Origin of the sequence: Streptomyces sp. 8N616, from assembly GCF_052246385.1 — a bacterium.
Taxonomy (GTDB): Bacteria; Actinomycetota; Actinomycetes; order Streptomycetales; family Streptomycetaceae; genus Streptomyces.
On record NZ_JBQQBY010000010.1, the window covers coordinates 115,343 to 172,630 of the forward strand.

General features: G+C 71.1%; 51 protein-coding genes and 1 pseudogene (2 of these 52 only partly in view). 28 read left to right on the top strand and 24 right to left on the bottom strand.

Translation table 11 applies throughout. The features are described 5' to 3' along the window. Together ACTWQC_RS11600 and nrdR are read right to left on the bottom strand one after the other, a co-directional pair. Positions 1–822 carry the 5' portion of a vitamin B12-dependent ribonucleotide reductase gene (locus ACTWQC_RS11600; RefSeq protein WP_443315534.1) on the bottom strand. Its footprint begins 2,061 nt before the window's first position, so the window shows 822 of its 2,883 coding nt (coding positions 1–822); the start codon lies at positions 820–822; the stop codon falls past the left edge of the window. A 114-nt stretch (positions 823–936) separates the two neighbouring features. Then, positions 937–1,449: a transcriptional regulator NrdR gene (gene nrdR / locus ACTWQC_RS11605; RefSeq protein ID WP_443315535.1), complete on the bottom strand. Its 513-nt coding sequence runs from the start codon at positions 1,447–1,449 to the stop codon at positions 937–939. Between the two features lie 499 nt (positions 1,450–1,948). Here nrdR and lexA point away from each other — a divergent pair, with 499 nt between their 5' ends. Then, positions 1,949–2,734, top strand: coding sequence for a transcriptional repressor LexA (gene lexA / locus ACTWQC_RS11610; protein WP_443315536.1), 786 nt, complete (start codon positions 1,949–1,951; stop codon positions 2,732–2,734). A gap of 152 nt (positions 2,735–2,886) precedes the next feature. Here lexA and ACTWQC_RS11615 read toward each other — a convergent pair whose 3' ends face one another. The 5 genes from ACTWQC_RS11615 to ACTWQC_RS11635 all read right to left on the bottom strand — a co-directional run bounded on the left by ACTWQC_RS11615 (position 2,887) and on the right by ACTWQC_RS11635 (position 11,209). Continuing rightward, a complete protein-coding gene (locus ACTWQC_RS11615; RefSeq protein WP_443315537.1) occupies positions 2,887–4,971 on the bottom strand; it encodes an ATP-dependent DNA helicase in 2,085 nt (694 codons plus the stop codon). A gap of 41 nt (positions 4,972–5,012) precedes the next feature. After that, positions 5,013–6,773, bottom strand: a complete 1,761-nt coding sequence (locus ACTWQC_RS11620) for an IucA/IucC family protein (protein ID WP_443315538.1) — start codon at positions 6,771–6,773, stop codon at positions 5,013–5,015. 86 nt (positions 6,774–6,859) lie between these two features. Beyond that, on the bottom strand, positions 6,860–7,606 hold the full coding sequence (locus ACTWQC_RS11625) for a GNAT family N-acetyltransferase (protein ID WP_443315539.1): 747 nt from the start codon (positions 7,604–7,606) through the stop codon (positions 6,860–6,862). Between the two features lie 84 nt (positions 7,607–7,690). Continuing rightward, the gene (locus ACTWQC_RS11630) at positions 7,691–9,589 is read right to left on the bottom strand and encodes an IucA/IucC family protein (RefSeq protein WP_443315540.1); all 1,899 of its coding nucleotides are present in this window, start codon (positions 9,587–9,589) and stop codon (positions 7,691–7,693) included. Positions 9,590–9,766: 177 nt separating this feature from the next. Then, complete coding sequence (locus ACTWQC_RS11635; RefSeq protein WP_443315541.1) at positions 9,767–11,209, bottom strand: diaminobutyrate--2-oxoglutarate transaminase family protein; 1,443 nt, start codon at positions 11,207–11,209, stop codon at positions 9,767–9,769. Positions 11,210–11,455: 246 nt separating this feature from the next. On the opposite strand from ACTWQC_RS11635, the gene ACTWQC_RS11640 reads away from it, so the two are divergent. Beyond that, positions 11,456–12,679, top strand: coding sequence for a trypsin-like serine peptidase (locus tag ACTWQC_RS11640; RefSeq protein ID WP_443315542.1), 1,224 nt, complete (start codon positions 11,456–11,458; stop codon positions 12,677–12,679). Positions 12,680–12,847: 168 nt separating this feature from the next. On the opposite strand, the gene hflX is transcribed toward ACTWQC_RS11640, so the two are convergent. The 6 genes from hflX to miaA form a co-directional block, all read right to left on the bottom strand. After that, positions 12,848–14,344 (bottom strand): GTPase HflX, encoded by a 1,497-nt coding sequence (hflX, locus tag ACTWQC_RS11645; protein WP_443315543.1) that lies wholly within the window; start codon positions 14,342–14,344, stop codon positions 12,848–12,850. A gap of 303 nt (positions 14,345–14,647) precedes the next feature. Then, positions 14,648–16,165 carry a M1 family metallopeptidase gene (locus ACTWQC_RS11650; RefSeq protein WP_443315544.1) on the bottom strand — a complete coding sequence of 506 codons (1,518 nt, stop codon included), beginning with the start codon at positions 16,163–16,165 and terminating at the stop codon, positions 14,648–14,650. 99 nt (positions 16,166–16,264) lie between these two features. Further along, positions 16,265–18,583 (bottom strand): RelA/SpoT family protein, encoded by a 2,319-nt coding sequence (locus ACTWQC_RS11655; protein ID WP_443315545.1) that lies wholly within the window; start codon positions 18,581–18,583, stop codon positions 16,265–16,267. A gap of 147 nt (positions 18,584–18,730) precedes the next feature. After that, the gene (gene dapF / locus ACTWQC_RS11660; RefSeq protein ID WP_443315546.1) at positions 18,731–19,612 is read right to left on the bottom strand and encodes a diaminopimelate epimerase; all 882 of its coding nucleotides are present in this window, start codon (positions 19,610–19,612) and stop codon (positions 18,731–18,733) included. A 687-nt stretch (positions 19,613–20,299) separates the two neighbouring features. Then, on the bottom strand, positions 20,300–20,728 hold the full coding sequence (locus ACTWQC_RS11665) for a hypothetical protein (protein WP_443315601.1): 429 nt from the start codon (positions 20,726–20,728) through the stop codon (positions 20,300–20,302). Between the two features lie 107 nt (positions 20,729–20,835). Then, a complete protein-coding gene (gene miaA / locus ACTWQC_RS11670; RefSeq protein ID WP_443315547.1) occupies positions 20,836–21,774 on the bottom strand; it encodes a tRNA (adenosine(37)-N6)-dimethylallyltransferase MiaA in 939 nt (312 codons plus the stop codon). A 425-nt stretch (positions 21,775–22,199) separates the two neighbouring features. Between miaA and ACTWQC_RS11675 the strand changes: the two genes are divergently transcribed. Further along, positions 22,200–22,421, top strand: a complete 222-nt coding sequence (locus ACTWQC_RS11675) for an antitoxin (protein ID WP_443315548.1) — start codon at positions 22,200–22,202, stop codon at positions 22,419–22,421. Positions 22,422–22,560: 139 nt separating this feature from the next. On the opposite strand, the gene ACTWQC_RS11680 is transcribed toward ACTWQC_RS11675, so the two are convergent. Further along, entirely contained in the window at positions 22,561–23,298 is a 738-nt protein-coding gene (locus ACTWQC_RS11680; RefSeq protein ID WP_443315549.1) for a class III extradiol dioxygenase subunit B-like domain-containing protein, read from the bottom strand. Positions 23,299–23,527: 229 nt separating this feature from the next. Next, positions 23,528–25,030, bottom strand: a complete 1,503-nt coding sequence (miaB, locus tag ACTWQC_RS11685; RefSeq protein ID WP_443315550.1) for a tRNA (N6-isopentenyl adenosine(37)-C2)-methylthiotransferase MiaB — start codon at positions 25,028–25,030, stop codon at positions 23,528–23,530. 401 nt (positions 25,031–25,431) lie between these two features. On the opposite strand from miaB, the gene ACTWQC_RS11690 reads away from it, so the two are divergent. From ACTWQC_RS11690 to ACTWQC_RS11700, 3 genes are all read left to right on the top strand, one after another. Further along, positions 25,432–25,947, top strand: coding sequence for a DUF485 domain-containing protein (locus ACTWQC_RS11690; RefSeq protein ID WP_443315551.1), 516 nt, complete (start codon positions 25,432–25,434; stop codon positions 25,945–25,947). Further along, positions 25,944–27,557: a sodium/solute symporter gene (locus ACTWQC_RS11695; protein WP_443315552.1), complete on the top strand. Its 1,614-nt coding sequence runs from the start codon at positions 25,944–25,946 to the stop codon at positions 27,555–27,557. Before ACTWQC_RS11690 ends, ACTWQC_RS11695 begins: the two co-directional genes overlap by 4 nt. Before the next feature lie 432 nt (positions 27,558–27,989). After that, positions 27,990–28,646: a GNAT family N-acetyltransferase gene (locus ACTWQC_RS11700; RefSeq protein ID WP_443315553.1), complete on the top strand. Its 657-nt coding sequence runs from the start codon at positions 27,990–27,992 to the stop codon at positions 28,644–28,646. A 69-nt stretch (positions 28,647–28,715) separates the two neighbouring features. Here ACTWQC_RS11700 and ACTWQC_RS11705 read toward each other — a convergent pair whose 3' ends face one another. Beyond that, positions 28,716–29,342 carry a TetR/AcrR family transcriptional regulator gene (locus ACTWQC_RS11705; protein WP_443315554.1) on the bottom strand — a complete coding sequence of 209 codons (627 nt, stop codon included), beginning with the start codon at positions 29,340–29,342 and terminating at the stop codon, positions 28,716–28,718. After that, complete coding sequence (locus tag ACTWQC_RS11710; protein ID WP_443315555.1) at positions 29,339–30,622, bottom strand: PucR family transcriptional regulator; 1,284 nt, start codon at positions 30,620–30,622, stop codon at positions 29,339–29,341. The genes ACTWQC_RS11705 and ACTWQC_RS11710 overlap by 4 nt, the downstream gene beginning before the upstream one ends. A 194-nt stretch (positions 30,623–30,816) precedes the next feature. On the opposite strand from ACTWQC_RS11710, the gene ACTWQC_RS11715 reads away from it, so the two are divergent. From ACTWQC_RS11715 to ACTWQC_RS11755, 9 genes and pseudogenes are all read left to right on the top strand, one after another. Continuing rightward, positions 30,817–31,575, top strand: coding sequence for an ABC transporter ATP-binding protein (locus ACTWQC_RS11715; protein WP_443315556.1), 759 nt, complete (start codon positions 30,817–30,819; stop codon positions 31,573–31,575). Beyond that, positions 31,572–32,408 carry an ABC transporter ATP-binding protein gene (locus tag ACTWQC_RS11720; protein ID WP_443315557.1) on the top strand — a complete coding sequence of 279 codons (837 nt, stop codon included), beginning with the start codon at positions 31,572–31,574 and terminating at the stop codon, positions 32,406–32,408. The genes ACTWQC_RS11715 and ACTWQC_RS11720 overlap by 4 nt, the downstream gene beginning before the upstream one ends. Before the next feature lie 5 nt (positions 32,409–32,413). Then, positions 32,414–33,295: a branched-chain amino acid ABC transporter permease gene (locus tag ACTWQC_RS11725; protein ID WP_443315558.1), complete on the top strand. Its 882-nt coding sequence runs from the start codon at positions 32,414–32,416 to the stop codon at positions 33,293–33,295. Continuing rightward, positions 33,292–34,395, top strand: a complete 1,104-nt coding sequence (locus ACTWQC_RS11730) for a branched-chain amino acid ABC transporter permease (protein WP_443315559.1) — start codon at positions 33,292–33,294, stop codon at positions 34,393–34,395. The genes ACTWQC_RS11725 and ACTWQC_RS11730 overlap by 4 nt, the downstream gene beginning before the upstream one ends. Positions 34,396–34,401: 6 nt before the next feature. Further along, positions 34,402–35,682 (top strand): ABC transporter substrate-binding protein, encoded by a 1,281-nt coding sequence (locus tag ACTWQC_RS11735; RefSeq protein WP_443315560.1) that lies wholly within the window; start codon positions 34,402–34,404, stop codon positions 35,680–35,682. Between the two features lie 111 nt (positions 35,683–35,793). Beyond that, positions 35,794–36,207, top strand: coding sequence for a VOC family protein (locus ACTWQC_RS11740; RefSeq protein ID WP_443315561.1), 414 nt, complete (start codon positions 35,794–35,796; stop codon positions 36,205–36,207). A 92-nt stretch (positions 36,208–36,299) separates the two neighbouring features. Further along, positions 36,300–36,595, top strand: a pseudogene (locus ACTWQC_RS11745) (DUF1905 domain-containing protein). After that, a complete protein-coding gene (locus ACTWQC_RS11750; protein ID WP_443315562.1) occupies positions 36,588–36,986 on the top strand; it encodes a YybH family protein in 399 nt (132 codons plus the stop codon). Before ACTWQC_RS11745 ends, ACTWQC_RS11750 begins: the two are co-directional and overlap by 8 nt. Before the next feature lie 142 nt (positions 36,987–37,128). Continuing rightward, on the top strand, positions 37,129–38,127 hold the full coding sequence (locus ACTWQC_RS11755) for a TAXI family TRAP transporter solute-binding subunit (RefSeq protein ID WP_443315563.1): 999 nt from the start codon (positions 37,129–37,131) through the stop codon (positions 38,125–38,127). Positions 38,128–38,291: 164 nt separating this feature from the next. Here the strand turns inward: ACTWQC_RS11755 and ACTWQC_RS11760 are convergent, their stop codons facing one another. Further along, a complete protein-coding gene (locus tag ACTWQC_RS11760) occupies positions 38,292–41,342 on the bottom strand; it encodes an alpha-mannosidase (protein WP_443315564.1) in 3,051 nt (1,016 codons plus the stop codon). A gap of 242 nt (positions 41,343–41,584) precedes the next feature. On the opposite strand from ACTWQC_RS11760, the gene ACTWQC_RS11765 reads away from it, so the two are divergent. The 4 genes from ACTWQC_RS11765 (at position 41,585) to ACTWQC_RS11780 (ending at position 43,952) form a co-directional block, all read left to right on the top strand. After that, the gene (locus tag ACTWQC_RS11765) at positions 41,585–41,908 is read left to right on the top strand and encodes a hypothetical protein (protein WP_443315604.1); all 324 of its coding nucleotides are present in this window, start codon (positions 41,585–41,587) and stop codon (positions 41,906–41,908) included. A 13-nt stretch (positions 41,909–41,921) separates the two neighbouring features. Further along, a complete protein-coding gene (locus ACTWQC_RS11770; protein WP_443315602.1) occupies positions 41,922–42,146 on the top strand; it encodes a GH85 family endohexosaminidase C-terminal domain-containing protein in 225 nt (74 codons plus the stop codon). A 146-nt stretch (positions 42,147–42,292) separates the two neighbouring features. Beyond that, positions 42,293–43,087, top strand: a complete 795-nt coding sequence (locus ACTWQC_RS11775) for a neutral zinc metallopeptidase (protein WP_443315565.1) — start codon at positions 42,293–42,295, stop codon at positions 43,085–43,087. A gap of 193 nt (positions 43,088–43,280) precedes the next feature. Beyond that, positions 43,281–43,952 carry a hypothetical protein gene (locus ACTWQC_RS11780; protein WP_443315566.1) on the top strand — a complete coding sequence of 224 codons (672 nt, stop codon included), beginning with the start codon at positions 43,281–43,283 and terminating at the stop codon, positions 43,950–43,952. Here ACTWQC_RS11780 and ACTWQC_RS11785 read toward each other — a convergent pair. Then, a complete protein-coding gene (locus ACTWQC_RS11785) occupies positions 43,921–45,330 on the bottom strand; it encodes an ATP-binding protein (RefSeq protein ID WP_443315567.1) in 1,410 nt (469 codons plus the stop codon). The two genes, ACTWQC_RS11780 and ACTWQC_RS11785, sit on opposite strands and share 32 nt — an antisense overlap. Before the next feature lie 15 nt (positions 45,331–45,345). Next, positions 45,346–46,062, bottom strand: a complete 717-nt coding sequence (locus ACTWQC_RS11790) for a response regulator transcription factor (protein ID WP_443315568.1) — start codon at positions 46,060–46,062, stop codon at positions 45,346–45,348. Between the two features lie 313 nt (positions 46,063–46,375). On the opposite strand from ACTWQC_RS11790, the gene ACTWQC_RS11795 reads away from it, so the two are divergent. The 8 genes from ACTWQC_RS11795 (at position 46,376) to ACTWQC_RS11830 (ending at position 53,340) form a co-directional block, all read left to right on the top strand. After that, positions 46,376–47,152, top strand: a complete 777-nt coding sequence (locus ACTWQC_RS11795; protein WP_443315569.1) for an amino acid ABC transporter ATP-binding protein — start codon at positions 46,376–46,378, stop codon at positions 47,150–47,152. A gap of 47 nt (positions 47,153–47,199) precedes the next feature. Then, complete coding sequence (locus tag ACTWQC_RS11800; RefSeq protein ID WP_443315570.1) at positions 47,200–48,117, top strand: glutamate ABC transporter substrate-binding protein; 918 nt, start codon at positions 47,200–47,202, stop codon at positions 48,115–48,117. A gap of 120 nt (positions 48,118–48,237) precedes the next feature. Next, the gene (locus ACTWQC_RS11805; RefSeq protein WP_443315571.1) at positions 48,238–48,885 is read left to right on the top strand and encodes an amino acid ABC transporter permease; all 648 of its coding nucleotides are present in this window, start codon (positions 48,238–48,240) and stop codon (positions 48,883–48,885) included. Then, on the top strand, positions 48,882–49,871 hold the full coding sequence (locus tag ACTWQC_RS11810) for an amino acid ABC transporter permease (protein ID WP_443315572.1): 990 nt from the start codon (positions 48,882–48,884) through the stop codon (positions 49,869–49,871). The genes ACTWQC_RS11805 and ACTWQC_RS11810 overlap by 4 nt, the downstream gene beginning before the upstream one ends. A gap of 253 nt (positions 49,872–50,124) precedes the next feature. Then, the gene (locus ACTWQC_RS11815; RefSeq protein ID WP_443315573.1) at positions 50,125–51,981 is read left to right on the top strand and encodes an FAD-dependent monooxygenase; all 1,857 of its coding nucleotides are present in this window, start codon (positions 50,125–50,127) and stop codon (positions 51,979–51,981) included. A gap of 143 nt (positions 51,982–52,124) precedes the next feature. Then, complete coding sequence (locus ACTWQC_RS11820) at positions 52,125–52,211, top strand: putative leader peptide (RefSeq protein WP_443315603.1); 87 nt, start codon at positions 52,125–52,127, stop codon at positions 52,209–52,211. Between the two features lie 62 nt (positions 52,212–52,273). Next, positions 52,274–52,888, top strand: coding sequence for a cysteine dioxygenase (locus ACTWQC_RS11825; protein ID WP_443315574.1), 615 nt, complete (start codon positions 52,274–52,276; stop codon positions 52,886–52,888). Next, positions 52,885–53,340 carry a rhodanese-like domain-containing protein gene (locus ACTWQC_RS11830; RefSeq protein ID WP_443315575.1) on the top strand — a complete coding sequence of 152 codons (456 nt, stop codon included), beginning with the start codon at positions 52,885–52,887 and terminating at the stop codon, positions 53,338–53,340. Before ACTWQC_RS11825 ends, ACTWQC_RS11830 begins: the two co-directional genes overlap by 4 nt. Positions 53,341–53,518: 178 nt before the next feature. Here the strand turns inward: ACTWQC_RS11830 and recX are convergent, their stop codons facing one another. The 4 genes from recX to ACTWQC_RS11850 all read right to left on the bottom strand — a co-directional run bounded on the left by recX (position 53,519) and on the right by ACTWQC_RS11850 (position 56,880). After that, positions 53,519–54,184 carry a recombination regulator RecX gene (gene recX / locus ACTWQC_RS11835; RefSeq protein ID WP_443315576.1) on the bottom strand — a complete coding sequence of 222 codons (666 nt, stop codon included), beginning with the start codon at positions 54,182–54,184 and terminating at the stop codon, positions 53,519–53,521. A 3-nt stretch (positions 54,185–54,187) separates the two neighbouring features. After that, positions 54,188–55,315, bottom strand: a complete 1,128-nt coding sequence (recA, locus tag ACTWQC_RS11840; protein ID WP_443315577.1) for a recombinase RecA — start codon at positions 55,313–55,315, stop codon at positions 54,188–54,190. Positions 55,316–55,453: 138 nt separating this feature from the next. Continuing rightward, on the bottom strand, positions 55,454–56,662 hold the full coding sequence (locus tag ACTWQC_RS11845) for an AI-2E family transporter (RefSeq protein WP_443315578.1): 1,209 nt from the start codon (positions 56,660–56,662) through the stop codon (positions 55,454–55,456). Positions 56,663–56,685: 23 nt separating this feature from the next. Then, a complete protein-coding gene (locus tag ACTWQC_RS11850; RefSeq protein WP_443315579.1) occupies positions 56,686–56,880 on the bottom strand; it encodes a DUF3046 domain-containing protein in 195 nt (64 codons plus the stop codon). Positions 56,881–56,958: 78 nt separating this feature from the next. Here ACTWQC_RS11850 and ACTWQC_RS11855 point away from each other — a divergent pair, with 78 nt between their 5' ends. Continuing rightward, positions 56,959–57,288 carry the 5' portion of a hypothetical protein gene (locus tag ACTWQC_RS11855; protein ID WP_443315580.1) on the top strand. It continues 618 nt past the right edge of the window, so only the first 330 of its 948 coding nucleotides appear in the window; its start codon is at positions 56,959–56,961; its stop codon lies beyond the right edge, outside the window.

Here is a 57,288-nt window from a genome sequence, read left to right on the forward strand (position 1 = left end):
CAGGTCCATGTCGAAGCCCGCGTCGCGCAGGGCGCGGATCTTCTCCTCCTCCTTCACCTTGGTGTCGATGAAGGCCTCGACGTCCGGGTGGTCCACGTCCAGGACGACCATCTTGGCCGCGCGGCGGGTGGCACCACCTGACTTGATCGTTCCTGCGGAGGCGTCGGCACCGCGCATGAAGGAGACCGGCCCGGAGGCGTTGCCACCGGAGGAGAGCAGCTCCTTGGAGGACCGGATGCGGGAGAGGTTCAGGCCGGCACCGGAGCCGCCTTTGAAGATCATCCCCTCTTCCTTGTACCAGTCGAGGATCGACTCCATGGAGTCGTCGACGGAGAGGATGAAGCAGGCGGACACCTGCTGCGGCTGCTTGGTGCCGACGTTGAACCAGACCGGGGAGTTGAAGCTGAACACCTGGTGCAGCAGGGCGTAGGTGAGCTCGTGGTCGAAGATCTCGGCGTCGGCCGGGGAGGCGAAGTACCCGTGGTCCTCGCCAGCCTTGCGGTAGGTCCTGACCACGCGGTCGATGAGCTGCTTCAGGCTGGACTCGCGGACGGGCGAACCGACGGCGCCGCGGAAGTACTTGCTCGTGACGATGTTCACGGCGTTCACCGACCAGAAGTCGGGGAACTCGACGCCGCGCTGCTCGAAGTTGACCGATCCGTCACGCCAGTTGGTCATGACGACGTCACGGCGCTCCCAGACCACCTCGTCGTACGGGTGCATGCCGGGGGTGGTGTGGATGCGCTCGATACGCAGCCCCTTGCTCGCCTTGCTGCCTTTGGCACGGGAGCTTCGTGCCGGGCCGCTCGTCGTCTCTGTCATGCCGCCTCCCTAAAAGGGCATAACGCCCTGATGTGCCTTTTTCTTCCCCTAGGCACGGTGTCTGTCTGATGCCCCGGCGCTCCAGCGCGCCCCGGGCAGGTCTGGTGTCCGCCGCTAGTCGGCGGCGCCGGCCGGCGCGGGGACATCGGCGTCCTCCGCGGGCCCACCGGTGTCGGCCGTCCTCCGCTGCTCGCGCAGCTCCGCGACCGCGGCCTCGAAGTCCTCGAGCGAGTCGAACGCCCGGTACACGGACGCGAACCGCAGGTAGGCGACGAGGTCGAGCTCCTGGAGCGGGCCGAGTATCGCGAGCCCTACGTCATGGGTGGACAGCTCGGCGCTGCCGGTGGCGCGCACCGCCTCCTCGACCCGCTGGCCGAGTTTGGCGAGGGCGTCCTCCGTGACGGGCCGCCCCTGACATGCCTTGCGCACGCCGGCGATGACCTTGTCACGGCTGAAAGGTTCGGTGACTCCGCTGCGCTTGATCACCATGAGTGACGCCGTCTCCACGGTCGTGAAGCGGCGGGAGCAGTCAGGGCACTGGCGACGCCTGCGGATCGATGTCCCGTCGTCGGTGGTCCGGCTGTCCACGACGCGACTGTCCGGGTGCCTGCAGAAGGGGCAGTGCATGAGATCCCCACCCTCCCCTCGAACCCTCTGAACGTCGTACGACACAGCACAGCTGCACGGCTCCGCAGGGCCCCGGAAGGCCCTTGGGAACAGCCTCAAGCATAGGCGATATCCGCGGCCATGGAGGCCTCGGGACCACAACTTGTAGGTGGCTGCCGCCAATCAAACCACTAGATCTGGTGGTCGTCCGTCAAGCGCACACCCCGCGCGTGTCGCGTCGCCACGGCGCCCATGAGACTACGGGAGGGAGCCCGGCTACCCACACCCGGGGCGGGGTGCCACACTGGGTGACAACCCGGCAACAGTGCATGGCCGTGCCCCATGGACCCGATCCGGACGAAGGGCGCACTCCGCAAGGAATCGGCTTTCCGCCTATACACCTGAACGCTTGATCACGTCAGCCGATCTGCGAAATTTCACTCGAACGTGTGTTTGGCGCAACCTTTCGAAACCAACTACCGTTGTGCCACTAGGGAGAACCATTTCGAGAGGGGCCGACGTGACCACCACCGCAGACAGCGCCACCATCACCGCCCAGGACCGCTCCCAGCACCGATTCGAGCAGAGCCACCCGATGAATGACGCGACCACGAATCCCGAGGGGCAGAAGCCCGTGCGCTCGCTCCCCGGCCGACCTCCAGGAATCCGCGCCGACAGCTCAGGCCTCACGGACCGCCAGCGCCGGGTCATCGAGGTCATCCGGGACTCGGTGCAGCGGCGCGGTTACCCTCCGTCCATGCGCGAGATCGGCCAGGCGGTGGGCCTCTCGAGCACCTCGTCCGTCGCCCACCAGCTCATGGCCCTGGAGCGCAAGGGCTTCCTGCGCCGCGACCCGCACCGGCCGCGGGCGTACGAGGTCCGGGGGTCGGACGGCCCGGCGAGCCAGCCGACGGACACGACCGGCAAGCCCGCCGCGTCCTACGTCCCGCTGGTGGGCCGGATCGCGGCCGGCGGTCCGATCCTCGCCGAGGAGTCGGTCGAGGATGTGTTCCCCCTCCCCCGCCAACTGGTCGGTGACGGCGAACTGTTCGTGCTGAAGGTGGTCGGCGACTCGATGGTCGAAGCGGCGATCTGTGACGGCGACTGGGTCACCGTGCGCCGCCAGCCGGTCGCGGAGAACGGTGACATCGTGGCCGCCATGCTCGACGGCGAGGCCACCGTGAAGCGCTTCAAGCGGGAGGACGGCCATGTGTGGCTGCTCCCCCACAACTCCGCGTACCAGCCGATCCCCGGTGACGAGGCCACGATCCTCGGCAAGGTGGTGGCGGTGCTGCGGCGGGTCTGACGTACCCCCTCACGACCGGGCCCCGGAACCACTGCGCCGGTTCCGGGGCCCGCTGCACGTACGCCTCCGGAGGGCGCGGAGGCCTCCGGATGCGGCGCCGCGGCCGGGCGCCGCGGCCGCAGAGCGGTGCTACGTCCCGCGGCCCGGCGGAGCTAACTCTCCGCGGTGCGGGCGGCCGCGTCGATCGCGGCCAGTGAGCGGCGGACCTGATTGCGGTCGGTCGTGTACCAGAAGTCGGGCATGGAAGCCCGCAGGAAGCTGCCGTAGCGGGCGGTCGCCAGACGGGGGTCGAGGACGGCCACCACACCGCGGTCGCCGGAGGCCCGTACGAGCCGCCCGGCGCCCTGTGCCATCAGCAGCGCCGCATGTGTCGCCGCGACCGCCATGAAGCCATTGCCGCCGCCTTCCTCCACGGCCTTCTGCCGGGCGCTCATCAGCGGGTCGTCGGGCCGGGGGAAGGGGATGCGGTCCATGACGACCAACTGGCAGTTCGCCCCCGGGACATCGACCCCCTGCCACAGCGACAAGGTGCCGAACAGGCAGGTGCGGGCATCACCGGAGAAGGAGCGGATCAGCTCACCCAGGGTCTCCTCGCCCTGCAGCAGGATCGGCAGGTCGAGCCGCCCGCGCAGAGCCTCGGCCGCGGCCTGTGCGCCTCTCATCGACGAGAAGAGGCCGAGGGTGCGCCCGCCCGCGGCCTCCACGAGCTCCGCGAGCTCGTCGAGCATGTCGGTGCGGCTGCCCTCGCGGCCGGGCTGGGCCAGGTGCCGGGCGACGTAGAGGATCCCCTGCTTCCGGTAGTCGAAGGGCGAGCCGACGTCGAGGCCCTTCCAGCGCGGGCTCGTGTCCTCCTCCGCCGCGCGATCGGCCTGCGCGTCTTCGGCTTCCGCGCCATCGGCCCCTGAGCCAGCGGGCTCCGGGCCGCCGGGCTCCGGGCGGGCCCGCTCCGCGCCACCCGGCCTGCCGGGCGCTGCCTCGGGCGGCAGCCCCAGCGAGGCCGCCACACCATTGAAGTCGCCGCCGAGCTTCAGAGTCGCCGAGGTCAGCACCACCGCGCGATCGGTGAAGAGCTTCTCGCGCAGCAACCCGGACACCGAAAGGGGCGCGACCCGCAGCGATGCCCCGAAGCGGTCGTGCCGCTCGTACCAGACGACGTCGTACTCTGAGCCGGCCACGATCCGCTCCGCCACCCCGTGGACGTTCTCGATCGAGGCGAGGGCCTGTTTGCGCACCGAGTCCTCGTCCTGCATCGACTTGTCACGGGTGTTTCCGAGGGCCGTGATCACCGTGCGGGACGCGTCCCGGAGGGCCATCAGGGCGTATGCGAGGTCTTCGGGGATCTCCTCGAGACGGCCCGGCAGGACCAGCTCCATCAGCCGCTCGAAGCTCTCGGCCGCGGTCTGCAGGGCGTCCGCCGCCTTCTCGTTGACCAGCTTGGCGGCCCGGCGGACGGCGCGGTTGACCGATCCCGGGGTGAGCTCCCCGGTGGCGACGCCCGTGACCCTGGAGACCAGTTCGTGGGCCTCATCGATGACCAGCACTTCATGGCTGGGCAGCACGGGAGCGCCCTCGATGGCGTCGATCGCGAGCAGCGCATGGTTGGTGACCACGACCTCGGCGAGTTTCGCCCGCTCGCGGGCGGCCTCGGCGAAGCACTCCGCGCCGTACGCGCACTTCGACGCGCCCAGGCACTCGCGGGAGGACACGGACACCTGGGCCCAGGCCCGGTCCGAGACGCCCGGCGTGAGGTCGTCCCGGTCACCGGTCTCCGTCTCGTCGGCCCAGTCGCGCATCCGCAGCAGGTCCTTGCCGAGCCTGCTGGTCGGCGCCGCGGACTCGAACACGTCGAAGAGCCCGTCCTCCTCGTCCTGCGGCGCGCCCTCGTGCAGACGGTGCAGGCACAGGTAGTTCGAGCGCCCCTTGAGCATGGCGAACTCGGGGCGGCGGCGGAGCAACGGATGCAGCGCCTCGACCGTACGCGGCAGGTCCCGCTCGACGAGCTGGCGCTGCAGCGCCAGGGTCGCGGTGGCCACGACCACGCGCTCGCCATGCGCGAGCGCCGGCACCAGATAACCGAGTGACTTGCCGGTGCCGGTGCCCGCCTGGACCAGCAGATGGGAGTCGTCGTCGATCGCCTCGGCGACGGCTTCGGCCATAGTGACCTGGCCGGGGCGCTCGGTGCCGCCGACGGCGGTGACGGCGGCGTGCAGCAGGTCGGGAAGGGAGGGCTTCGTCATAGCGCAACCACCCTACGTGGCCGCACTGACATCGCCGTCCGTCACAGCTGGTTGAGGGGGTTGGGGACAGTGCCGTGCACGGCCGCATGCGGCCGCTCGGGCCGGTCGCGGTAGCCATCCAGGTACAGCCGGTTGCGGTTCAGACACAGCCGCTCGATGCGCGGGGTGAGCAGGTCGAAGGTGTCATACCGGTCCTTGAGCTCCGGGAAGCGCGCGTGGTGGACGAGGATCTCGTCCCGTACGAGCGACCAGAACTGGTCCTCGGCCACCCCCAGGTGCTGCGCGCAGAGTGGTGCGAGATAACGGAAGACGCCGACGAAGAGGCCGGAGTGGATGAACTGGGTGAGGAAGGCGGGCGGCTCCGTGAGCAGCACGGTGCGTACGTCCTCGGGCATGGCGGCGTGCTCGGGAAGCCGTTCGGCGCTGACGTTCACATCGTCCACGAAGTCCTTCATCGCCAGGCGGACCGGCACGTCCTGGTCGTCGAAGACGACGATGGCGTTCTCGCCGTGCGGCGAGAAGACCGTGCCGTACCGGTAGAGGAAGTGCAGCAGCGGCGGCAGCAGGGCGGCGAAGAGACGGCGCAGCCAGACGGCCGGCGCGAGCCCGGAGCGGCGGACGAGCTCGGCCGTGAAGGAGCCGCCGCGCGAGTCGGTGAGGAGGAGGGCGGCGAGGGTGCGCGCCCGCTCACCGGAGTCGAGCTGGGGGGCGAGGGGCTCGCGCCAAATGCAGCCGAGGAGCTCGCGGTACTGGTACGGGACGCCGGGCAGCCTGTCGTACAGCGGGTGCTCGACGGTGATGGAGGCTGTCTCGCCGAGCAGGACGACCCGGGTCTCGTCGCGGAGGAACGGGTCGGCGTCGCGCAGGGCGTGTACCCAGCCGGTGACGGCGGGCGCGGCCCGCGTGCGCTCGGTGGGCAGCCCGCGCCACACCAGGGTGTTGAGGATGGAGAGCGGCAGTTTGACGGTGCGGGCGCGGGGGCGGCTGGTGTTGAGGAAGGTGCGAATGGATTGCTGGGGCAGCCGGAAATCCTCGTCCTCCGGGAGCTGGATGATCGTTCCTTCAACGATCTGGGGCGCGAAGAGCTGGGCGATGTTCTCGTCCCACTGCCAGGGGTGGACGGGCAGCCAGAGGTAGTCGGCGGGGTCGCGGTGGTGCTCGGCGACCGTGCGGGCGAAGGCCGCCCGGGTTTCGGACGAGAGCTCTTCGGCGTACAGCCGGTCGGGGGTCGCGAGTGCCGGGACGCCCTGGTACTGGGCGGCATCTCGGTGTACGGCGAGCCAGGGAAGACGCTGGGGAGCGCGGGCCTCCGGGGCCCAGCGGGCCGCGTCCCTCGCGGAGAAGCCGATCCGGCCCTTGTTGACCACGATCCAGGGGTGACCGGTCTGGTGGCCTTCGAGGTCGGCGTAGCCGAGATCGGCGAGGTCTGTGACGCTCGCCGCCGCGGTGTCGAGCCGGGTGTCGGCGGCGAGCGTGGCGGTGAGCTCCCGGATGAGGTGGCCCGTCGTGTCGCCGGTCAGGCCGAGGACGGTGTCGTGGGCCAGGGCGACGAACTGCAGGGGATCCGCGGACGGGGTGATGGAGTCGGGGTCGACGCACCAGTGTCCGTAAGCGCCTCGGCGAGCGCGGAAGCGGTAGGTGGTGGAGTCGGTCACGGGGAGCCGGTAAGCCAGCGGATCGGCGCCGTCCGGCTCCGGCCTGATCACCTCCTCGTACGCGAACTCGGCGAGCATCTTCGCGAGCAGGCGGCGGGCTGCCCGGTGCCAGGTGTCCTGACGGTGCTGGGGTGGTGACGGCTGCAAGGTCTGGACTCCTCGGACGGGAACGGGAACGGGCCGAGCGGTGTACAGAAAGCAGTGGAGCAATCAGCGGGCCGCAGCGGCCCGGATCACAGGAGGTGGCGGTGAGCACGGTCGCGGATCATCAGCGCTGCTCGTTTCTCGGGGAGTTCGAGCTCGGCGTGGAAGCGGAACCCGGCGCCGAGGAAGGCGGCCACGGAGGGGGTGTTGCGGATGTCGGGTTCCGCGATCACCCGGGTACAGGAGGGGCGGTTGTCGAGAACGAGGTCGGAGACTGTGCGGAGAAGGACGGTGCCGAAGCCGCGGCCGCGGTCGGCGACGGCGCCGATGAGGAGGTGGAGTCCGGTGTCATGGGGCCGTGCCGCATAGTGGCGGGCGATGGGGTCGAGGTCGGCGCGATAGACCTCCCAGTAGCTCATGGGGGTGCCGTTGAGGACGCCCAGGCAGGGCACACTCCGGCCGTCGCCCTCGAGTTGGGCACGTAGGTGGGCGCCGGCGATGTCGTCGGGGCCTGCGAGGCCCCAGAAGGCAGCGACGGCGGGGTCGTTCATCCAGCGGGAGACGAGCGGCAGATCGCGGTCGATGCTGACGGGAACCAGCTGGAAGACGTCTGAGCGGCCGGTGGCCGGCCCCCATTCGGCGACGGAGTCCAGCAGGTCCGGGCCGGTCCATGGGGAAGGTGGTCCCGGATGGGCGCGGGGTGGGACGTCCGCGCGTGCCAGGACAGCGCGTTCCTCGGCGATCAATGCGGTGAGTTCGTCCGGCAGGTGCAGGTCGAGGGTGTCGTCGGTGCTGGAGCTGGTGCTCCGGTCGGTACGGGATTCTGCGGACGGCACGGCGACGCTCTCCTCTCGTGAGCCTCGTATGTCTCGTGAGCCTCATGGATCTCTGGACCTCCTCGGTTCCCACGGGTCTCTGTGTCACGCCGCGGATGCGACAAGGGGGTTGGGGATGGTGACGTAGACGGACTGGGTGTCGACCGGGCCGACCAGCTCATCTAGTCCGTGCAGGCGGGTGAGGAGGTTCGCCTTGCAGCGGAGGGTGGTGGATTCGAGCAGGAGGCCGGGCAGCGGTGAGCCGGTTCCGTTGGGGCCCGCGGCGGCGGCCACGCCGAGGAAGCGGCGGAAGGCAGCGAGCAGGAGGCTCTCGTCTGCGAGCCGTTGGGAGCCGAAGGCTCCGACCAGGCCGAGCACGTTGTTGATGCCGAGGTAATAGGCGAAGCGTTCGTCGGTGACCTCGTCGGAGACGAAGGTGTCGCTCTCGGTTCCGATTCCGGGCAACCTCCGGTCGAGTGCCTCCCGGTGGGACTGGCGGAAGTAGTAGCCCTGGTTGTCGCGGTAGCGACCGCCGACGGGCCAACCGTCGGCGTCCAGAAGGACGAGCGTGTTCTGCTGGTGCGCCTCGAGCGCGACGCCCGCTGCGCCGTCGAGCCACAGGACGGGCCGGACCACGGCCTCGAGGTAGCGCAGGAACCACTCGGCGGACACGGCGGCGGCCGGGCGGCCTGTCGTGGCAGCGAGCCGGGTCACGAGGTCGGCGAGGCGGGACCGCATCACCGGGACGCCGGAGGATTCGGCTCCTGGCCAGGGGCGCGGCGAGGTGAGCGCGGCGATGCACACGGCGTCGTCGCCGGAGCCGAAAGGGTTGTGCCGGATCACGGTGTCCAGGCCGGGCAGCGGCTGCCCGTCCGGTGCGCAGACGGCGATCCAGGCCGGGTCCCTGACGATGTCGAAGCAGGGGTGGGCGCTCTTCCACTGCTCGCCGAGGCCGGAGCGCAGCAGACGGTGGACCTCGACGCCGCGCTGGAGTTCCTTGCGGAGGTTCTCGCGGCGGGAGTTGGTGATGCGCAGCCCGAGGGAGAGCTTGAGCATGGCGGTGGCACCGGGCCGGTGCACCGTTCGTACAGAGGAGGTGGGATGCCAGGGCTCGCCGTGGGGCCCCAGGTCGTGCAGCAGCCCGGCATCGAGGAGTTCGGCGACGGCTGGGCGCTGCCGGAGATCGCGGGCCTGCCAGGGGTGGAGGGGCAACGGCACCGTGCCCTCGGGCAGTTGCAGATCGCCGCCCGCAAGGTTCGTGATGAGCTGCTCAGCGGTCACGGGGCGGCCGCCTTCGGTCCAGGCGGAGTCGCCGGCGAGTACGGTCCGGTCGACCGCCATCCAGTGCAGAGGGAAGGAACCGCGCAGCTCGGGTGAGTAGGCGCGGGATTCGGCATCGGAGAGCCCTTCGCGGCTCTTGGGAGTGGGGTGGAGTGGATGGCCGAGGACCAGGGACTGCTCGGCGTCGAGGAAGAGATCACCGCTGAGCCGCATGGCGGGCCGGTTCCGCCGGTCGGCGATGAACTGGGCGGTGCGGTGTACGGAGTCGGCGACGCGGCTGACGAGATCGGCCGTGTCCACGCCGGGGGTGATCGGGCCGCGCGCGCTCGTGCTGCTCGGGGCGCCGTGCGCCGCCTCCCGGGCGAGCAGGGCCGCCACGGTGACAGCTTCGGCGGCCGGGGCACCCGCCGAGCCGTTCTCCAGGACCGGGGCCCCGAACCGGTGCCACCCGGTGGCCGACCAGTAGCGGACGGGGACCAGCAGCGCGGTGCCGGTGGCGTCGAGGGGGATGCGCAGGCTGCCACCGTCCGGGGGCGGCGTGGAGTTCTCCCGCGTCCAGCAGCGCAGCAGGTTCTCCACGGCCGCCGCATCGGCCGCGACGCGCGGATCGGGGTGGTCCAGCGGATCCTTGGTGACGCGGTGCACACCGGCGGGGCCGGCCTGGCGCGGCACGGTGTGTTCAACGGTGGACGCTGCGGTCTTGGGGCCCGTGCGTGGATTCATCGTTTCGTCGGCGCGCTGGTCCAGGCGCTGCGGCCGTGGCGGAGGCGCCTTCCTCCTTCATCTGGGGGCAGGGGGCAGGACGCATGCGACGTCGCGCGGGTATCCGCATCCCGGTTCCGGCGGAGAGCTGCTGGATGGCGAACAGCTTGCGTGTTCCGGCGCCCCACCGGCGCTTCGTCACCGCGCGCTGTCCCGGGACGGCCGAGTCAGGCTCACCCCTGTGCTCCTGCGTCCGCTGCGCCTCACGCCGGTCCTTGCCGCGGTGGCGATGGCGTCGCTCAGCCGGTCGAGGACGGCTGTCGCCTGCTCGTCGGTGATCGTCAGCGGCGGCATGAGCCGGACGACGCTGGAGTGGCGACCGCCGAGTTCGACGATCAGGCCTCGCCGCAGGCACTCCTGCTGGACGGCGGCGGCGAGTCCGGGCGCGGCCGGGAGTCCCCTGCCGCTCGTGACGTCGTCCGCTGCGCCCGTGCCCTCGGGGTCGACGAGTTCCACACCGATCAGGAGCCCGCGACCGCGTACGTCCCCCATGCACGGCTGCTGTTCCGCGAAGTCGCGCAGTTGCCTCAGCATCCGGCCCCCGAGTTCCGCGGCCCGCTCGGCGAGCCGGTTCTCACGTACGTACGCCAGGGTGGCGGCCCCCGCGGCCATGGCGAGTTGATTGCCCCGGAAGGTCCCGGCGTGCGCGCCCGGCTGCCAGGTGTCGAGATCGTCGCGGTAGACCACGACGGCAAGCGGGAGACTGCCGCCGACGGCCTTGGACAGCACCATCACATCCGGCACGATCCCGCTGTGCTCGACGGCCCAAAAAGCGCCGGTCCGTCCGACGCCCGTCTGTACTTCGTCCGCGATGAGCGGAATACCGCGCGTGGCGGTGAGGTCGCGCATCCGGCGCAGCCAGCCGTCCGGTGCCGGGATGACCCCGCCCTCGCCCTGGACCGGTTCGAGGATCATTCCGCCCGGAGGCTGCACCCCGCTCTCCGGGTCGTCGAGCAGGTTCTCCGTCCAGCGCGCGGACATCTCCGCGCCGCGCTCGCCGCCGATCCCGAATGGGCAGCGGTAGTCATACGGATACGGCAGGCGCGTCACCCGCGCGTCCTGCGCGCCCCCGGATGCTTCGAGCGCCCCCGCGGTCATGCCGGGATAGGCCCCGGCGAATGCGAGCACCCCGCTATGCCCGGTCGCGGTGCGTACGAGCTTGAGGGCGGCCTGCACCGCGTCGGTGCCGGTAGGGCCGCAGAACTGCATCCGTGCCCGGTCGGCGAGTTGGCGTGGCAGGGTCCGGAACAGTTCGGTGGTGAAGTCGTCCTTGACGGGTGTCGCCAGGTCCAGGACGTGCAGTGGAGCACCGGAGTCGAGCACGGACCGGATGGCCTCGAGCACCACCGGGTGGTTGTGCCCCAGCGCCAACGACCCTGCTCCGGAAAGGCAGTCCAGATAGCGTCGGCCATCGGCGCCCTCGATCGTCAGTCCGCGTGCCCGGACCGGCACGATGGGCAGCGAGCGCGCATACGTGCGCGCCGCGGACTCGCGCAGCGACTGCCGCCGCAGGATGCCCTCGTGAGCCGCTTCGACCGGAAGGACGGGTGACGCCACCGGCGGTGGCTGGGTCACGGCCACGTTTCGTCAATCCTCCTGCTGGACGTGCTGAACGCTGATCCGCTGTCCCCCGTACGTACCAACGACGCCGAGAGCAGCGGATCACGGGCACGCGCAAGATCCTTGACGGCGGGAGGCGATGGGGAACCACGGACCCGCTCGCTGCCGTCCCCTACGGCACCCGGCATAGTGGGGGTCCTGCGCCCTTCGTCGGCGTGCATGACAAGTCCATCGCAGGTTCGAAGAGACCCAGGGGGAGTTCCGCCCATGCCATCGATACGCCCGCCCGTCTCCCGCCGCCCCGGGTGGAGGGCGCTGCGCCCCCGTGGGGCCGGATCGGCCTTCGCTGCGGTCGCGCTGACGGCTGTCCTGGCGGTGACCGCGACCGCGTGCGGTCCGACGGAGGACGACGCGAACCCGAATCCCGGCGTATCTGCGGGCGGGCAGGGCGACAGGGACATATCCCTGCCCGACCTCGACGAACGCCTCAAGGAACTGGGCATCGACGTGGACAAGTGGAAGAACGGGGAGTGGAAGGACTGGAACAGGGACGACTGGCTGCGCGAGGCCGGGGACTTCGTCAACCCGATCATCGAGGACCTGTGGAAGCCCGAGCGTATGGGGGAGGCGGAGGAGCCGCAGAAGACGGTTCCCGAGGACGTCTCCGGTGATCAGGGCGTCACCGACCCGGAGCCGCAGCCTGTCCAGGCCAAGGGAGTCGAGACCCCGTATCACGAGAACGCCGCCCCGGTGGGGAAGGTCTTCTTCGACGGCCCGAAGGGCTCGATGGTCTGCTCCGCCACTGTGGTGAAGGACCCGGCGAACCCGGGCAAGTCCAACCTCGTCTGGACGGCGGGCCACTGCGTCCACGCGGGCAAGGACGGCGGCTGGTTCCGCAACATCGCATTCGTCCCGTCCTTCAACGACAACGGCGTGCCGGACAGCCAGTTGAAGAACACTCCGCGCGAGGAGCTCATGCCCTACGGCGTCTACTGGGCCAACTGGGCGTCCACCTCGAAGCAGTGGATCTCCGAGGGCTCGGCAACCGGGGGCAACGGCGCCCCGTACGACTACGCCGTGCTGCATGTGAAGCCGGAGAAGGGCAGCGGGGGCAAGTCGCTCGAGGAGACCGTCGGCGCCGCGCTGCCGGTCGACTTCAACGCCCCTGCGGTCAACAGCATCGAGAGCATGGGGGCCTGGGGCTACCCAGCGGCGCCGCCGTACGACGGCGCCAAGATGTTCTCGTGCGTCGACAAGCCCGGTCGGCTGTCGCTGTCCTCTTCGCAGCCCACGATGTACCGCATCGGCTGCACCATGACCGGCGGCTCGTCCGGCGGCGGCTGGTTCGCCAATGGCTCCGACGGCAAGCCCGCCCTGGTGTCCAATACCTCCATCGGCCCGGTCACGGCCACATGGCTGGCAGGCCCGCACCTGGGACCTGAGGCGAAGGGCATGTTCGACGAGGTCAGCCGGAAGTTCGCCGGGGAATAGCCAGCCGGGCGGCGCCCCGCTCCCTCCGCAACGGCAGAGGCCACGCGGCGACGGAGAGGCCCGCTTCCACCGACCTCAGATCGGTGGGAGCGGGCCTCAACTCGTACCAGAGCCGCGCCTGGTGGCGAGGCGGCGGCCGTATGCCGGGCGACCTGGATGGCGGGGCGGTCAGCGCCGTCCAGCCAGGGCGTAGGGCTGCAGTTCGGCCGCAAGTTCCTCGTGGACCCGCGCCTTCAGCAGGGTGCCTTCCGGGGTGTGCTCCTCGGAGATCACCTCACCGTCGGCGTGCGCCCGCGAGACGAGCTTCCCGTGCGTGTACGGCACGAGCACCTCGACCTCGATCCGCGGCCTCGGCAGCTGAGCGTCGATCAGCCCCCGCAGCACGTCGATGCCCCGCCCTGTACGGGCCGACACCGCGATCGCATGCTTCTCCATGCGCAGCAGCCGCTGCAGGACGAGCGGATCGGTCGTGTCCGCCTTGTTGATCACCACGATCTCGGGCACGTCGACCGCGCCGACGTCGCGGATCACCTCGCGTACGGCCGCCAGCTGCTCCTCCGGGTCAGGGTGCGAGCCGTCCACCACATGCAGGATCAGATCGGCGTCACCGACCTCCTCCATGGTGGAGCGGAACGCCTCGACCAGGTGGTGCGGCAGGTGCCGGACGAATCCGACCGTGTCGGCGAGGGTGTAGAGCCGCCCGCTGGGCGTCTCGGCCCGTCGCACCGTCGGGTCGAGGGTGGCGAACAGCGCGTTCTCCACCAGCACACCCGCGCCCGTCAGGCGGTTGAGCAGCGAGGACTTTCCCGCGTTGGTGTATCCGGCGATGGCGACCGAGGGGACCTTGTTCCGCCGGCGCTCCTGCCGCTTGACGTCGCGGCCGGTCTTCATCTCCGCGATCTCCCGGCGCATCTTCGCCATCTTCTCGCGGATCCGCCGCCGGTCCGTCTCGATCTTGGTCTCACCGGGACCACGGGTGGCCATGCCGCCGCCCGAGGAACCGGAGGAGCCACCGCCACCCATCTGCCGGGACAGCGACTGACCCCAGCCGCGCAGCCGCGGCAGCATGTACTGCATCTGCGCCAGCGAGACCTGCGCCTTGCCCTCTCGGGACTTGGCATGCTGGGCGAAGATGTCGAGGATCAGGGCGGTCCGGTCGACCACCTTGACCTTGACGACATCCTCGAGGTGGATGAGCTGGCCGGGGGTGAGCTCACCGTCGCACACGACGGTGTCGGCCCCGGTCTCGAGCACGATGTCGCGCAGCTCCTGGGCCTTGCCCGAGCCGATGTACGTGGCCGGGTCGGGCTTGTCGCGGCGCTGGATCACGCCCTCCAGGACCAGCGCGCCCGCGGTCTCGGCGAGCGCGGCAAGCTCCGCGAGGGAGTTGTCCGCGTCCTGCGCCGTGCCGGACGTCCAGACGCCGACCAGCACCACGCGCTCCAGGCGCAGCTGCCGGTACTCGACCTCGGTGACGTCCTCGAGCTCGGTGGAAAGGCCGGCGACCCGGCGCAGCGCCGCGCGGTCGGAACGATCGAACTGATCGCCGTCGCGCTCCCCGTCGATCTCGTGGCTCCAGGCGACGTCCTCTTCCATCAGGGCGTCGGCCCGAAGGCTTGCCGAGAAGCGCTGGGCGTCCTGGGAAGGGGAAGAAGAGGAGGTCATTTGATCCTTACGTCGATGGGAACCCTCGTCGGGAACAACGCCGGGAAAGCCCGGACGATTCCCGGGACCGGCTTTGTAGCTGCCGACACGGAAATGGTCGCACGGCGCGCCGGGGCCGTCACGCGGGTTTCCCCGGCGGGCCCGCCGCTCCGGCCTTACGACCCGCCCGCCCCGGGCCTTACGACCCCGCTCACCCCGGCTTCACGCACCGGCCTCATCACACCGCCTCACGACCCCGCCTTACAGCCCGCTCTGCCGCTCGGCCTCACGACCCCGCCTTACAGCCCGCCCTGCCACTCGGCCTCACCGCCCGGCCTTGCGGCCCGCGCGGCCCGCCCGGCCCGCCTGGTGCGGGGCAGGCGAGGCGTCCCGCGCGACCGCCCGGTCGGCCTTCCAGTCCGGGTGTCCCGGCATCGGCGGCGTTGTGGCCCCGTACAGCCATGACCGCAGGAAGGCCGATTGGTCCTGCCCCGTGACGCGGGAGGCCAGCGCGATGAAGTCCGCCGTCGAGCCGTTCCCGTGGCGGTGCCGCGCGACCCAGGCGCGCTCCAGCCGGTCGAAGGCCGCCGCGCCGATCCGCTGCCGGAGCGCATAGAGGACCAGGGCGCCTCCGTCGTAGACGACGGGACGGAAGATGCTGATCTTCTTGCCGGGGTCGGGCGGCTGCGGAGCGGCCGGCGGGCCGCCCGCGGTCCGCCAGCCGTCGGACTTGCCGTATGCCAGACGCATCCGCTCGGTCAGCGACACACTGCCCGTCGCGTGCGCGTAGAGGGCCTCGTACCACGTGGCGTGCCCTTCGCTGAGCCATAGATCGGACCACCGCGCGGGGCTCACGCTGTTGCCGAACCACTGGTGGGCCAGCTCGTGGACCATGACCGACTCGACGTACGGCGCGGGGAAACGCGGATCCGTGAACAGCCCGCGCTCGAAGAGCGAGAGGGTCTGGGTCTCCAGCTCGAAGCCGGTCTGGGCGTCGGCGATCAGCAGCCCGTACGTCTCGAAGGGATACGGTCCGACCTTCCGCTCCATCCAGGAGATCTGCCCGGGCGTCTTGGCCAGCCAGGGCTCCAGGCGCTCGCGGTGCACGGCGGGCACCACGTCCCGTACGGGCAAGCCGTGCGGTCCACTGCGCCGCAGCACCGCGGACCGGCCGATGGAGACCTGCGCCAGCTCGGTGGCCATGGGATGCGCGGTGCGGTAGACCCAGGTCGTGGTCCGCCCGCCCTGCTCCCGGGAGAGCGGCAGCCCGCCCGCGACGACGGTGAGGTCCTTCGGCGCGATGACGCGGAAGGTGAAGCGGGCCTTGTCGGCGGGGTGGTCGTTGCACGGGAAGACGCGGTGCGCGGCATCCGGCTGGCTCGCCATCGCCAGGCCGTCCCGGGTGCGCACCCAGCCGCCGTCGGCTCCGGTGCCGGGATCGCTGGTGTGCGCGACGTTGACGCGGAGCGGGGCGCCGGCCGAGAGCGGATCGGCCGGGGTGACGGCCAGGTCCTCTCCGACGCTGCGGAAGCGGGCGGGCTTGCCGTTGACCTCCACGGACCGGACCCTGCCGCGCGCGAAGTCGAGATTGAAGCCGTCGAGCGGGGCCGTGGTGCGGGCGTCGATGGACGTGATGGCCTGCAGCGGCCTTCTGTTGCTGCCGGAGTAGTCGAAGGCGATGTCGTATTCCAGGACGTCGTAGCCGGGGTTCCCCAGGTGCGGGTACAGCCGGTCGCCGATCCCCAGCGGGGCCGGTGCCGGGATCCCGGCCGCGACGAGGGTGGCCATGGTGGCGGCGGCGAAGGCCGCCCTGCGTGCCCTGCGGCGCGGGGGTCGGATCATGCAATACGGCTATCAGCGCGGCGCGGAACTCCGGCGGAGCCGCGCGCCGTACGCACCCGAAAGGGCGCTTCCGGGCTTCCGGGCGGTCCTCGTGGTCAGTCAGGCGTTCGTCCGCGGCACGGCGGTGACGGGACGCTGACCGCGGGTCACGTCGTACACCCCCGGCACCTTCAGCATCGCGCGCATCAGGGCGGGCAGCCGCGCAGCGTCCGGGAGCTGGAGCGTGTACGTATGGCGGACGCGCTGTTCGCGGGGCGGTTCCACCGCGGCGGCGAGGATCGCGGCCCCTTCGAGCGCGATGGCCTCGGTGAGGTCGGCGAGCAGGTGCGGCCGGCCGAAGGCCTCGGCGAGGAGCGTCACGCGACAGTCGCCGGTGGTGCCGTCGCCCCGCCCGCGCCAGTGGACCCCCACCGGGTGACGCCCGGCCACTTGCATCCGGGCGACCGCGGGGCACTGCGCGCGGTGCACGGTGACGGCGCCGCCGCGAACGGCGAATCCGGTGACCGCGTCGGGGGGTACGGGGGTGCAGCAGCGCGCGAGCCGCACGGTCGCGCCGGGCAGGTCGGCGACGGCGGCGAGCGCCGCCGCGTGGCCCGGCACCCGCCCGGCCGCCACCGCCTCGGTGTCCCCCTGCTCCTGCCCTTGCCCTTGCCCTTGTCGTTGCCCGCGCTCCTCCTCTTGCTCCTGCTGTGCAGGAGACCCGGTGTCGGCGGGGGCTTTGGAGGCCTCCGGGTGAGCGGTCAGCCAGCGCGTGATGGCGATACGGGCCGCGGGCGTACGCGCGTACTCCAGCCACTCGGGGGACGGCCCCGCGGCCGCGTCCTGGGCCATGAGGAGCTGCAGCGTGTCGCCGTCGGCGAGCACGGTGGCCAGGGTGGCGAGCCGGCCGTTGACGCGCGCGCCGATGCACATGTGCGCGGCCTCGCCGTGCAGCGCGTAGGCGGCGTCCACACAACTGGCGCCCGCCGGGAGCCCGAACGTGCCGCCGTCGGCCCGGAAGACCGTGATCTCCCGGTCCTGGGCGAGGTCATCGCGCAGCGAGGTCCAGAAGGTGTCGGGGTCGGGGGCCGACTGCTGCCAGGCGAGCAGCCGGGACAGCCAGCCGGGGCGCGTGGGGTCGGCGCGCTCGCCCTCGGTGGATGCCTCGCGGCCCGCCCCGCCGCCTGCGGCGGGTTCAGACCCTGGGGCCCCCTCCGGCCCCTCGGTGCCCTCCGCGCCCTCCGCGCCCTCCGCGCCACCCGTGCCGCCTGTGCCCTCGCCGCCCTCCGTGCCGTCCGCAGCCGAGGCGTACGGATTGCCGAGCGCGATCACGCCCGCCTCCGCCACCCGGTGCATCTGGTGCGTACGGATGAGGACTTCGGCGACGTCGCCGCCCGGCCGGGAGGCGACCGCGGTGTGCAGGGACTGGTAGAGGTTGAACTTCGGGACGGCGATGAAATCCTTGAACTCGGAGATGACCGGGGTGAAGCAGGTGTGCAGTTCGCCGAGCACCGCGTAGCAGTCGGCGTCCTCCGCGACCAGCACCAGGAGCCGCCCGAAGTCGGTGCCGCCCAGCGCGCCGCGTTTCAGGCGCACCCGGTGGACTGACACCAAGTGCCGCGGCCTGACCTCGACTTCGGCGCCGATGCCCGCATCGCGCAGTACGGAGCGCACCTCCTCCGCGATCGCGGGCAGCGGATCCGGGCGGCCCGCCCGGTCGAGGACGAGATCGCGGGTGCGCTCGTACTCGTCGGGGTGGAGGACGGCGAAGACCAGGTCCTCGAGCTCGGTCTTGAGCGCCTGTACGCCGAGCCGCTCGGCCAGCGGAATCAGCACGTCCAGCGTCACTCTGGCGATCCTGGCCTGCTTCTCCGGGCGCATCACGCCCAGAGTCCGCATGTTGTGCAGCCGGTCGGCCAGCTTGATGGACATCACGCGCACGTCGTTGCCCGTCGCGACGAGCATCTTGCGGAAGGTCTCGGGCTCGGCGGCGGCGCCGTAGTCGACCTTCTCCAGCTTGGTGACGCCGTCGACGAGGTAGCCGACCTCCTCGCCGAACTCCTCCCGTACCTGATCGAGCGTCACGTCGGTGTCCTCGACGGTGTCGTGGAGCAGGGAGGCGGTCAGGGTGGTCGTCTCGGCGCCGAGTTCGGCGAGGATCAGCGTGACCGCCAGGGGATGGGTGATGTACGGCTCGCCGCTCTTGCGCAACTGGCCGCGGTGCGAGGACTCCGCGAGGACGTACGCCCGGCGCAGGGGGTCGAGGTCGGCACCGGGGTGGTGCGCCCGGTGCACCTTCGCCACATGGTCGATCGCGTCCGGCAGGCGGTCCCGGGGCGCAGGCCCGAGCAGCGCTGCGCGCCCGAGTCTGCGCAGTTCGATATGAGGGCGGCCGCGCCTGCGGGCGGGAGGACCTGGATTGGTGGCCTCTGCGCTCATGGGCACCTCCGGCGGCATCGGCCGGCGGGGCTCGGTCACCCGGGCCGGTGCCCGACACCCGGCCGGTGCTTGATGCTACCGACCCCATCACGCACGGCCGACCGGCTCTCGCTCAGAGTGAACCGGATCACCCATTCGAGCGAGGATTCAGGCAGAAGCGATTGCGAGCCCGTCGAGGTCGATCAGGCCCTCGGCCACGATCACGGCGGGGCCTGTCATCTCGATGCGGCCGTCGGGGTGTTCGGAGATCACCAGGCGCCCGCCGGGGACGTCGACGGTGTACATGGCCGGGCGGCCGGTCACGGCCGGGTCGGCCCCGTCGCGGCGTGCGGCGGCGACCATGACGGCGCATGCTCCCGTTCCGCAGGAACGGGTCTCGCCCGAGCCGCGCTCGTGAACACGCATCGCCACGTGGGCCGGACCGCGGGCGACGACGAACTCGACGTTCGTGCCCTCCGGGTAGGCGGAGGCGGGCTGTACGGGCGGCGGGCTCAGCAGGTCGCCCGCCTCGGCCAGGTCCTCGACGAAGGCGACGGCGTGCGGGTTGCCCATGCTGACGTTACGGGCGGGCCAACTGCGGTCCCCTACGGAGACGGTGACCTCGCCCTCCGGGAGGAACGCCTTGCCCATGCCCACCGTGATGTCGCCGCCCGCGCTGTCCTTGGCGATGTGCACCTGCCGCACCCCGGCGCGGGTGGCGATCGCCAGGTCGCCCTCGCCGACCAGGCCCGCGCGCTGCAGATAGCGCGCGAAGACGCGGACGCCGTTGCCGCACATCTCGGCGATGCTGCCGTCGCCGTTGCGGTAGTCCATGAACCACTCGGCTTCCGCGGCCATCCCGGCGGCCTCGGGGTGCGCGGCGGACCGTACGACGTGCAGCAGCCCGTCCCCGCCGATCCCGGCCCGCCGGTCGCAGAGCCGCGCCACGGCGGCCGCCGGGAGGTCCAGGGCGTTGTCGGGGTCGGGAATGATCACGAAGTCGTTCTCGGTGCCGTGACCCTTGAGGAAGGGAATCTGCGCGGTGCTCACACCCCGATCCTACGGGTCCGCTCGCCACGGCGGCCGCTCCGCGTCGAGGGAGCCGGTGCCGCGAAAGGCGGCGCACGCTCCCCATCGAGGCAGCGGGCACCGCTCAACGGAGAATGCGCCCGACGGCAACAAGCACGAGCCCGCCCGCCACACGGCCACCCGCGTCGAGAGAGCGGACGTCGCTGAACGGCGGCTGCGCCCGACGCCTGGAAACGCGAGCCCGCCCGCCACGGCGGCCGCTCCCCCTCGAGAGAGCCGGTGCCGCGCAACGGCGAGCGCGCCCGACGGCAAGAAGCACGGAACCCCCGCTACGACGGCCACCCCGCGTCGAGAGAGCGGGCATCGCTCAACGGCGGCGGCGCCGACCGCAAGAAGCACGGAACCCGCCACAACGGCCACCCCGCGTCCAGGCAGCGGGCATCCCTGGACGGCGAATGCGCTCGACGACAACACGGATGTCGCCGCGACGGCCGCTCCCCGTCGAGAGAGCCCGTGCCGCTGAGCGGCGGACCGCGCTGGGCGGCACGGAGCAGTGCAGCCCCGCGTCGAGGGAGCCGGTGTCGCTGAGCGGCGGGGGCGTTCGGCGGCAATGAGCAGTGTCGGTCCGCGGCGGGGAGCTGGTGGCGCTCGACCTCTTGTGCTTCGTGGCGGGCGCCGTGCTTCGCCGTCGCGTGGGGCGGTCCGCTGTCAGCGGAGGCGGGCCACTCGCCAGATGGCGAGGGCGGCGATCGTCAGGACCACCAGGACGTAGAGGGCGACGACTCGCCAGTCCGGGCGCGTGCCGGAGCCGTGGGGCGGCAGGCCCGGCCAGGTGAGGCCGACGCGGCGGCCGGCCATCATGCCCCAGCCCGCGGCGCAGCTGCTGATCAGCAGGCCGAGCATCGCCACGACCGCGCCGCCGTCGCCGAATTCGAAGGCGAGCGGGAAGGCGAACATCAACGAACCCGCGGCCGCGAGGCCGACGATCGGAGCGATCTGCCAGATCCGCAGCCGCCGCGGCGGGCGCAGCTCCCGGAAGGACTCGCCGCCGGTCTCACTCTCCGGACCGTCCGGTGTCAACTCGTCCGAATCCTCCTCCTGCGGCGGATACGGCTTGTCACGAGGGCCGGCCTCCATCGCCACACGCCCTCCCAGCTCAGACATCACGGCTCGATCGAAGGTCGATGATGGCACGCCGTTCGAGGCCCGGACGGCGGCCGGAGCGTCCCGATGCCATCACGTGATCAGGCTGTGACCGCCCGTTCGACCAACGTCAACGCCCGTCCCAGAAGTTCCGGCCGCCGGTCCGCGGCGCCGCTGAGCCAGTGCACCCGGGGATCCCTGCGGAACCACGAGTCCTGGCGGCGCGCGAAGCGCTTGGTGGCGCGTACGGTCTCGGCTCGCGCCTCCTCCTCGCTGCACTCCCCGGCCAGGAAGGCGAGCACCTGCTGGTAGCCGAGCGCGCGCGAGGCCGTACGCCCCTCCCGCAGGCCGACGGTCTCCAGGGACCGCACCTCGTCGACGAGGCCCGCCTCCCACATGCGGTCCACCCGCAGCGCGATCCGCTCGTCGAGTTCGGGCCGTTCGACGTCCACGCCGATCTGCACGGTGTCGTAGACAGCGTGGTGCCCGGGGAGGTTGGCGGTGAAGGGGCGGCCGGTGATCTCGATGACCTCCAGCGCGCGTACGATGCGCCGCCCGTTGCTGGGCAGGATGGCGCGGCCCGCCTCCGGGTCCTCGGCCGCGAGCCGGGCGTGCAGGACCCCGGAGCCGTGCGATGCCAACTCGGCCTCCAGGCGCGCGCGTACGTCCGGATCGGTACCGGGGAACTCCAGCGCGTCGATGGCCCCGCGCACGTAGAGACCCGAGCCGCCCACCAGGACCGGGGTGCGCCCCGCGGCCAGCAGGCGGTCGATCTCCGCCCGGGCGACCCGCTGGTACTCGGCGACGCTCGCGGTCTCCGTCACATCCCAGATGTCCAGGAGGTGGTGCGGCACGCCCTGGCGTTCCGCGGGCGTGAGTTTGGCGGTGCCGATGTCCATGCCCCGGTACAGCTGCATCGAGTCGGCGTTGACGATCTCTCCGTCCAGGTGCTGGGCGAGAGCCACACCGAGATCGGACTTTCCGGCTGCGGTGGGCCCGACGACGGCGATGACCCGGGACACGGGCGCGGTGCTTCTCACTGGCACAGTCTCGCAAACCTCGAGGCGTCTCCTCGAACGAGTGACGTGACGGCCCCGGCCGGGGGTCGTTGCCTGTTGCGAGGTCCTGCACGCCGGTTTACGAGCCGGTCCGCCGAGCGCCGCAATGGGACGCTCCGGGGGACGCGGGATTTCGCTCGCACGAGTAATCTATGGAGTGGATATGGGCGTGTTTGCAAGGTTTCGCCGTCGTTCGTCCGCCGGGTCAACGGAGGAGGCGGCACAGGCCACTCCGACGGCGGAAACCGCTGAGGCTGCGGTGGAGGAGCCGGCAGGGGACGCGAAGCCGCCCGAGGCGGCAGAAGCTGTCGAGATCCCCAAGCAGCAGTCCGCGGACGAGGCCGCCGACAGCGAGACCGGCGAGGGCGCCAGGAACTAGTCCTTCGACAGGGAAGGTGGCCGGCCCCATGGGGATGATGGACAAGGTCAAGGCCAAGCTCAACCGGGGCAAGGCCGAAGAGGGCGCACGCAAGCACCGTGGCAAGATCGACAAGGGGGTGGACACGGCGGCGTCCACGAGCGACGAGAAGACCCAAGGCAAGTACAGCAGCCAGATCGACACCGGCAGGGACAAGGCCAAGGAGTCCCCTGACCGCAAGCAGCAGAAGGACGAGGGCACCGGCACCTGACCATCGAGAGGCTCGATACCGAGTACGGAGTACGGCCGCGAAGTGCATCGCTTCGCGGCCGTCCGCGCGTACGGGCACAGGACGCGCGTCAGGGCGTCCGCGGCCGGTGCGGCAGCGGCCTCTTCGTCTCCTACGACGTCTACGACCAGGTCGCGACGAAGTAGCCGACCCCGTACGGGGCGTCGTCGTAGAGGAGCCTGCCCTCGAGACCGGCGCCCTCCCCAGCGCCCGCGAGCACCTGCCAGACGCCACGGCCCGCGGCCTGCACCTCGTACGCCAGCTCCTCGTCGAGCGCCAGCAGGGCCGCGGTGTCGGCAGCGCCCAGCGCTCGTGCGGCCTCGGCGTCGAAACCGGCGGCCCGCTCGTCGAGGTAGCCGGGCGCCTTGAGGGTCCGGCAGGCGCTGCCGTCCCCCATCACCAGGAGGGCGAGCCGCTCGGCGCCGGCCGCCACGCCCCGGCCCGCTTCGGCGCAGCGGTCGGCGGTGAGCTGCTCGCCGACTCCGAGGCCCTCGACGGGGGCGGCGGCCCACTGCGTACGCTCCAGCAGCCAGGCGGCGACGGCGAGGGAGGGCGGCAGCTCGCGCTCGCCGTGGGGTGCGCCCGGGGCCGCGCCGGATGAATCCTCGCCTGCGCCGAGGCGGACCTCCAGGTCGACTCCGAAGCCACGGAACGAGCCGCTCGCGGCCTGGGGATACGGGCCGCGCCCGGGCTCGTCGGCGGGACCGACGACGAGGAGGCGGTCGGGGCGGGCGGCTGCGAGCACGGCGAGGGCGTCCGAGCAGGCGGCGCGGAGGGCGTCGAGCTCGGAGGCGGCGCCGGCGGCCACCTCGGGGACGAGCAGGGGCGGCGAGGGACATACGGCGGCTGCGGCAAGCATGTCCCGCACCCTAACGCTCGCCGCTCGGGCCGCTCCGCGCGTCGGGCCGCTGACCGACGCGGGCGGTGGCGGCCCGGCCTCCCACCGGGTACGAACGGTCACTCGCCCAGGCGGCTGTTGATTCCTCCTGAACCAACGGCTGCGTCTACGGGCGCCCCTCGCGCAGCACGCGCGCGTGAGGCGTTCAGCAGAAGGCCCTGCCGCGCAGCCCGCCCCCCAGGGCGTGCCCTCAGTCGCAGCCGCAGGCCGAGGCGGGGGCCGGGGCTGGTGCCGGGGCGCCGATCGTGGGCAGGCCGAGCATGACGCCGCTCGGGGCAGGCGGGGCAGCGTTGCGGCGCTCCCAGGCGTCGCCCGCGCTCGTACGGCGGACGCCCTTCGCGGGGCCCTCCGCCAGCAGGTGGTGGGGCGCCGCGTAGGTGATCCCGACCTCGACGACATCGCCCGGTCGCACCGGCTCTTCGGGACGGGTGAAGTGAACGAGGCGGTTGTCGGGAGCGCGGCCGGAGAGACGGTGCGTGGCGTCGTCCTTGCGGCCCTCGCCCTCGGCGACCAGGACCTCGACCGTGCGGCCGACCTGCTTCTTGTTCTCGGCCCAGGAGATCTCCTCCTGGAGGGCGACGAGACGCTCGTAGCGCGTCTGCACGACCTCCTTCGGGATCTGCCCGTCCATCTCCGCCGCGGGAGTCCCGGGGCGCTTGGAGTACTGGAAGGTGAAGGCCTGCGCGAAGCGCGCCTCCCGAACCACGTGCATGGTCTCCTCGAAGTCCTCCTCGGTCTCGCCGGGGAAGCCCACGATGATGTCCGTCGAGATGGCGGCGTCCGGCATCGCGGCCCGTACCTTCTCGATGATGCCGAGGTAACGGTCCTGGCGGTACGAGCGGCGCATCGCCTTCAGGACGGCGTTCGAGCCGGACTGCAGGGGCATGTGCAGCTGCGGCATGACGTTCCGCGTCTCGGCCATCGCCGCGATCACGTCGTCCGTGAAGTCGCGCGGATGCGGCGAGGTGAAGCGGACCCGCTCGAGCCCGTCAATGCGGCCGCAGGCGCGCAGCAGCTTCGAGAAGGCCTCGCGGTCGCCGATGTCCGAGCCGTACGCGTTGACGTTCTGGCCGAGCAGCGTGATCTCGGTGACGCCCTCGCCGACCAGGGCCTCCACCTCGGCGAGGATGTCGCCGGGCCGCCGGTCCTTCTCCTTGCCGCGGAGCGCCGGGACGATGCAGAAGGTGCAGGTGTTGTTGCAGCCGACCGAGATGGAGACCCAGGCGGCGTACGCGGACTCGCGCCGGGTCGGCAGCGTGGACGGGAAGGCCTCGAGGGACTCGGCGATCTCGACCTGCGCCTCCTGCTGGACGCGGGCGCGCTCGAGCAGCACGGGCAGCTTGCCGATGTTGTGGGTGCCGAAGACGACGTCGACCCAGGGGGCCTTCTTGACGATGGTGTCGCGGTCCTTCTGCGCAAGGCAGCCGCCGACGGCGATCTGCATGCCGGGCCGCCTCGCCTTGATCGGGGCGAGTCGGCCGAGGTTGCCGTAGAGCCGGTTGTCCGCGTTCTCCCGCACCGCGCAGGTGTTGAAGACGACGATGTCGGCCTCGCCCTCGCCGGTGCCCTCGGGCGCCCGGACGTAACCGGCGTCCTCCAGCAGGCCGGAGAGCCGCTCGGAGTCGTGGACGTTCATCTGGCACCCGTAGGTGCGGATTTCGTAGCTTCGGGTGAGGGCGTCCTGCGCGGTCATGCAACCAGGGTAGGCGGTGCCGGAGGTACCTCCCGACCCCGGAGCCTCGCCACAGGGCCCGGGTCCGGAGCCATCGCTCTCCGGATCTCGCTCCGCCGGAGGCTCCGCCCCCTGTCCGCGCCGATCGGGCTGCCTCATGAGCGACTCCTTGCGGAACTCCCTGCGGAACTCCCTGAGCAACTCGGCGAAAAACCTATCCCACATTCCAACCAGTCGGTATTGTGCGCGGGCCGGGTCACTCGTGGAACGGGAGGGACCCACAGCGCGACGTTGTTCCGGCCGACCCCGGCCGGAACAACCCGACCGCGCACACGCGGCACTCCCGGACCACCGCCTCCGGCCCCCCACGCACCGCACTTTCACGCTGCACGCAGGAGCCGAGCCGTACGGAGGGCCGGGCGATGACGCACTACGGGGACAACTGGTACCCCCAGGAACCACCACCACGGTGGCCGACCGAACCACCAGCGCCCTGGCCGTCCGGAACACCACCCTGGCCGACCCAACCACCACCCTGGCCGGCCGAACCACCGCCCCCCTGGCCGGCCGAGCCGCCACCACCCTGGCCGGCCGAGCCACCGCTGCAGACCCGCTCGTACCACCCCCCACCGCCGCGCGGCGACGAACTGAGGTCTCTCCGCTCGGCCTACCGTCTGCTCCGCCGGGTCTCGACCCTCACCGCACTCGGCTACTTCGTCATCTACGTGATCCTTTCCTGCTACGCGGAGGACCTGATGAGCACCCGGGTCGCCGGAGAGCTGCCGGTGGGGATCGCCCTGGGGCTGCTCCAGCTCGGGGTGACGTTCGCGGCGGTCCGCTGGTACGAGCACAGCGCACGCCGCTCGGTGGATCCCCGCGCGCTGCGCGTCAGGCAACTGCGCGGCAGGCAGGGCGAGAATGCGGGGGCGGGCAGGTGAACAGCGACTTCGGCTCAGGGACGCAGACCACGGTCCTGCTCATCTTCACGGTGCTGGTCACCGTCACGCTGCTGCTCTGCGTGATGGCGGGACCCGACCGCGACGACCTGGCGAACTTCTACACCGGCTATCGCAGGCTCACTCCGTTCAAGAACGGGCTGGCCATCGCCGGCGACTACATCTCCGCGGCCACCGTGCTGAGCACCACCGGCATCATCGCGCTCGCCGGCTACGACGGCTTCGTCCTGGCGACGAGCACCGGGCTGTCGCTGGTGCTGCTGATGTTCCTGCTCGCCGAACCGCTGCGCAACGCGGGGCAGTACACCATGGGTGACGTCCTGGCCCGCACTATGCCCGGCCCGGCCGTACGCATCGCCGCCGCCGTCATCACTCTCGCCGCGTCCCTGCCGTTCCTGGTCGTCCAGTTGTCCGGGGCCGGGTCGCTGCTCATCTTCATCCTCGACATCCCGCTCGAGGGCGCCAAAACGGCCTGCATCGTCATCGTCGGCACCCTGATGATCGTTTACGCGGGCCTCGGCGGCATGAGGGGAACCGCTCTCGTCCAGATCATCAAGATCGTGCTGCTGCTCGCCGTCAGTGGCTTCGTCGCCGTCCTGGTGCTGAACCGCTTCGACTGGAGCACGGACGCCCTGCTCCAGGCCGCACAGCGGGGCAGCGGGGCAGGCTCCGCATACCTCGAACAGGGCCTGCAACTGGGCCGGTCGACCAGTGCCGAGCTGGACTTCATCAGTCTGCAGTTCACCGTCGTGCTCGGCGTTGGCTGCCTGCCGCACGTCACGATGCGTCTGTACTCCGCGAAGGACGCGCCAGCTGTGCGCCGCTCGATGTCCTGGGCGGTCGGTGCGGTCACCACCTTCTGCCTGCTGGTGATCATCATGGGGGCCGGCGCGGCGGCGCTGGTCGGATCGCGCCTGATCACCCGTGCCGACCCCCATGGCAGGACGTCCGTACTGATGCTCTCCCGGGCGCTCGGGCAGGAGACGTCGGTCAGCGAGACCCTGCTCTACTCGGCTGTGGCCGGGATGGTCTTCATCACCCTGCTGTCGTCCGTGGCGGGAATGACCCTGGCCGCCGCCTCGTCACTCGCCCATGACCTGTATGCGCACGCGATACGGCGCGGGCGGGCGCATCCGCGCACCGAGATGACGGTGGCGGGATGGACCGTCGCCGCCGTGGGCACGATCGCCATCGTGCTCGCCGTGCTGGTGCAGAACTGGAACGTCGCGGTGCTGACCACGCTGGCCGTCTGCATCGGAGCCTCAGCTGTGGCCCCCGCGCTGACGTACTCCCTGTTCTGGAGGGGATTCACGCGCACCGGGCTGCTCGCCACGCTCTACGGCGGGGCGGCGTGCGCACTGGTGCTGATGATCTTCTCCAAGGCCGTTTCGGGCACACCGGATGCGGTCTTCCCCGACACCGACTTCCACTGGTTTCCTTTGCAGTCGACGGGGCTGATCTCCGTTCCCGTGGGCTACCTGGCGGGCTGGCTGGGCAGCCGTCTCGACCGCCGCCGCCGACCCGCCGCCGGCCGCGAGAGCCGGCAGCGCTACGAGGAGAGCGAGGCCCGGCTGCTCGCCGCCGCCGACTGAAAAGCCCGTCGGCGACATCATCCATATTCCCAAACGGTGATGGATGGTTGAATCCCGCTACGTAATCGAGGCTGCACGCGGCAGGTTATCGGTTACGCAATGGACTACTCCACTCCGACAATTGCATTGGCCAGTCAACACGCCCCTGTCCGGGGCCTGGAAGATTCCGGCCACATTATGTGGACCGGTCGGGGCAGGATCGGGTTGCCGGAACCCCCCAGCGACTGCAGATCGGATACATCTGCCCTGGTGAGCGACTGTCTGATACATCAACCATCATCAAGTACCCGGTTGTCACTCTGTCTTGAACATTCAGGGAGAGACCAGGCGGGCTTTGGCTTTTACCTCGGCGCGGTACTCTCTCAACTCCCGCACCGCCCACCGGATGACCGACCGTCCGACGGAGGGCAGCCGGGTAGAAAGCGATTTCACGTGAGACGATTTCTCCACGAGGCCCCCGAATTCCTTGCGGTCACCGCTCAGTTCACCGGAGCAAGCTCCGATCCAGAGAAGGAGACCACCATCGTGCCGACTCCCCTATTCGCTACCGTCCCCCTGCACGCCTTGGTCGCCGGTCCCCACGGCGCATGGCGACCGGGCCGCATCCTCACCACACGGACCGGCCACGCCACAGTCACCCGTCCGGCGACCGTCGAGGATCACGCCGCCGTCAACCCCCTTCACAACCGCTGCTCGTTGGCGTCCCTCTGCGCCCGCTACCAGAACCCGCGCCGCGTCCTGAGCGCGGCCGAGTGGCGTCACATGACACACCCCGACCGCGGCCTGAGCTGGGTCACCCACCCCCAGGGTGACCCGCACACCGTCATCGCGGTGCTGAATCTGATGCGTACCCAGGAGGAGCGCACAGCCGAGCTGGGACTGCTGGTCGAGGACGGCTGGCAGAGCAGGGGCCTGGGCACCGCACTCGCCCGCCACGCCTTCGAGGCCGCTCCCATGCTGGGCTACCGCACAGTGACCGTGCTGACCGGAGCGGACAACGTCCGCATGCTGCGCATACTGAAGGGCGTCGGCGCCACGCTGCCCCCTCCCTCCGGAACGATCGTCAACGCGACGCTCCTCGTGGAGTAGGACTGCCGGGCGCCCTCGCGGGAGCGTGGCTGAGGGCCATGACGGAGCCGGCCCGCGCTGACCGGCGGGTCACCCGGGCGGTTCCGACAGATGCGCCAGGATGCCGCAGACCTCTTCCACGATCTCCCGCGCCTCTGCCGTGTCCGCGCAGTCGGCAAGCTCGCGGGCCGCCCCGCCGATCACCGATGTCAGCAGGGTCACCCGGACCCGGCCGGCGCGGCGGGTCTCGTCCACCCTGAGGAGCTTGGCGTTGCGCCGTACCCAGCAGCGGTCCCACTGCCGCCGCACGGCGTCGAAGCCGGTGGGGCCGTCGTTCTCCAGCAGCAGTCTGCCGATGCGCCGCTGCTCCCAGGCGCCCTCCAGATACGCCCGGGCTCCCGCCACGAACAGGGCGATGGGGTCCTCGACGCCCTTGCCGCGCGCTTCGGCCACGACCGCCGCGGTCCGCCGCTCCTGCTCCTCCTGGAACTCCTCCCACAGCGCGAGGTACAGCCCTCTCTTGCCTCCGTAGTGGTGGAGGAGGTTCCCGACAGCGGTCCCGGAGCGCGCGGCGATCTCGGTCACGCTCGCGTTGCTGTAGCCGCGCTCGGTGAACACGTCGAGTACGACGTCCAGCAGCGCGCGCCGTGCCGGGAAGTCCGCCGCGGCCGCTGTGGAGGCCGGACTCGCGGTCCGGTCCGAATAGGTCTGGCTCACTGCCCGCCCTCGCCTTCCCCGGCCGCGTCGCGGATGGCGAGGGCGACCAGCAGTTCCAGCAGGTCCGCGATCCGGCGCGGGTTGCGCCCGGTGCGTTCCTCGATACGGCGCAAGCGGTAGTGCGCCGTGTTGTGGTGCACCCGCAGCCGGTCCGCCGCCAGCCGCAGGTTCAGGTCCGCCTGGGCGAACGTCCGTATCGTCGCCGCGAGTATGCCCCCGCGCTTGCGGTCCTCGTCCAGCAGGGCGCTCACCCGGGGGTCGACCAGCTGGCGGGCGATGTCGTCGGCGCGCAGCGCCAGGTACTCGAAAGGAGACAGCCTCGGCAGCGCCGCCACCCCGCCCCCGCTCGGTACGAAGTCCAGGGCGGCCCTCGCCTCCTGGTAGGCGCGTGGCAGCTCGGAAGCGCCTCCGGCCACCGTGCTGATGCCCATGGCCAGCACGGTCCCGTCCTTGGCGAGGCGCTGCTGCAGGGCCTCGAAGCGCGCGCACAGGTCCTCCGGCTCCATGCCCGTGCGCAGCACCGGCACGGCCACGATCTCGCCGTGCCGTACGACGACCAGGGTTCTGGCGGCCCGTATGCCGGCGGCGGAGAGTGCCGCACTGGTGGCGTAGCCGCTCTCGGCAGCCGCATCGGCCCCTGCGACACAGACCGCCACGACCGCCATCATCGACGCGTGCGGGCCGATGCCGTACGCCTGTGCCGCGGCCATCAGCGGGCCGCGGCTCGGCGAACTGCCCGCCAGTAGCTGTTCGAGCAGGTCCCTGCGCTCGCGGTCCGCGTCCGCCACCACATGCTGCTGGAACTCGACGTAGGCCTGGGCCGCGTGCGTACTGGCGTATTCCATGTACCGCATCAGCGGGTCGACCAGGGTCAGCGCGGCCTCCTGCGCGGCGGGCGACGTGCCCGCACACTCGAGCACCGCATCCCAGAAGACCTGCCGGCCGACCCGGAAGGCGCTGATCCAGTCCTCGAGTGGGAACCCGGCGCGGGCCCTCCTCATCGCCGCGGTCCTGCTGAAGACCAGGTCCTCGGGGGCGATGCTCCGCTCGCCCGCCAGCAGTGCCAGCGTAATCCGGTAGTGCGAGAGCACCTGGTGGCGCACGTCCTCGAAGAACCGCTGGTCCTGCACCGCGTACGACGGGATCTCCGCACGCATCACCGCGACGGCGGTCTCCGCGACCTCCGCCACCCGCTCCCTTACGGCGCACAGGATCCGCAGCCGCTCATTCCGCAGCGGCTCGGAGAGGTGGGGCGTACCCAGGACGAGTGCACGAGGCATGGGCGGATCCTCGCCGTCGAACCGTGAGCCGTCAACAAGATGCGCACCGACTTTTTCCGCAGAACTGTTCGCGGCGCACAGGGGTCCGGCAGTGAAGTTGGGTGTTCGCACCCAATGCCCACGAAGAGGACACCCACTTACTGTGACGCTCGCCTACCCCCCAAGGCCCTGTACCTTTCGAAAGGGCGGCACCCATGCTCGCGGTCGACGATATCACCGTGCGCTTCGGCGGGATCACAGCTCTGGACGGCGTCGGTTTCGCCGTCGAGCAGGGCACCGCCGTGGGGCTCATCGGTCCCAATGGAGCCGGTAAGACCACTCTGTTCAACTGCCTCACCCGGCGCTTCACGCCCGACGCCGGCACGGTGCGCTACGACGGCGAGGACCTGCTCGCGCTGGCACCGCACGCCGTGGCGCGGCGCGGCATCGCCCGCACGTTCCAGAACCTGGGCCTGTTCCAGCGGCTCACGGTACGGGAGAACGTCATGGTGGGCGCCCACCACCGGGGCCGCGCCGGGTACGCCACCGCCGCGCTCCGGCTGCCCCGGGTCCGGCGCGAGGAGGCCGAGCTGCGCTCCCGGGCTGACGAACTGCTGCACCGGCTCGACCTGGCCGACGTCGCCGACCACCCCGCTTCAGGACTGCCCTTCGGCACCCTCAAGCGCGTGGAACTGGCCAGGGCGCTGGCCGTGCGGCCCCGGCTCCTGCTCCTCGACGAACCGGTCAACGGGCTGAGCCACGGAGAGGTCGAGGAGTTCGCGGAACTGGTCAGTGCGGTGCGCCGGGACTTCGACCTCACCCTGGTCGTGGTGGAGCACCACATGGGCTTCGTGATGGGGCTGTGCGACCGGGTGGTGTGCCTGGACTTCGGGCGCAAGATCGCCGAGGGCCCACCGGAGCAGGTCCAGCGCGACCCCGCCGTCATCGAGGCGTACCTGGGGGCGGCGGCATGAGCGATCCGACGAAGGACTCCCCGGCTGAGGGCACTCCGGCGGAGGGCATTCCGGCGGCGGAGTCCGCGGCCCCGGACTTTCTCCAGGTGTCGGACCTGCACGCCGGATACGGGCAGGCCCGGGTGCTCCACGGCATCGGCTTCTCGGTCGGGCAGGGCGAGGTGTGCGCAATCCTCGGGCCCAACGGTGCGGGGAAGACCACGACACTGCGGGCGCTCAGCGGCATGGTCAAAGGCAGCGGTTCGGTGACCCTGAACGGCACCGAGCTGCTGGGCCGCTCTCCCGAACAGGCCGCCAGGCTCGGGGTGGCGCACGTGCCCGAGGGCCGCGGCACGTTCAACGAGCTCACCGTCGAGGAGAACCTGCGCGTCGGCGCGTATCTGCGCACCGGGCGCGGCCGGGGCAGGAGCAGGGGCGAGCGTGGCGCCGTCACGGCGGACCTGGACCGGATCTACGGCTACTTCCCCAAGCTGCGCCAGCGCTCCCGGCAGGCCGCGGGCAGCCTCAGCGGCGGCGAGCAGCAGATGCTCGCGATCGGCAGGGCGCTGATGCTCCGCCCCGCGCTGCTGCTCCTCGACGAGCCCTCACTGGGCCTCGCACCGCTGGTCACCCGCGAGCTGTTCCGGATCGTCCGTAATGTCAACGAGGAGGAGCGCACGACCGTGGTCGTCGTCGAGCAGAACGCCAGGCTCGCGCTGGACATCGCGCACCGGGCCCACGTACTGGAGTCGGGCCGCCTCATGCTGTCGGGTCCGGCCGAACAGATCCGCCAGGACGAGCAGGTCGCCGAGGTCTACCTCGGCGTCTCCGTCCGGGCCGGCGAGGGCGGGTGACCGGCGTGGCCGAATTTCTCCAGCAGGTCGTGGAAGGGCTCGGATCGGGCTCGGTCTACGCGAGCCTCGCCCTGGCCCTCGTCCTCATCCACCGGTTCACGGGGATCGTCAACTTCGCCCAGGGCGAGCTCGCGATGATCTCCACCTATGTGGCGTGGCAGCTGATCGCTTCCGGGATGCCGTTCTGGCTGGCGCTGCCGGTCACGCTCGCGGTCTCGTTCGCGGGCGGCATGCTCATCGAACGGGTTCTCATCCGGCCCGTCGAGGGCGCACCGGAGCTCACCATCGTCATCGTCACCGTGGGCCTGTTCATCTTCGTCAACGCGGTCGCGGGCCTGATCTGGTCGTTCACCGTGAAGGACTTCCCGCAGCCGTTCCCCGACGGCGGCATCGACCTCGGCGGGGTGAGCGTCGGCTGGTCCACGCTCGGCGTGATCGGAGTCGTGGCCGTGGTGATGGGGCTGCTGTACCTGCTGTTCCAGCACACCGGGATCGGCCTGGTGATGCGTGCGGTCGCCTGCAACCCCGCCTCGGCCAGGCTCTCGGGCATCCGGGTGGGCCGGGTGCTGATGCTGGGCTGGGGGCTGGCCGCGACGGTCGGCGCGCTGTCGGGCGTGCTGGTCGCCCCGCTGCTGTTCCTGGAGCCGAACATGATGGGCGGGGTTCTCATCTACGCCTTCGCCGCGGCCACCCTCGGCGGCTTCGACAGCCCGGTGGGCGCGGTGGCGGGCGGCCTGGTCGTGGGTATCGCCGAGACCCTGGCGGGGGCCTACGCGGAGTTCGTCGGCGCGGATCTGAAGATCGGCGTACCACTGCTGATCATCCTTGTGGTCCTGCTGGTGCGCCCGCAGGGTCTCTTCGGCCGGGCGGCGGTGGAGCGGGCATGAGCAACGGGAGATTCACCACCATGGATGCGCGTGCCGCGCGCCTGCTGCGCCCGCTCGCGGCGCTGGTCCTCGCCGTCGCCCTCCTCGGGGCTCCGTTCTACTTCGCCCCGTTCCGGGTCTTCCAGCTGACGATGGTGCTGCTGTACGCGGTGGCGCTCGCGGGCCTCAACCTGCTGGTCGGGTACGGCGGGCAGATCTCGCTCGGGCACGGCGCGTTCTTCGCCGTGGGGGCCTACACGGCGGCGGTCATGCTCGACCGGTTCGATACGGGCCACCCGGCCACGCTCCCGGCCGCCGCCGCAGCGTGCTTCCTGCTCGGGCTGGGCTTCGGGGTGCCGGCACTGCGCCTGCGCGGCCTCTACCTGGCCCTGGTCACCCTCTCCCTCGCGGTGTTCCTCCCGCCGCTGCTCAAGCGGTTCGAGTCGGTGACGGGCGGCTCGATGGGCCTGACCGTGGACAAGCCGCAGCCGCCCTCCTGGACGGGCCTGGCGGAGGACCAGTGGCTGTACTTCCTCGCCCTCGCCGTGGCCGCAGTCGCGCTGCTGGCCGCCCGCAACCTGCTGCGCTCGCGCGTCGGCCGGGCGCTGCTCGCCATCCGCGAGAACGAGGCCGCGGCGGAGGTCATGGGAGTGCGGCTCTCGTTCCACAAGACCCTCGCCTTCGCATGGAGCGCGATGTTCGCGGGTGTCGCCGGCTGCGTCTACACCTGGGTGATCGGGTTCGTCTCACCCGACTCGTTCAGCTTCGTCCTCTCCGTCACGCTGCTGGCCGGCCTCGTCGTCGGTGGCCTGGCCTCGCTGTACGGGCCGCTGCTCGGGGCCGCGTTCGTGATGTACGTGCCGAGCATCGCGCAGGACGTCAGCGAGGCCGCGCCGGGCGTCGTCTTCGGCCTGCTGATCATCGTGGCCATGTACGTGGCCCCGACCGGACTCGCCGGTCTGGTGGGGCGCGTCGCGCGCGCGGACCGGTGGCGCCGCCTCCCCTTCCTCCGGGCGCAGGCGCGTCGCGCGCCGGAGTCCGTTCCCCCCGCCACACCCTCAGGTTCCGAACCACTGGACGCCGTGCCACTCGGCACACCGTCCACACCGGGAAAGGGATGATTCCGGATGCGTCAGAAAACAGCGATACGCGCAGCCGCGGCGGGAATCGCCGCCCTGCTCACCGCCACCGCCTGCTCCAGCCAGCGCGGAGAGGAGGACGCAGGCACCGCGGCGGACGGCGCCTGCAAGGGACAGCAGACCACCGGCATCACGGACAAGAGCATCAAGCTCGGCGGGGTCTACCCGCTGTCCGGGCCCGCCTCCGCGTACGGCACGATCAGCAAGGGGGTCAGCGCGTACTTCAAGTACATCAATGCCGAGAAGGGCGGCATCGACGGGCGCAAGGTCGAGTTCATCGTCCGTGACGACGGCTACCAGCCGCCGAAGGCCGTGGAGGAGACCAGAAGACTGGTCGAGAAGGAGAAGGTCTTCGCGGTGTTCCAGACCCTGGGCACCCCGTCCACGGCGACCGTGTGGGACTACCTCAACCGGCAGAAGGTGCCCCAGCCGTTCGTCGCCACGGGCGCCTCCATGTGGGGCACGGACACCAAGCACCCGTGGACCACGGGCTGGCAGCCCAACTACGTCGCGGAGTCCCGGATGTACGGCGACTACCTCAAGGACGAGAAGCCCAAGGCCAAGGTGGCGGTGCTCTACCAGAACGACGACTTCGGCAAGGACCTGCTCGGCGGCTTCAAGCAGGCCGTCAAGGGCAGCAAGATCAAGGTCGTCGCCGAGGAGAGCTACGAGGTCACCGACCCGTCCGTCTCGGCGCAGATGGCGAACCTCGCCCGTTCCCGGGCGGATGTGCTGCTCAACATCACCACGCCCAAGTTCGGCAGCCAGGCACTCGCCGCGGACGCGAAGAACGCCAAGTGGAACCCGCTGCACATCGTCAACAGCGTCTCCTCGTCGACGAGCGTGCTGCAGCCCGTCGGCTTCAAGAACGTGCAGGGCGTGGTCTCGGCCACCTACTTCAAGGACCCCGCCGACCCGCAGTGGGCGGACGACGCCGAGATGAAGGCGTACCGCAAGGCGCTGAAGAAGTACGAGCCGGAGGCCGAGCCCTCGATCCAGCTCAACGCCTACGGCTGGGCCGTGGCCTCCAGCCTGCACAAGGCGATCGACGCGATGGAGTGCCCGACGAGGGAGGGGCTGCGGGACGCCGTGCGGAACCTCAAGGACGTCAAGGTGGACATGCTGCTGCCCGGCGTCACCCTGGCCACAGGGCCGGACGACGGCTTCCCGATCGAGACGATGCAGATGATGCGGTTCAAGGGCGAGCGCTGGAGGCTGTTCGGCGAACCGCTGGACACGCGCAAGGAGTTCGGCCCCGTCACGGACTGAGCGGCGATTGACGGAGAAGGGCCTGACCGGCAGGGACCGGTCAGGCCCTTCGCTGTTGTCGGTGCCCCGGCCGTCTGCAAGGATTGACTTTTGTCACGAAAGGAGCATCTCGTGGTATCTCGCCTCAATCCGTACATCAGTTTCGACGGCAACGCGCGGCAGGCCATGGGTTTCTACAAGCTCGTCTTCGGCGGCACCTTGACGCTGAACACTTACGGTGAATTCGGTGCGCAGCACTCCGGCGACGCCGACAAGATCATGCACGGCATGCTCGAGACCGGCAGCGGGTTCACGCTCATGGGCGCCGACACCCCGCCGGGGATGGAACACAAACCCGGGAACAACATCGCGGTGAGCCTGAGCGGGGACGACGCCGATGAGCTGCGCGGCTACTGGCAGAAGCTGTCCGAAGGCGGCACCGTGTCGGTCCCCATGGAGAAGCAGATGTGGGGCGATGTGTTCGGCGCGTGCGTGGACCAGTTCGGCATCTCCTGGATGGTCAACATCATCGAGCCGCAGGCCTGACATGCCCTCGCTGGGTTTACCACCGCCCCGCGATGAGTTTCGCCGCTTCCCTTCGTCCTATCGGGAGAACGCAGAGAAGTGCGAGGGCATCCATGTTGAACAAACAATTCACCGCGACCCTGCAAAAGAGCCCGGACAAGGGGGGTGGACCTACGTCGTCTGGCCCGACTCGGTCGAGTTCTTCGGCACCCGGGGCCTGGTAAAGGTCCGCGGCACGATCGATGGTCACCCGTTCCGGAGTTCCTTCATGGCCCTGGGGGACGGTACGCACAAGCTGCCGGTGAAGGCCGACGTGCGCAGGGCGATCGGGAAGGAGGCCGGAGACACGGTGACGGTCCACCTGGATGAGCGGGTGGATGAGCGGGGGGAGGGTGGCCATCGTGGCTGACGATGAGACGCAGATCCGGGCGCTGATCGAGCGCTGGGCGAGGGCAGTGCACGAAGGCGATCTGGACGGTGTCCTGGCCGATCACGCCGACGACATCGTGATGTTCGATGTGCCTCCGCCCAGCGACGGGGTGCGGGGCATCGACCGCTACCGCGAGACATGGCCGCCCTTCTTCACGTGGCAGCAGCAGGGGGCCTCTTTCGAGATCGTCTCGCTCGACGTCACGGCGGGAGACGAGGTCGCTTTCGCGCACGCACTGCTGCGCTGCGGAACCCAGAGGGAACTGCGAGAAGATCCCGAGAACCGTCTGCGCCTGACCATCGGGCTGCGGAAGGACCGCGGACGCTGGGTCGTCGCGCACGAGCACCATTCATTCCCGCTCAAAGACTGACGGTGCAGCTCCGTCCGCCGATGCGCTGAACCGGCCGCCATTCCGTCGCCCGGCACCCGATCCGTCGCCTCCGTCGCCTCCGTCGCCGAGCGGTTATCCACAGGCCTGGCCGGCGCGGCGAGCGAGCTGGCAGGATCGCCGCATGGTTACGGCACACCTCCGCATCGGCAGGCGCCGCGCCGCGCAGGCCGCGGTCGCGGCCGCCGTCGCGCTCGCGCTGCTGCTGTGGTGGCTGCTGCCGTTCGGCAAGGCGCCCTCGCCGCAGGGCTCGGTGTCGTTCGCGACGGGCGTGCCCACCGGGGTGTATGCGCGCTACGGCGAGCTGCTGAAGAGATATCTGGCCAAGGACCTCCCCGATGTCGATGTGCGGCTGCAGTCGAGCGAGGGGTCGGTGCAGAACATCAGACGGGTGATCTCCGGCGAGGCCGGGTTCACCATCGCCACGGCCGACGCCGTCGCCACGTACCTCGACCGGGGCGGCAGGGGGGCGGACCGGCTCCGGGCGTGCGCGCGGCTCTACGACGACTACATGCAGCTCGTGGTCCCTGCAGGGTCGCCCGTGGAGCGCACCGCCGACCTGCGCGGAAAGCGGGTCGCCATCGGGCAGAAGGGGTCCGGGGTGAGCCTGATAACCGGCCGGCTGCTCACGGCGGCGGGGCTCGATCCTGAGAAGGACATCGAGCCGGTCGAGGTGGGCATCGATAAGATGCCCGACCTGCTGCGCCAGGGGAAGATCGACGCCTTCTTCTGGTCCGGCGGGCTGCCGACCCAGGCGGTCTCGGATCTCGCCGACGACTTCGGCATACGGCTGGTGCAGCTCGGTGACCTCGTGGACGAGCTCCATGCCCAGGGCGCCGCGACGCGCTACTACCGGGCCGCGGTGATGCCGGCCGACGCATATCCCGAGGTGCAGAACGGCAAGGCGGTGAGGACGATAGCCGTGGCGAATCTGCTGGTGACCACCGAACATGCGGAGCCGGGGCTCACCGAGGGCATCACCCGTACCGTGATCGACAGCCGGGACCGAATAGGCAGCCGGGTGCACGCGGCACAGCTGGTGGATCTGCGGACGGCGATCTTCACGGACCCGCTGGAGCTGCACGAGGGCGCTCGCCACTACTACGGCTCGGTCAAGCCCTGACCGCATACGGCCCGTCGCCGGAGGGGCGGGCCGTACGGATCTCGGACGGGGTCGTGATGCTCGGTGTCGGTGTCCGGGGCCGTGGGTCGGGGCCATGGGCTGAGGCCGGGGAGGGGGCCGGGGACGGGGCGGGGGGTGGGGGGCCCCAGGATCGGGGGCCGGGGTCAGGCCTGGGCGCGGGAGATCCGCAGCGTGACGATCTCGAACGGGCGCAGCGACACCGCCACCGCGCCACCCTCGAGCCGCGGCTGCGTCTCGCCCACCGGACCGTCGGCGAGCGGGCGCTCCAGGAGGTCGCAGGCCGTGACTCCGGTTGCCTCGAACCCGGTGGTCAGGCGGGCGGCTGCCCGTCCGCCGCGTGATTCGTAGGCGCGGATGACCACGTCGCCGCTCGCGTCGTCGGCGAGCTTGACCGCGGTGACCACGACGGCGTCGTCGTCGACGGTCACGAGCGGGCTGACCTCGGCATCGCCGGGTACGCGGCGCTCGGGCAGGTTCACCCGGTAGCCCTCGCGGACCGCGTCGCCGATGCCGGCGCCCGGGACCAGGGCGTGGCGGAAGCGGTGCACGCCCTGGTCGGTCTCCGGGTCGGGGAAGCGCGGGGCTCGGAGCAGGGACAGCCGCACCGTGGTGGTCGTGCCCCGGTCTTCGCGGACCGTGCGCGTGACGTCGTGCCCGTACGTCGAGTCGTTGACGAGCGCGACGCCCCAGCCGGGCTCCTCCAGGTGTACGAAGCGGTGGTTGCAGGCCTCGAACTTGGCTGCTTCCCAGCTGGTGTTGGTGTGGGTCGGCCGGAAGAGGTGGCCGAACTGGGTCTCGGCCGCGTAGCGGTCGGCGTGGATGTCCACCGGGAAGGCCGCCTTGAGGAACTTCTCGGTCTCGTGCCAGTCGACCTCGGTGTCGATGTCCAGCCGACCGGTGCCCGCCGCGAGGGTCAGCACCTGGGTGGCCTTCGACTCGCCGAACGAGCGGACCACGCGCACGGACACCGAATCCGGGCTCTCGTCGGCGACCGCGACCTCGTCGGCGTCCACCAGGTCGGTGACGGTGTTGCGGTAGAAGGCGTCCACGTCCCAGGCGTCCCACATGTTGGGGAAGTCGGGGTGGAGCTGCAGCAGGTTGGCCGCCTGGCCGGGGGCGACGGTCTCCCGGCCGGACGCCAGGTCGTAGGCGGAGACGACCAGGCCGCGCTCGTCGACCTCGACCCGCAGCAGGCCGTTGTCCAGGACGTACCCGCCGCCCGGCCGGGGCGCGAGCGCGGCCCGGTCCTCGGCCGGCGCGGTGCGCCCCGCGCCACCCGCGGGGACCCCGCCGCGGGCGTGCGGCGCCGCGTTGAAGACGAGCTCACCGCCCGAGGCGGCGTCACCGGCGAGCGCCCGCTGGGCCCCGGCGATGATCCCGTTCAGCTCCTCGGCCACAGCTGCGTACGTCTTCTCCGCTTCGCGGTGTACCCAGGCGATCGACGACCCCGGGAGGATGTCGTGGAACTGATGGAGCAGGACGGTCTTCCAGATCCGGTCCAGCTGCTCGTACGGGTAGGCGTGGCCGGTCCGTACGGCGGCGGTAGCGGCCCACAGCTCGGCTTCGCGCAGCAGGTGCTCGCTGCGCCGGTTGCCCTGCTTGGTCCTGGCCTGGCTGGTGAGCGTGGCGCGGTGCAGCTCCAAGTACAGCTCCCCCACCCACACCGGCGGGTTCTCGTACTCGGCCTCGGCCTTGGTGAAGAACGCGGCGGGCGCCTCCCAGGCGACCTGCGCCGAGCCCTCGAGGTTCCGCAGGCGGGCGGCCTTGGCGATCATCTCGCGGGTGGTGCCGCCGCCTCCGTCGCCCCAGCCGGTCGGGGCCAGCGAGCGGCTCGCCACGCCCTTGTCCTTGAAGTTGCGGACGGCGTGGGCGATTTCGCGGCCGTGCATGGAGCAGTTGTACGTGTCCACGGGCGGGAAGTGGGTGAGGATCCGGGTGCCGTCGATGCCCTCCCACAGGAAGGTGTGGTGCGGGAACGTGTTGACCTGGCTCCAGGAGATCTTCTGGGTGAGCAGCCACTTCGCCCCGGCGGCCCTGATGATCTGCGGCAGGCCCGCGGCGAAGCCGAAGGTGTCGGGCAGCCACGCCTCGTCGTTCTCGACGCCGAACTCGTCGATGAAGAACCGTTTGCCGTGTACGAACTGCCGGGCCATCGCCTCGGAACCCGGCATGTTGGTGTCGGACTCCACCCACATGCCGCCGGCCGGCACGAACCGGCCCGCGGCCACGGCCTTCTTCACCTTCGCGTAGACCTCGGGCCTGTGCTCCTTGATCCAGGCGAACTGCTGGGCCTGCGACATGGCGAAGACGAAGTCCGGTTCGTCCTCGATCAGCGCGGTCATGTTGGAGGCGGTGCGGGCGACCTTCCGTACGGTCTCGCGCAGCGGCCACAGCCAGGCGGAGTCGATGTGCGCGTGGCCCACGGCGCTGATCCGGTGCGCGGACGGCTGGGCGGGCGTGGCAAGCACGCCGGCGAGCTGCTTCCGGGCCGCCGCCGCCGTGCCGTTCACGTCCTGCAGGGCGATCGCGTCGAGCGCGCGGCCGATGGCGCGCAGCAGCTCCCAGCGCCGGGCCCCGTCCACCGGCAGCTCGTGCATCAGCTCGCCCAGCACTTCCAGGTCCTGGATCAGCGCCCAGACGGTCTCGTCGAAGACGGCGAGGTCCATCCGCTCGATCCGGTACAGCGGGTCGGTGCCGGCCGTCTCCTTCTCGCCCAGGTGGGTGGGGCGGAACGGATTGTCGCCCAGGATCACGGGGTTGGACGCGGACTCCAGGTGCCACAGCACCTCCTCGCCGCCTGCCACGGGCGAGCCGACCCTCACCCACTGATTGCGCGGGTTGAGACCCTTCACCGGCGTGCCGTCCGCGGTGTAGACGAGCGCCTCGCACTGGAAACCCGGCATACGCTCGTCGAAGCCCAGGTCGAGGACGGCCTCGACGGTCCTCCCTGCCCATTCCTCCGGCACCCTGCCGGACACCCGGAACCAGGTGGTGCCCCAGGGCGCGCCCCACAGTTCGCCCACGGAGACGGGCCTGTGCTCGGCGGCAAGCCCCTCGGCGACCGGCACCGGCTCGCCCGGTGCCACCCAGGCTGCCACCTCCAGCGGGACGGACTCGGGGTAGAGGGCGGGGCGGATGCGCTCCTCGAGTACGCGCCCCAGCCGGGCCTCGATCAGACTGCGGTCATCGTGCATGGGGGGATGCTCCGTAACTGCTCGTCGGCTGTGCGGGTTCTGCTGAGGTTCGGTCCAGTGCGTCAGTCCAAGGCTTCGGTCCACGGGTTCAGGCCGCCTGGTCCGGGGTGATGACCTCCGTGATCCCCCGGGCTGCGAGGCGTTCACTGTCCCGCGCGTGCCCGGCGAGCACAACGGCCGGGCGTGCGCCCTGAGCCGCCGGCTTCATCCAGACCTCGAAGATCTGCCCGCCCGGAGCGCAGGTGGAACGCAGCGGCGCGGAATCGCTCTCCCCCGGGTCCACCACCAGCGCGCTGGAGCGCACCTTCGCGACCATCTTCAACACCGGCCACGGGACGGCCTGGTACGAGGAGGGCGAGCGGACCGGGGAGGCCGAATGGAACCACCTGGGCCTTCAGGACCGGCTGCCCGGCCGCCGCTGGGCGGTCCGCACGGGCGTCCGGCTCACCGCGACCGGCGGCTCCGCCCGCTGGCGGCTCGGCGCGCTCATGGCGGGCGGGGCGGCCGTGCCCCCCGGCCCCAGAGGCGGCCCGGATCACCGCGTCCCGCGTCGCCTCCGCAGATGAGGCCGCGCTGCGGATCGAGTGGCGGGCACCGGACGGGGACCTCCCGGTCCGCCACGACGAGCTCCACCAGCCGCTGCCCGAGGGCAAGCGCCGCTTCCTCGACGGGACGAGCGGCACCGCCTACTACGTCCCGGCACTGCGCCGCACGGCCGGGGAGGCGGAGACGCGCCTCGAGGTGCGGGCGGTCGGCGCGGCGTTCGCCGCCTCCGCCGCGGCCGCGCTCGCGTACCGGTGGTGACGCACCGGAGGTGAGCGGGCCGGGTCCCCGGACCGGGCTGCGGGAGGGGGCAGGGCTGCGCGAGGGGGCAGGGTTGCGGTCGACAGCTCCCGGGGGTTCCGTGGGAGACAGCCGCTCTGGATGCCCTGGAACGGACGGAGGCCCGCATGGACGCTCCGTGGCACACCCGAGTCCCCCGGCTCCCGCGAGTCCCGGCAACCCGCGTCGCTGCGCTGCTGTTCGCCCTGGTCCTCGCCGTCCTCGCCGTTCTCGCCACCGGATGCGGCAGTGGGGCCGGCACCGGTCCGGGCGGGCGTACGACCACCACCTCCGCACCGCCGCACAGCGATCCGCCGCCTCCGCCCCCCTCCCCGGTCTTCTCCTCGCCTGCCGCGACCGCGCAGGACACGGTCGAGGAGGACATCGAGTCGGCGGTCGAGGTCGTCAACCGGTACTGGTCCGATCACTGGAGCGAGCTGTTCACCGGCACGTACCGGCCGCCCACGGTCCTCGGCGGGTACGACGGGTCCGCCGCCCGCGTGCCCACGTGCGGCGGCGAGCCGCTGACCGACGACAACGCCGTCTACTGCTCCCCCGCCGACTACCTCGCCTGGGACGTCGACCTGATGAATGCCGGGCACCGGGCCGGGGACGCCTGGGTCTATCTGGTGATCGCCCACGAGTGGGGCCACGCCGTCCAGAACCGGCTCGACACCGACCTGGTGGCTCTGCAGCTCGAGCTGCAGGCCGACTGCCTGGCGGGGGCCGTGCTGTTCGGGGCCGCCGAGGATGGCGCGCTCCGGTTCGAGGAGGGCGACACGGACGAGCTGACCCAGGCGCTGACGGTGCTCGCCGACGACACTCCCTGGACGAAGTCCTCGGACCACGGTGATGCCTCCGAACGCATCGGGGCGTTCAACAAGGGCGCGGACAGCGGCGTGACGGGCTGCATCCCGGGCTGAGGTCGTACCGGACTGACGTCGTACCGGACTGACGCCGCACGGCACCGGCCGCACAGCACGGCGCCCGGCCGCAAAGCCGTAGGCCATGCGGCGGACCCGGACCGGCGGGTCGGCCCGCGAAGGTCAGGATGATCCCCAACAATTCGGCTCATCAAATGACTTTTCGCTTGGACTCGACTCGCTGGGAGACCAGATGCGCTCTCGTCCCGCTCGTATCGCCGCCCTCGCCGCTCTCCTCGGCGGGTTCCTGATCGCCGCCCCGGCCGAGGCCGCCCCCACGGTCGACCCCCCGGCCGACCCCCCGGCCGAAGCCGCCCCCACGGCCGACGCCCCGACCGACGCCCCGACCGACGACCCGACCGACGACCGGAACGACGCTCCCGACTGCACGGTGCGCAGCAAGCGCCTCGCGGTGACCGTCGACCGCGAAGCAGGGACCGCGACGGCCACCGGCCGCTGGCACATCTCCTGCCGCTCGGCCACCGTCACCACAGCCGAGCTGAAGGTGCTCGCCCCGCGCCGCGCCCAGAAGCCGCTGAAGGGCAGCTACGGCACCCGGTTCCAGGGCTACACGTCGGTCACGGGCCCGGCCGACCCCGAGAACCCCGAGCTGACCGCGGTTCTCACCCTCAAGGCGGGCGACAAGGTCCTCGGCAAGCCGATCCGCGAGTGCGCCACGCGGCCGGACGGCAGCCCGTCCTGCTATCCGGGCCGGGACGACTCCCCGGACATGGCAGCGGACGTCCTCCACTTCCTGGGCGTCATCGGCGAACGGTCCGGCCCTGACGCCGCCGGCCGCGGCCTGATGAGCCTGATGGACGCGGACGCGGCGGTCAGCCCCGCGGCGCCGTTCGCGGCACGGTGATCGTCACCCGGAGGCCCTTCGGCTCGTTCCGGTCGTACGCGATCGAGGCCCCGCCCGCGGCCAGCAGCGCGCGGGAGATCGACAGCCCGAGCCCCGAGCCGGAGACGTTCTGGTGGCGGCTGCTGCGCCAGAAGCGGTCGCCGATCCGGGACAGCTCCTCCGCGCCGAGCCCGGGCCCCCCGTCCGCGACCGTGATCCGTACAGTGTCACCCTCGTGCTCCACGCCGACGCCGACCTCCTCGCCCTCCGGCGTGAACTTGAGGGCGTTGTCGACGACGGCATCCAGCGCGCTGGACAGGGCCACCGGGTCGGCCCACGCGGTGGCTCCCGCTGGGCCGTCGTAGGAGAGGCCGACGCCCTTGCTGTCGGCCACGGGACGCCAGGCGCCGACCCGCTCCTCCGACAGTCCCGCGACGTCCGTCAGTTGAAGGTCGGCCGGGGCGTGCTCGGCGAGAGCCAGGTCGAGGAGGTCGTCGAGCACGCGCGCCAGCCGCTTGCCCTCCGTGCGGACCGAGCCGATCTCCTCGTTGCCTTCGGGGAGTTCGAGCGCGAGCAGCTCGATCCGCAGCAGCAGCGCGGAGAGCGGGTTGCGCAGCTGGTGGGAGGCGTCCGCGACGAACGCGCGCTGCTGCTCCAGCACGTCCTCGACGTTATCGGCCATCTCGTTGAAGGAGCGGGCGAGACGGCGCAGCTCGGGCGGCCCGCCCGCGGCCGCCACCCTGGACTTCATCCTGCCGGTCGCGATGTCGTGGGTGGCCGCGTCGAGGATCCGTACTGGCCGCAGCACCCAGCCCGTGAGGCGGAAGGCGGCCCCGACGGCGAGGAGCATCGCGGCGGCCTCGCCCGCGCCGATGAGCAGCCAGCCGCGCAGGATGCCGGAGCGCATCTGGCCGGTGGGCGAATCGGTGACGACGACCGCGACCACGTCCCCGTCCCTGACTACGGGCGAGGCGACGGCGAGCCGGCCCCGCTGCCAGGGCCAGACCTGCTCCGGGTCGTGGCTGCGGCGGCCGGCCAGGGCCTCGCGGAAGGCCTCATCGCCCTCGCCGTCAGCGGGCACCGCCCAGCCGTCCGGGGCCTCGGCCATGGCCGTGCGGTCCCGGTAGAAGACACCGGCCCGTATCCCATACACCTCGTGGTACTGGTCGAGCTCCGCGCGCAGCGTGACCAGCCGGCCGCCCTCGTCCTCGGGCACGCGGGCCTCGGGACGGGCCGTGACGAACTGCGCAAGAGCGGCGAAACGCGCCATGTCGTCGATCCGGTCGACCACCACCCGCTGCTGCTGGGCGGCGGCCAGGCTCACCGCGAGGGGGAAGCCCAGGGCGAGCAGCACGCCCGCCATGAGGACGATGAGGAGCGGAAGGAGTCGGGTGCGCACCGGGCCTCGGGGTCCTCAGGCCACCGGGGCGACGAGGCGGTAGCCGACCCCGCGGACCGTCTCGATCAAGGCCGGCATCCGCAGCTTGGAGCGGAGCGAGGCGATGTGCACCTCGAGGGTACGGCCCGTCCCCTCCCAACTGGTCCGCCAGACCTCGCTGATGATCTGCTCCCGGCGGAAGACGACACCGGGGCGCTGCGCGAGCAGGGCCAGCAGGTCGAATTCCTTGCGGGTGAGCTGGACGGCGGCGCCGTCCACCGTGACCTGGCGGGTGGGCAGTTCGATGAGGACCACGCCGAGGCGGACGGGCTCGACCGGGCCGCCGCCGTCGCCACCGCCGGAGTCCTCGGCGGCGTTGTCGCCCGGTCCGGTGCGGCGGCTGACCGCGTGGATACGGGCCAGCAACTCGCCCGTGTCGTACGGCTTCACGACGTAGTCGTCCGCGCCGAGGTTCAGCCCGTGTATCCGGGAGCGCACATCGGCCCGGGCCGTCACCATGATCACGGGGGTGCTGGTGCGCTTGCGGATCCGTCCGCACACCTCGAAGCCGTCCTGGTCGGGCAGGCCGAGGTCGAGGAGCACCACGCCGTAGGGCGCGCCCTCGTCCGGCAGGAGGGCCTGGAGCGCCTCCTCGCCGCTGCGGGCGTGGGTGACGTCGAAGCCGTGCCGGGCGAGGACGGCGGACAGGGCGGCGGCGACGTGATCGTCGTCCTCGACGAGCAGCAGCCTCATGCGTCCCCCTCCCTGTCCTGGCTGTTCCGGCTGTCCGGGGTGTCCGGGCTTTTCGTGGCCACAGGGCATCCAGCCCGATGCGCGCGGGGCCCGTCAAGTGATGTCGGCGGCCCGCGGCGATCCGTTATGGAGCCGGTAAGGAAACCGCAACCACCGGGGCCCCTGAGGACCGGAGGGAAAAGCATTCGTTCCATCACCCAGCGTCGTCGCTGGTAGCCGTATCGTTATGCTCAATTTCCGCTCAGATGTAATGACGCTGGTCGGCCCTGCTCATTAAGGTCCTCCCAACCGAGGAGGACGGAGCAAGAAGCCGATGACCGAAGTATCGGTGACCAAGGACGCCGCGCCCGCGGCGGAACCCCTGGTCGTCCTGAACAACGTCAACAAGCACTTCGGCGCGCTGCATGTGCTCCAGGACATCGACCTGACCATCGCGCGCGGCGAGGTCGTCGTGGTCATCGGACCTTCCGGGTCCGGCAAGTCGACGCTGTGCCGCACGATCAACCGGCTGGAGAGCATCGACTCCGGCTCCATAGCGATCGACGGCAAGCCCCTCCCGCAGGAGGGCCGCGAACTGGCCCGGCTGCGTGCGGACGTCGGCATGGTCTTCCAGAGCTTCAATCTCTTCGCGCACAAGACGGTGCTGGAGAACGTGATGCTGGGCCAGGTCAAGGTCCGGCGTACGGACAAGAAGGCGGCCGGGGAGAAGGCCCGCGCCCTGCTCGACCGGGTCGGCGTCGGCACCCAGGCCGACAAGTACCCGGCCCAGCTCTCCGGCGGCCAGCAGCAGCGTGTGGCCATCGCCCGCGCGCTGGCCATGGATCCGAAGGTCATGCTCTTCGACGAGCCGACCTCGGCGCTCGACCCGGAGATGATCAACGAGGTGCTGGAGGTCATGCAGCAGCTCGCCCGTGACGGCATGACGATGGTCGTCGTCACCCACGAGATGGGCTTCGCGCGCTCGGCCGCGAACCGCGTCGTCTTCATGGCGGACGGCCGGATCGTCGAAGAGGCCCGGCCTGACCAGTTCTTCAGCAATCCGCGCAGCGACCGTGCCAAGGACTTCCTGTCGAAGATCCTTCACCACTGACGGCTCCCGCCGACGATCAACGTCTCACGACACAAAGGATGTTCACCATGAAGCTCCGCAAGACGGCCGCCGCCGCGGCGATCGCTGTGCTCGCACTGACCGCTACCGCGTGTGGCGGCGACTCCGGTACGGCCGGTGACCAGCCCAAGGGCGGGTCCGGCGGCAAGGACCAGCCGAAGCTGCCCACGTACACCGTGGCCAAGGACGTGAAGGTCGACTCGCCGACCTTGAAGAAGGCCCAGAAGGCCGGCAAGATCGTCTTCGGCGCCAAGAACGACCAGCCCTACCTCGGCTTCGAGGACACCGACGGCAAGCGCTCCGGCTTCGACATCGAGATCGCCAAGATGGTCGCCGCCGACCTCGGTTTCTCCGCCGACCAGATCGTGTTCAAGACCGTCGACTCCGGCGTCCGCGAGACCACCATCTCCAAGGGCGACGTCGACCTGTACGTCGGCACGTACACGATCAACGACGAGCGCAAGAAGCAGGTCGGCTTCGCCGGCCCGTACTTCATGGCCGGTGCCGACCTCCTCGTGCGCAAGGACGACAAGAGCATCACGGGCCCGGACTCCCTGAAGGGCAAGAAGGTCTGCTCGATCGTCGGCTCCACCCCGCTCGCGGAGATCAAGAAGCCGAAGTACGGCGCGGAGACCGTCGAGCTGGCCAAGTACTCGGAGTGCGTCCAGCAGCTGCTGAACAGCGAGGTCGACGCCGTCACCACCGACGACGCGATCCTCAAGGGCTACGCGGCGCAGCGCCCGGAGAAGCTCGAGGTCGTCGGCAAGCCGTTCACCGAGGAGCCGTACGGCGTCGGCATGAACAAGGACGACAAGGCGCTGCGCGACGCGGTGAGCGACGCCCTCGAGGCACACATCAAGAACGGCGACTACAAGAAGGCGTACGACGCGACGCTCGGCCTGTCGGGCTCCCCGTACTCCGAGCCGCCGGCTCTCGAGCGCTACTGAGACCCGCTACGAGTCCGCTGATCAGCCGGCAGTGAGCTGCCCGCCCCCGTACGCACCCGCGCGGTGCGTACGGGGCGCGGCGCCCCCTGCCTGACCGCCGCCGCCCACGAGGACTTCCCCGTGAACGTATTGCTCGACCACCTGTCGCTGTTCCGCGAGGGGTTCATAGGCACGATCCTGCTGACCCTGTCCAGCGGGCTGCTCGCGATGGTGCTGGGTGTCGTCATCGCCGGCTTCCGGGTCTCGCCCGTCCCGCCGCTGCGGTTCTTCGGCACCGCCTGGGTCACGCTCTTCCGGAACACCCCGCTGACGCTGCTGTTTCTGGTCGCGTGGTTCGTCGTGCCCGTGATCTTCGCCCCCGGCCTCAATCCGTGGACCAAGGCGCTGCTGGCGCTCGGCTTCTACACCTCGGCCTTCGTCTGCGAAGCCGTCAGGTCCGGTATCAACACCGTGCCGCTCGGTCAGGCCGAGGCAGCGCGCAGCATCGGCATGACGTTCTTCCAGACGCTGCGGCTGATCGTCCTGCCTCAGGCCACGCGCACCGTCGTCCCGCCGCTCAGCAGCATCTTCATCGCGCTGACCAAGAACTCGGCCATCGCGGGCGCGTTCAGCGTCACCGAACTGTTCGGTGTGCAGAAGCGCCTGAGCGACCTGGGCTACGACATCGCCTGGATCTTCCTCTGGGTCGCCCTCGCGTACCTGGTCATCACCTTCTCCATCAGCGGTCTCTTCCGGCTGCTCGAGCGGCGCCTGGAGGTCGCACGATGAGTTCGAGCGTCCTGTTCGACACACCGGGCCCCAAGGCCCGGGTACGCAACCGCATCTACACGGTCGTCGGATCTCTGCTGGTGCTCGGGCTGATCGCCTTCTCGGTCTTCCGCCTCTCCGAGAAGGGCCAGCTCGAGCCCGAGGTCTGGAACATCTTCAACAACGCCGGCGTGCGGGCGAACATCCGCGACGGCGTGCTCACCACCCTCCAGGTCTTCGCGGTCGCCGGGCTGCTGTCGCTCGTGCTCGGAGCCCTGCTCGCCATCGCCCGGCTCTCCGACCACCGGATCGTGAGCTGGCTGGCCACCGGGTTCATCGAACTCTTCCGGGCCGTCCCGCTGCTGATCACCATCTACGCCCTGTGGGTGCTCTTCCTCTCCTACAAGGCGGACCTGGGCTTCATCGGCGACAACACCGCGTTCTGGGCGCTGGTCCTCGGCCTCACCATCTACAACGGGTCCGTGCAGGCGGAGGTGCTCAGGGCCGGGATCAACGCGGTGCCGCGCGGGCAGGTGGAGGCGGCGTACGCGCTGGGGCTGCGCAAGTCCCAGGTGATGACCACGCTGCTGCTGCCGCAGGCCGTCCGGTCGATGCTGCCGACGATCATCAGCCAGCTCGTCGTCACGCTCAAGGACACCTCGCTCGGCTACATCATCACGTACGCGGAGCTGCTGTACGCGGCGCGGACGATGGCCAACAACATCATCGTCAACGGGGAGAACCCGATCACGCCGGTCGTCATCGTCGTCGGCGCGATCTACGTCGCGATGTGCCTGGCCCTGTCGTCGCTCGCCACCTGGATCGAGAAGCGCGGGCGCCGCGCCAAGACCGGGATCGCGGTGGCCGCGGCGGCGGAACCGGCCGAGGCACCGGACGTGCTCAGCGTGGACGCCGCAGCGGGACCGGCCGGCCGCGGGACGGGCGCCGGAGAGCCGGGGGCCACCGAGCCGGGGGCCACCGACGAACCACCGGCGCCCAAGGCCTGACCCGGGGTCTGACCCACGGCCTGACCCGGGTTCTGGCCGGGGCGTGACCTGGTTCTGGCCCGAGGTCTGATCCGGGGCCTGGCCCCGGGCCGGACTTCACGTCTGACGAACTGTCGGCAGCGGCGCGGGAGGCGCCGCTGCCGATGTCGTTTGATGCAAGCACCCGCGAGTGGCTGCATACTTTTGCTGTGATCGCGCACCGGGCTCCCCTTGCCACATTCTGTACGTCCCATACGGCCCAGGGAGCCGCGCCGTGGACCCGGTGATCGTCGTCGGGGCGGGTCCTGTCGGGCTCTGCACCGCCCTGGCGCTCACGCGACTCGGGGTGCCCGTCGTCGTACTCGACGAGGGCCCCGGGTACGACGAACCGCGGCCCGCGCGCACCGCCGTACTCCGCCAGGACACCGCCGCCTTCCTGCGGCGGCTCGGCTGCACGCCCGCGCCCGATGAGGCGTGCGGCTGGAGCGCGTGGCGGACGATGCGGCGCCGACAGGTGGCGCGCCGACTGGAGTTGGGGGGTGGCGGCTCGGCCGCGGTCGGCGCGGAGAAGAGCCACGCGGAGAAGAGCCAGGCGGAGGCGGGCAGCGGCGCCGGCATGGGCGCGGGTGCGGCTGGTGCGGGCGGCCCGGGTGTCGGCGGACCAGGCGTCGGCCTGCCGGGCGTCGGCCTGGCGGACGAGGGCGGGTTCCCGGAGTCCCCGCTGCATGTGCCGCAGCACGCGCTGACCCGCCGGCTGCGGGCCGCGCTCGCCGAGGAACGGCTCGCCCAGATCGCCACCCACAGCAAGCTCGACGCCCTCGAACAGGACGACCGGGGCGTCACCGCCCACGCCCGCCGCCCCAGCGTCTCCCATGAGTCATCCCCTCCAGAACCGGGGACGCAGGGCGCAGGGGCGACGCCGAGCACCGGGACGTGGTGGCGCGGCAGTTACCTGATCGGCTGCGACGGCCAGCGCTCCGCCGTCCGCAAGCTGCTGGACGTGCGCTTCCCGGGCCGTACGGCGGTCGAGCGGCACGCCGTCGCCGCGCTGCGCGCCGAGCTGCCCTGGCCCGGCGAAGCCGTGCTGCACCGGTTCCCGCCGAACGGCGGGGAAGTGACGGCCCGTCCGCTGCCCGGCGACATCTGGCGGCTGGACTGGCTGCTGCCACCGCGCGGCGAACTGGTCACCCCCGAGGCGCTCGTGACCCGGATCCGCGACACGCTGGCCCTGTGGTGCGGCAGCACCCCGCCGTACGAACTGCTGGACACCGGCGTGCACACCGTCCACCACCGGCTCGCCAGGCGCTGGCGCGTGGGCCGGGCCTTCCTCGCCGGGGGCGCGGCCCATCTGCTCGGTGCGCTGGGCACGCAGGAGCTCGACGAAGGGCTGCGGGACGCCGGCAACCTCGCCTGGAAGCTCGCACTGGTCTGGCACCGCCACGCCTCCGACGCGCTCCTCGACAGCTACCAGGCCGAGCGCCGCGCCGCGGTCGCGGCGCGGCTGCGCGCCGCCGACCAGGCGCTGCCCCTGGTGCGCGGCAGCGGCAGCTGGCCCGCGGTACGCCGGACGCTGATGCCCGGAGGGGCGCGGGGGCACGATGCGCTCCTCACGGACGGGCATTTGGGACACGGGCCGCTGGGCGCGCCCCCCGTGTACGCGCGCTCTCCCCTCACGCCTCAAGCGCCGGACGACTCGGCGCAGGCCCAGGTCGCCACGCCGCCCGGTGCCCCGGTCGCGGACGTGCCGGTCACGGCGCCGGACGGCTCGGCGGCGCGGCTGCGGGACCGGCTCGGCCGCGACCTGCTGGTGGTGCTGGTGGCGCCCGGCACGGCCGTGTGGGAGCGCCGTCACTGGGTGAGCGCGGGGCTGATGCCGCAGCTCGCGGCCGCCGTTGCGGCGCTCCCGGTAAGGGCCGAGCTCCTGGTCACCGAGGGATACCCGGGTGCGCCTGCGCACACCGTGCTTCTCGTACGGCCCGACGGGCACCTGGTCGCCGCCATGGCGGGAGTACGGCCCGCCGACCTGTACGCGTGCGCCGAAGCGGCGCGCGGCGGCACCGCCGTACCGCCGCAGGCCACGGCGCGGGGTGCTGCTGCCGGGTCCGCGGGCAAGGCGTCGGCGCACCGCTGACCGAGGGGAGAGTCGCGGTGAACGCGCCGGTTGCCGTGTGCCGGTTGCGGGTTGCCGGTTGCACGATGCGGCCGCCCTGGTGTGTTTCGTCCCACGTGTCCCCCCTGTTGACCCCAGCACAGGTGCATGGTTGACTCCGGAACGTGACTGACACCCGGCTGTGCTTCTGGCGGAGGGTCCATGTGGACCTCGTCCGCTATGCGGGCTGCGTGTGTCGTCCGTCCTGTTGATCCGATTCCTTCCTTCGCGCGGGCTGATGCCGCGCTCCTCCACGATCGCCCAGGACGGACTTGTGTCACCCACTTCTCCCGTCGCCTCCGGCGACCCCTCCGCGACCACGTACGCTCCGGCCGCTGACGCGTCCACGCGCACACCCACGACGCCTACGAGGCCTACGACTCCCCCGACGGACTCGGGCCCCACGGCGCAGGAACTGCTCGACTTCGCCCGCCGCACGGTCGCCGACCGGGAACTCGTCGACTCGCTCCCCCTCGACCCCGAGGGCCGCACCTGGATTCGGCTCGACGGGCCCGGCGGCAGCGAGGCCTGGCTCATCGGCTGGCCGCCCAGCACCGGCACCGGATGGCACGACCACGGCGGCTCGCGGGGCGCCTTCGCCACCGCGAGCGGCCGGCTGACCGAGCAGTCCCTTGCCGTTCAGCTGCCCACGGAGGGCTGGCGCACGCTCGAACTGGCCGAGGGCGTCGACCGCGAGCGGCAGCTGCCCGCCGGAAAGGGCCGGGCCTTCGGCCCGCACCATGTACACCAGGTACTGAACCTCTCCACCGAAGAGCACGCCGTATCGGTTCACGCGTACTACCCGCCGCTGCCGCTGATGCGGCGCTACAGCCGTACGGGTCCCGTGCTGCGGCTGGAGGCGGTCGAGCAACCGGAGGAGTGGGAGTGAGCGGCACCACGGCGGACACCAGGCAGACGCGGCCGAAGAGCATCGACACGCTGCTCGAGGAAACCCGCGCGGAGCTGGACCGGCTCGGCCCGGAGCAGGCCGCCGAGGCGGTGGCGGCCGGTGCACTGCTGGTCGACACCCGCTACGCGGCGCTGCGCGAGCGCGACGGCACCATCCCGGGCGCGCTCATCGTGGAGCGCAACGAGCTGGAGTGGCGGCTCGACCCACTCGGCGACCACCGCGCCCCCGAGGCGACGAGCCACGACCTGCGGGTCATCGTGGTCTGCAATGAGGGGTACGCGTCGAGTCTCGCGGCAGCCTCCCTGCGGCAGTTGGGCCTCCACCGGGCCACGGACCTGGAAGGCGGCTTCCAGGCGTGGCGCACGGCCGGCCTGCCGGTGGACCCGCCGAAGTCGGCCGCGGAGCAGGTGGATCGGGCCGGATCCGACTAGTCGGCCGGTCCTGCTGCGGTCGGCTGACGGGCCATCAGCCAGCTGGAGTCAGAAACGACCGACAACGCCGGGCGCTCGGCGGGCAGTGCGGTCGGCCCTGAGCGCGGCCGGGCCGTCGAGTCGCCGGTACGGACTGCCGGACGCTGACCCGCTGCCCCCGCCGGAGGGCGGCTACCGGCTACGCGTCCGGCAGGTGGTACTCCAGCAACTCCGGGTCCTCGCCCTCCTCCTCGAGCGCACGGCGCACCACCCTCAGGGCCACGCCCTCGGCGTAGCCCTTGCGCGCCAGCATTCCGGCGAGGCGGCGGATGCGCTTCTCCCGGTCGAGGCCGCGCGTCGCCCGGAGCTTGCGCTCGACCAGCTCCCGGGCGGTCTGCTCCTCCTGCTCGGAGTCGAGCTGCCCGACGGCGTCGTCGATGAGCGCGGATTCGACGCCCTTGGTGCGTAGTTCGCGCGCGAGTGCGCGGCGGGCGAGGCCGCGGCCGTGGTGCCGGGACTCCACCCATGCCTCGGCGAACGCCGCGTCGTCGATCAGCCCGACGTCTTCGAACCGGGAGAGCACCTCCTCGGCCGCGTCGTCCGGGATGCCGCGCCTGCGCAGCGCATCCGCGAGCTGCTTGCGGGTGCGCGGAGTCCCGGTGAGCAGACGCAGGCAGATGGCCCGCGCCTGCTCCTCCGGGCTGCGCGGCGCCCCCTGTTCGGCCCTCGACGAAGAGGAGGCGCCGCTGTCCGTGCGTACTTCACCGCCGACATCGGCGACATCGCCGACATCGTTGACCCTGCCACCACTGCTGTCGCCACTATTGCCGCCCCCGACGTCCCCCCAGTCGGTCCGACGCGTCATGGATCAGCTCTTGGCCGCGGCGGCCTTGGTCGCCTTGGCGGCCTTGGCCGCGGGGGCGGTCGCGGCAGCCGGAGCGGCCACGGAACCCGCAACACCCGCCGCGTCCGTGCCCGGCTCCCCCGCCGGATCCTCCGGCTTCACACCGATGCCCAGCTTCTCCTTGATCTTCTTCTCGATCTCGTTGGCCAGGTCGGGGTTGTCCTTCAGGAAGTTGCGGGCGTTCTCCTTGCCCTGGCCGAGCTGGTCGCCCTCGTACGTGTACCAGGCGCCGGACTTGCGGATGAAGCCGTGCTCGACGCCCATGTCGATCAGGCCGCCCTCACGGCTGATGCCCTGCCCGTAGAGGATGTCGAACTCGGCCTGCTTGAAGGGCGGTGCGACCTTGTTCTTGACGACCTTGACGCGGGTGCGGTTGCCGACCGCGTCGGTGCCGTCCTTGAGGGTCTCGATCCTGCGGATGTCGAGCCGCACCGAGGCGTAGAACTTCAGCGCCCGGCCACCGGTCGTGGTCTCCGGCGAGCCGAACATCACGCCGACCTTCTCGCGAAGCTGGTTGATGAAGATCGCGGTGGTCTTCGACTGGTTCAGCGCACCCGTGATCTTGCGGAGGGCCTGGCTCATCAGCCGGGCCTGGAGGCCGACATGGGAGTCGCCCATCTCGCCCTCGATCTCCGCGCGCGGCACCAGTGCGGCCACCGAGTCGATGACGATGAGGTCGAGAGCGCCGGAGCGGATCAGCATGTCTGTGATCTCCAGCGCCTGCTCGCCGTTGTCCGGCTGCGACAGGATCAGCGAGTCGATGTCCACGCCGAGCTTCTTCGCGTACTCGGGGTCGAGGGCGTGCTCGGCGTCCACGAAGGCGACCGTGCCGCCCAACCGCTGGGCGTTCGCCACCGCGTGCAGGGTCAGGGTCGTCTTGCCGGAGGACTCCGGGCCGTACACCTCGACCACGCGGCCGCGCGGCAGACCGCCGACGCCCAGCGCGACATCGAGAGCGGTCGACCCAGTGGGGATGACCTCGATGGGCTCGTTCGGCCGCTCCCCCAGGCGCATCACGGCGCCCTTGCCGAATTGCCGTTCAATCTGCGCGAGCGCGGCGTCGAGCGCCTTCTCGCGGTCGGTTCCTGCCATGGGTTCCACCCGGTTTGCTTGAGTCGATCGCTTCACGTCCACGACGCTAACGCCTGCCACTGACAATCCGCCCGGGCGCCGTCCGGCCTGTGGAAAACCGGGCTGGAACACCATGAGAATAGATGTTCGATTTTGGTGTCAACTGCGCCACGCCCGGCGGATTCTCGCCACCGCCGAGGCGCCCGGACGCCGCCGAGGCCGGCCCTGCACCCGTGGGTCGTCGGTGACGTCGTACCGCTTCACGTACACACCCAGGAAGGCCTGCAGCGTCGCGGTCGCCGGGATGGCGATCAACGCACCGACCGCACCCAGCAGCGCCGTCCCCGCGATCACCGAACCGAAGGCCACGGCCGGATGGATGTCCACGGTCCTGGCGGTGATGCGCGGCTGCAGCAGATAGTTCTCGAACTGCTGGTAGACCACGACGAAGAGCAGCACCCACAGCGCGTACCAGGGGTTGACCGTGAAGGCCAGCAGCATCGGCAGGGCACCGGCCAGATACGTGCCGATGGTCGGGATGAACTGGGAGACCACGCCCACCCACAGCGCCAGCGCCGGCGCGTACGGCACGACGAGGAACTCGAGCAGCACGTAGTGCGCGACACCGGAGATCAGCGCCATCAGCCCGCGCGAGTACAGGTACCCGCCGGTCTTGGCCACCGCGATCTCCCAGGCGCGCAGCACCTCCGCCTGCCGGATGGGCGGCAGCACCGAGCACAGGGCCCGGCGCAGCCGCGGCCCGTCGGCCGCGAAGTAGAACGAGAACAGCACCACGGTCAGGACCTTGAAGAGCCCGCCGAGCACGGTCGCGGAGACGTCCAGCACGCCGGTGGCGCTGTTCTGCACGTACTTCTTCAGCCAGTCCGACCTGAGCAGGCTGTCCTGCATCTCGACCCGCGACAGGCTCGTGTGGAAGGACTCGTTGATCCACCGGATCACCGAGTCCAGGTACTGGGGGAAGTGCTCGACCATGGTCACGATCTGGCCGGCCAGCATCGAGCCGAGCAGGACGAAGAACCCGGCGAAGGCGCCGAGCACCCCGAGGAAGACCAGCATCGTGGCCAGCCCGCGCCGCATCCCGCGCGCCGCCATCCGGTCCACCGCCGGCTCCACCGCGAGCGCCAGAAAGAACGCGATCAGGATGTTGATCAGGAGCCCGATCAGCTGGTGGAAGGCCCAGTTCGCGAGCTGGAAACAGGCGAAGAGCGCGAGCGCGAGCACCATGGCGCGGGGCAGCCAGCGCGGCATGCGGTCGCGGCGCTCCGCCGCCGGTGCCCCGCCGGGTCGCGCGCCGTCCGGCGCACCGTCGCGTGCGCCGTCCTGAGCTGCTTCGTCTGTCGCTGCCATCCGGCCAGTGTGGCCTACGGCGGTCAGCGCCTGTCCGCGGGGATGTCCATGGCCGCGCACACCCCGCGCCAGACGTCCTTCGCGTCCCACCCGGCGGCCAGCGCCTCGTGCACGGTCCGGCCCCCCAGCTCCGCCATCACATGATCGCGCGCGAAGGAGTCCGCGTACGCATCGCCGAAGTAATCCGCCATCCGCTGCCAGAAGACCGTCAACCGCATGCGCCCAGTATCCCGCGCAGGGATTGCAGCCTCGCACTTGCCGCCAACCGGGCGCGCTTCCGGCCTACGGTCGGATGTATGGCCCGATCCGGAGCAACCCCGCTCGCCCGCGCGGAGCAGTTCATCTGGCTCACCGCGCGCGTGCTCGAGCAGCGCACCTTCGCGTACCACTTCCTGTCCGGCGCCCCCGGTGACCCCGGGCAGGCGGACCGGACCCGCGCCGCCGACGCCGTCGAGACGGCGCTGGACGCGTACCGCAACCACGACGACGGCTACGGCCACGCCCTCGAACCCGACCTGCGCGGCCCGGTCAGCCAGCCGCTGCACACCGCACACGCGCTGCGCGTGCTCGACTCCATCGGCCGCTGCGGCGGACGGCGGGTCGAGCGAGTGTGCCGCTATCTGACG

Bases quoted from the DNA above. Each gene is read 5' to 3' on its own strand.
- nrdR (WP_443315535.1), bottom strand. From the start codon at position 1,449: ATGCACTGCCCCTTCTGCAGGCACCCGGACAGTCGCGTCGTGGACAGC.
- ACTWQC_RS11615 (WP_443315537.1), bottom strand. From the start codon at position 4,971: ATGACGAAGCCCTCCCTTCCCGACCTGCTGCACGCCGCCGTCACCGCC.
- ACTWQC_RS11630 (WP_443315540.1), bottom strand. From the start codon at position 9,589: ATGAATCCACGCACGGGCCCCAAGACCGCAGCGTCCACCGTTGAACAC.
- ACTWQC_RS11640 (WP_443315542.1), top strand. From the start codon at position 11,456: ATGCCATCGATACGCCCGCCCGTCTCCCGCCGCCCCGGGTGGAGGGCG.
- hflX (WP_443315543.1), bottom strand. From the start codon at position 14,344: ATGACCTCCTCTTCTTCCCCTTCCCAGGACGCCCAGCGCTTCTCGGCA.
- ACTWQC_RS11650 (WP_443315544.1), bottom strand. From the start codon at position 16,165: ATGATCCGACCCCCGCGCCGCAGGGCACGCAGGGCGGCCTTCGCCGCC.
- ACTWQC_RS11655 (WP_443315545.1), bottom strand. From the start codon at position 18,583: ATGAGCGCAGAGGCCACCAATCCAGGTCCTCCCGCCCGCAGGCGCGGC.
- ACTWQC_RS11665 (WP_443315601.1), bottom strand. From the start codon at position 20,728: ATGGAGGCCGGCCCTCGTGACAAGCCGTATCCGCCGCAGGAGGAGGAT.
- ACTWQC_RS11675 (WP_443315548.1), top strand. From the start codon at position 22,200: ATGGGGATGATGGACAAGGTCAAGGCCAAGCTCAACCGGGGCAAGGCC.
- ACTWQC_RS11680 (WP_443315549.1), bottom strand. From the start codon at position 23,298: ATGCTTGCCGCAGCCGCCGTATGTCCCTCGCCGCCCCTGCTCGTCCCC.
- miaB (WP_443315550.1), bottom strand. From the start codon at position 25,030: ATGACCGCGCAGGACGCCCTCACCCGAAGCTACGAAATCCGCACCTAC.
- ACTWQC_RS11690 (WP_443315551.1), top strand. From the start codon at position 25,432: ATGACGCACTACGGGGACAACTGGTACCCCCAGGAACCACCACCACGG.
- ACTWQC_RS11710 (WP_443315555.1), bottom strand. From the start codon at position 30,622: ATGCCTCGTGCACTCGTCCTGGGTACGCCCCACCTCTCCGAGCCGCTG.
- ACTWQC_RS11715 (WP_443315556.1), top strand. From the start codon at position 30,817: ATGCTCGCGGTCGACGATATCACCGTGCGCTTCGGCGGGATCACAGCT.
- ACTWQC_RS11720 (WP_443315557.1), top strand. From the start codon at position 31,572: ATGAGCGATCCGACGAAGGACTCCCCGGCTGAGGGCACTCCGGCGGAG.
- ACTWQC_RS11730 (WP_443315559.1), top strand. From the start codon at position 33,292: ATGAGCAACGGGAGATTCACCACCATGGATGCGCGTGCCGCGCGCCTG.
- ACTWQC_RS11735 (WP_443315560.1), top strand. From the start codon at position 34,402: ATGCGTCAGAAAACAGCGATACGCGCAGCCGCGGCGGGAATCGCCGCC.
- ACTWQC_RS11755 (WP_443315563.1), top strand. From the start codon at position 37,129: ATGGTTACGGCACACCTCCGCATCGGCAGGCGCCGCGCCGCGCAGGCC.
- ACTWQC_RS11760 (WP_443315564.1), bottom strand. From the start codon at position 41,342: ATGCACGATGACCGCAGTCTGATCGAGGCCCGGCTGGGGCGCGTACTC.
- ACTWQC_RS11775 (WP_443315565.1), top strand. From the start codon at position 42,293: ATGGACGCTCCGTGGCACACCCGAGTCCCCCGGCTCCCGCGAGTCCCG.
- ACTWQC_RS11780 (WP_443315566.1), top strand. From the start codon at position 43,281: ATGCGCTCTCGTCCCGCTCGTATCGCCGCCCTCGCCGCTCTCCTCGGC.
- ACTWQC_RS11790 (WP_443315568.1), bottom strand. From the start codon at position 46,062: ATGAGGCTGCTGCTCGTCGAGGACGACGATCACGTCGCCGCCGCCCTG.
- ACTWQC_RS11795 (WP_443315569.1), top strand. From the start codon at position 46,376: ATGACCGAAGTATCGGTGACCAAGGACGCCGCGCCCGCGGCGGAACCC.
- ACTWQC_RS11800 (WP_443315570.1), top strand. From the start codon at position 47,200: ATGAAGCTCCGCAAGACGGCCGCCGCCGCGGCGATCGCTGTGCTCGCA.
- ACTWQC_RS11810 (WP_443315572.1), top strand. From the start codon at position 48,882: ATGAGTTCGAGCGTCCTGTTCGACACACCGGGCCCCAAGGCCCGGGTA.
- recX (WP_443315576.1), bottom strand. From the start codon at position 54,184: ATGACGCGTCGGACCGACTGGGGGGACGTCGGGGGCGGCAATAGTGGC.
- recA (WP_443315577.1), bottom strand. From the start codon at position 55,315: ATGGCAGGAACCGACCGCGAGAAGGCGCTCGACGCCGCGCTCGCGCAG.
- ACTWQC_RS11845 (WP_443315578.1), bottom strand. From the start codon at position 56,662: ATGGCAGCGACAGACGAAGCAGCTCAGGACGGCGCACGCGACGGTGCG.
- ACTWQC_RS11850 (WP_443315579.1), bottom strand. From the start codon at position 56,880: ATGCGGTTGACGGTCTTCTGGCAGCGGATGGCGGATTACTTCGGCGAT.